Annotated in this window: 35 protein-coding genes (1 of these 35 running past the window's edge); 32 read left to right on the plus strand and 3 right to left on the minus strand. The window is 51.2% G+C overall.

Annotated elements, in window-relative coordinates:
• The 11 genes from LIZ87_RS11030 to LIZ87_RS11080 form a co-directional block, all read left to right on the plus strand.
• Positions 1-166: the 3' end of an ABC transporter substrate-binding protein gene (locus LIZ87_RS11030; protein WP_227146997.1), read on the plus strand. 1,178 nt of this gene lie to the left of the window's left edge; 166 of the gene's 1,344 nt are visible here — the last part of the coding sequence; the start codon falls outside the window, past its left edge; it ends in the stop codon at positions 164-166.
• Between the two features lie 4 nt (positions 167-170).
• Positions 171-1,145: an NAD(P)-dependent oxidoreductase gene (locus LIZ87_RS11035; RefSeq protein ID WP_178313169.1), complete on the plus strand. Its 975-nt coding sequence runs from the start codon at positions 171-173 to the stop codon at positions 1,143-1,145.
• A gap of 55 nt (positions 1,146-1,200) precedes the next feature.
• Positions 1,201-2,115: a dihydrodipicolinate synthase family protein gene (locus tag LIZ87_RS11040; protein WP_178313170.1), complete on the plus strand. Its 915-nt coding sequence runs from the start codon at positions 1,201-1,203 to the stop codon at positions 2,113-2,115.
• Positions 2,116-2,151: 36 nt separating this feature from the next.
• Positions 2,152-3,036 (plus strand): ROK family protein, encoded by an 885-nt coding sequence (locus LIZ87_RS11045; RefSeq protein WP_227147000.1) that lies wholly within the window; start codon positions 2,152-2,154, stop codon positions 3,034-3,036.
• 28 nt (positions 3,037-3,064) lie between these two features.
• Complete coding sequence (locus tag LIZ87_RS11050) at positions 3,065-3,913, plus strand: MurR/RpiR family transcriptional regulator (RefSeq protein WP_227147003.1); 849 nt, start codon at positions 3,065-3,067, stop codon at positions 3,911-3,913.
• Positions 3,914-4,650: 737 nt separating this feature from the next.
• On the plus strand, positions 4,651-5,982 hold the full coding sequence (gene aspS / locus LIZ87_RS11055; RefSeq protein WP_178316196.1) for an aspartate--tRNA(Asn) ligase: 1,332 nt from the start codon (positions 4,651-4,653) through the stop codon (positions 5,980-5,982).
• 27 nt (positions 5,983-6,009) lie between these two features.
• Positions 6,010-6,303 (plus strand): Asp-tRNA(Asn)/Glu-tRNA(Gln) amidotransferase subunit GatC, encoded by a 294-nt coding sequence (gene gatC, locus LIZ87_RS11060; protein ID WP_178316197.1) that lies wholly within the window; start codon positions 6,010-6,012, stop codon positions 6,301-6,303.
• A 13-nt stretch (positions 6,304-6,316) separates the two neighbouring features.
• Positions 6,317-7,798: an Asp-tRNA(Asn)/Glu-tRNA(Gln) amidotransferase subunit GatA gene (gene gatA, locus LIZ87_RS11065; RefSeq protein WP_178316198.1), complete on the plus strand. Its 1,482-nt coding sequence runs from the start codon at positions 6,317-6,319 to the stop codon at positions 7,796-7,798.
• A gap of 15 nt (positions 7,799-7,813) precedes the next feature.
• Positions 7,814-9,253, plus strand: a complete 1,440-nt coding sequence (gatB, locus tag LIZ87_RS11070) for an Asp-tRNA(Asn)/Glu-tRNA(Gln) amidotransferase subunit GatB (protein WP_178316199.1) — start codon at positions 7,814-7,816, stop codon at positions 9,251-9,253.
• Between the two features lie 218 nt (positions 9,254-9,471).
• The gene (locus LIZ87_RS11075) at positions 9,472-10,761 is read left to right on the plus strand and encodes an aminotransferase class I/II-fold pyridoxal phosphate-dependent enzyme (protein ID WP_178316200.1); all 1,290 of its coding nucleotides are present in this window, start codon (positions 9,472-9,474) and stop codon (positions 10,759-10,761) included.
• A gap of 55 nt (positions 10,762-10,816) precedes the next feature.
• Positions 10,817-11,494, plus strand: coding sequence for a hypothetical protein (locus LIZ87_RS11080; protein ID WP_227147006.1), 678 nt, complete (start codon positions 10,817-10,819; stop codon positions 11,492-11,494).
• Between the two features lie 167 nt (positions 11,495-11,661).
• On the opposite strand, the gene LIZ87_RS11085 is transcribed toward LIZ87_RS11080, so the two are convergent.
• The gene (locus LIZ87_RS11085) at positions 11,662-12,876 is read right to left on the minus strand and encodes an iron-containing alcohol dehydrogenase (protein WP_264467970.1); all 1,215 of its coding nucleotides are present in this window, start codon (positions 12,874-12,876) and stop codon (positions 11,662-11,664) included.
• A gap of 205 nt (positions 12,877-13,081) precedes the next feature.
• Between LIZ87_RS11085 and hflK the strand changes: the two genes are divergently transcribed.
• Both hflK and hflC read left to right on the plus strand, forming a co-directional pair.
• Positions 13,082-14,233: an FtsH protease activity modulator HflK gene (gene hflK, locus LIZ87_RS11090; protein ID WP_178316202.1), complete on the plus strand. Its 1,152-nt coding sequence runs from the start codon at positions 13,082-13,084 to the stop codon at positions 14,231-14,233.
• Positions 14,234-14,386: 153 nt separating this feature from the next.
• A complete protein-coding gene (hflC, locus tag LIZ87_RS11095) occupies positions 14,387-15,265 on the plus strand; it encodes a protease modulator HflC (RefSeq protein ID WP_178316209.1) in 879 nt (292 codons plus the stop codon).
• A gap of 79 nt (positions 15,266-15,344) precedes the next feature.
• On the opposite strand, the gene LIZ87_RS11100 is transcribed toward hflC, so the two are convergent.
• Positions 15,345-16,271, minus strand: coding sequence for a LysR family transcriptional regulator (locus LIZ87_RS11100; RefSeq protein ID WP_178316203.1), 927 nt, complete (start codon positions 16,269-16,271; stop codon positions 15,345-15,347).
• A gap of 84 nt (positions 16,272-16,355) precedes the next feature.
• On the opposite strand from LIZ87_RS11100, the gene LIZ87_RS11105 reads away from it, so the two are divergent.
• From LIZ87_RS11105 to LIZ87_RS11165, 13 genes are all read left to right on the plus strand, one after another.
• Positions 16,356-16,820, plus strand: coding sequence for an Lrp/AsnC family transcriptional regulator (locus LIZ87_RS11105; RefSeq protein ID WP_178316204.1), 465 nt, complete (start codon positions 16,356-16,358; stop codon positions 16,818-16,820).
• A gap of 64 nt (positions 16,821-16,884) precedes the next feature.
• Entirely contained in the window at positions 16,885-17,844 is a 960-nt protein-coding gene (locus LIZ87_RS11110) for an FAD:protein FMN transferase (protein ID WP_227147034.1), read from the plus strand.
• Between the two features lie 355 nt (positions 17,845-18,199).
• Positions 18,200-18,634 carry a GtrA family protein gene (locus tag LIZ87_RS11115; protein WP_178316206.1) on the plus strand — a complete coding sequence of 145 codons (435 nt, stop codon included), beginning with the start codon at positions 18,200-18,202 and terminating at the stop codon, positions 18,632-18,634.
• Between the two features lie 5 nt (positions 18,635-18,639).
• Positions 18,640-21,648: a YfhO family protein gene (locus LIZ87_RS11120; protein WP_227147009.1), complete on the plus strand. Its 3,009-nt coding sequence runs from the start codon at positions 18,640-18,642 to the stop codon at positions 21,646-21,648.
• 12 nt (positions 21,649-21,660) lie between these two features.
• Positions 21,661-23,043, plus strand: a complete 1,383-nt coding sequence (gene argH / locus LIZ87_RS11125) for an argininosuccinate lyase (protein WP_227147012.1) — start codon at positions 21,661-21,663, stop codon at positions 23,041-23,043.
• A 445-nt stretch (positions 23,044-23,488) separates the two neighbouring features.
• Positions 23,489-24,217, plus strand: a complete 729-nt coding sequence (locus LIZ87_RS11130) for a Crp/Fnr family transcriptional regulator (protein WP_227147014.1) — start codon at positions 23,489-23,491, stop codon at positions 24,215-24,217.
• Positions 24,218-24,770: 553 nt separating this feature from the next.
• Positions 24,771-25,205 (plus strand): PTS galactosamine/N-acetylgalactosamine transporter subunit IIA, encoded by a 435-nt coding sequence (agaF, locus tag LIZ87_RS11135; RefSeq protein ID WP_227147016.1) that lies wholly within the window; start codon positions 24,771-24,773, stop codon positions 25,203-25,205.
• A gap of 11 nt (positions 25,206-25,216) precedes the next feature.
• Positions 25,217-26,407, plus strand: a complete 1,191-nt coding sequence (locus LIZ87_RS11140; protein WP_227147019.1) for a glycoside hydrolase family 88 protein — start codon at positions 25,217-25,219, stop codon at positions 26,405-26,407.
• 12 nt (positions 26,408-26,419) lie between these two features.
• The gene (locus tag LIZ87_RS11145; RefSeq protein WP_178316706.1) at positions 26,420-26,911 is read left to right on the plus strand and encodes a PTS sugar transporter subunit IIB; all 492 of its coding nucleotides are present in this window, start codon (positions 26,420-26,422) and stop codon (positions 26,909-26,911) included.
• Between the two features lie 13 nt (positions 26,912-26,924).
• On the plus strand, positions 26,925-27,713 hold the full coding sequence (locus LIZ87_RS11150; RefSeq protein WP_178316707.1) for a PTS mannose/fructose/sorbose/N-acetylgalactosamine transporter subunit IIC: 789 nt from the start codon (positions 26,925-26,927) through the stop codon (positions 27,711-27,713).
• Entirely contained in the window at positions 27,703-28,512 is an 810-nt protein-coding gene (locus LIZ87_RS11155; RefSeq protein ID WP_178316708.1) for a PTS system mannose/fructose/sorbose family transporter subunit IID, read from the plus strand. The genes LIZ87_RS11150 and LIZ87_RS11155 overlap by 11 nt, the downstream gene beginning before the upstream one ends.
• A gap of 79 nt (positions 28,513-28,591) precedes the next feature.
• A complete protein-coding gene (locus tag LIZ87_RS11160; RefSeq protein ID WP_227147022.1) occupies positions 28,592-30,622 on the plus strand; it encodes a heparinase II/III family protein in 2,031 nt (676 codons plus the stop codon).
• A gap of 83 nt (positions 30,623-30,705) precedes the next feature.
• On the plus strand, positions 30,706-31,710 hold the full coding sequence (locus LIZ87_RS11165) for a LacI family DNA-binding transcriptional regulator (RefSeq protein ID WP_227147025.1): 1,005 nt from the start codon (positions 30,706-30,708) through the stop codon (positions 31,708-31,710).
• Between the two features lie 147 nt (positions 31,711-31,857).
• On the opposite strand, the gene LIZ87_RS11170 is transcribed toward LIZ87_RS11165, so the two are convergent.
• Positions 31,858-33,090 (minus strand): argininosuccinate synthase, encoded by a 1,233-nt coding sequence (locus tag LIZ87_RS11170; protein ID WP_178313855.1) that lies wholly within the window; start codon positions 33,088-33,090, stop codon positions 31,858-31,860.
• Between the two features lie 315 nt (positions 33,091-33,405).
• Between LIZ87_RS11170 and argC the strand changes: the two genes are divergently transcribed.
• The 6 genes from argC (at position 33,406) to LIZ87_RS11200 (ending at position 40,664) form a co-directional block, all read left to right on the plus strand.
• Positions 33,406-34,446, plus strand: a complete 1,041-nt coding sequence (argC, locus tag LIZ87_RS11175; RefSeq protein WP_178313853.1) for an N-acetyl-gamma-glutamyl-phosphate reductase — start codon at positions 33,406-33,408, stop codon at positions 34,444-34,446.
• Between the two features lie 33 nt (positions 34,447-34,479).
• A complete protein-coding gene (locus tag LIZ87_RS11180) occupies positions 34,480-34,944 on the plus strand; it encodes a GNAT family N-acetyltransferase (protein ID WP_178313850.1) in 465 nt (154 codons plus the stop codon).
• A gap of 194 nt (positions 34,945-35,138) precedes the next feature.
• Positions 35,139-36,383 (plus strand): bifunctional glutamate N-acetyltransferase/amino-acid acetyltransferase ArgJ, encoded by a 1,245-nt coding sequence (argJ, locus tag LIZ87_RS11185; protein WP_227147028.1) that lies wholly within the window; start codon positions 35,139-35,141, stop codon positions 36,381-36,383.
• A 166-nt stretch (positions 36,384-36,549) separates the two neighbouring features.
• Positions 36,550-37,440, plus strand: a complete 891-nt coding sequence (gene argB, locus LIZ87_RS11190; RefSeq protein ID WP_178315383.1) for an acetylglutamate kinase — start codon at positions 36,550-36,552, stop codon at positions 37,438-37,440.
• Positions 37,433-38,665 carry an aspartate aminotransferase family protein gene (locus tag LIZ87_RS11195; protein WP_227147030.1) on the plus strand — a complete coding sequence of 411 codons (1,233 nt, stop codon included), beginning with the start codon at positions 37,433-37,435 and terminating at the stop codon, positions 38,663-38,665. The genes argB and LIZ87_RS11195 overlap by 8 nt, the downstream gene beginning before the upstream one ends.
• Before the next feature lie 529 nt (positions 38,666-39,194).
• Positions 39,195-40,664 (plus strand): efflux RND transporter periplasmic adaptor subunit, encoded by a 1,470-nt coding sequence (locus LIZ87_RS11200; RefSeq protein ID WP_227147032.1) that lies wholly within the window; start codon positions 39,195-39,197, stop codon positions 40,662-40,664.
• The last annotated feature ends 77 nt before the right edge of the window (positions 40,665-40,741 follow it).

A 40,741-nucleotide genomic window follows, 5' to 3' on the forward strand; every position in this document is an offset into this window, starting at 1 on the left:
CTACCCTGTGAAGACGATCAAGGGGCGCACAGTTGCCGCAAAGCATTATTTTACCTATCCATTTGTAAAGGCAGCTAATCAGGTGGCGACAGGGACCACATCTTCCGAGGAAGCAGTGAAGCGCATGGTATCGGCAATCGAAGATTTTAAAGATCAGGTGAGGTGATAGTATGAAAACGAGAATATGGCTGAATCTGGATCCCCAGAAGGTGGATGTCAGTTATCTGTACCAGAAATTTGACGAGATGGGCTGCAGCTTTGAGGCGGAGGCCATACCAGGCAATGATCCAAAGCTTTTAGTGGAAAAGGCAAAAAACGTGGATGTGGTGCTGGCGACCATGGAGCCGTGGAATGAAGAAACTCTGGGAGCTGTAAAAGGCCAGGTGCGTTTTATCCAGAAGTATGGTACAGGAGTGGACTCGGTAGACCTGCGGGCAGCCGGTAAAAACGGCATACCCGTGGCAAACATACCGGGGGAAAATGCTCCCGCTGTTGCAGAGGTGGCCATGCTGCACATCCTGAATCTGGGAAGGCGTTTTTCACACTGCGTACAGGGCTGCAGGGAGGGCGTATGGCCCTCCACCATTACCGGCAATGAGCTGGACGGCAAGACAGTGGGACTTGCAGGCTATGGAAGAATAGCAAGGAACCTTGCCAGGATGATGTCCGGCTTTTCCGTAGATATCATTGCCTACGATCCCTTTGTGAAGGAGGCAGCGCCGGGGCAGAAGGTAAGATTTGTGGAAAGCTTGGAGGAATTATTTGAGCAGAGTGATATTGTGAGCCTTCACATGCCTTATGGTCCGTCCACAGCAGGCATCATCAACAAGTCGCTGTTTGACCGCATGAAGGATGGAGCCTACTTTGTTAACACCTGCCGGGGCGGAGTGGTAAATGAGCCTGATCTGGTTGAGGCCTTGAAGAATGGAAAGCTAGCAGGAGCCGGACTGGATGTCCTGACAGCAGAGCCGCCGAAGACGGATGAGCCGCTATTGCATATGGAAAACGTGTATGTTACCTCCCACATGGGCGCAGCCTCATTGGAGAGTGAACACCGTTCCCAGGTCTTCATGGCCGATAATGTAGCTGCCTTTTTGGCAGGAAAGCTCCCGGATAGTGTGAGAAACAAGGAATTTTTGAAATAAACCTGCATGCGCCCATTCGGCGGCAGGACTTTTATAGTAAAAGGAGAAAATAAAAATGAATACAGAGAAGTTTAAGGGAGTATTCCCGGCATTTTATGCTTGCTATGATGACAATGGTGAGATCAGTCCGGAGCGCACAAGGCTGCTGGCAAGACATCTGCTTCACAAGGGAGTGAAGGGCCTGTATGTGGGCGGTTCCTCCGGCGAATGCATTTACCAGAGCGTTGCAGACCGGAAGAAGACGCTGGAGAACGTGATGGCAGAGGTAAAGGGCAAGCTGACGATCATCGCCCATGTAGCCTGCAACAATACAAAGGACAGCTGCGAGCTGGCAGCCCATGCAGAGGAACTGGGAGTAGACGCGATCGCAGCGATCCCGCCCATTTACTTCCATTTGCCGGAATATGCGATCGCAGAATACTGGAACGATATCTCTGCGGCAGCCCCGAACACCCCTTTTGTGATCTACAATATCCCACAGCTGGCAGGCACAACGCTGACAATGCCCCTTTACAGGAAAATGCTGAAAAACCCCTGTGTGCTCGGCGTGAAAAATTCCTCCATGGCTACCCAGGATATCCAGATGTTCAAGAGCGAAGGCGGGGAAGGCCACATTATATTCAATGGGCCTGATGAGCAGTTTATCAGCGGACGCGCCATGGGCGCAGACGGCGGGATCGGAGGAACCTATGCCGTGATGCCGGAGCTGTTCCTCAAGATGGATGAGCTGTTCAAAGAGGGCAGGATGGAGGAGGCCTTAAAGCTCCAGAATACCGCCAACGCGATCATCTATAAAATGTGTGAGGCCCATGGAAACCTGTATGCGGTCATGAAGGAGATACTCCGGATGAATGAGAAGGTGGATATCGGAGGCATCCGCAAGCCGTTGCCAGCCCTGGTACCAGAGGACATGGCAGTTGTGAAGGAAGCTGCAGAGATGATTCGCACCGCTATTGCAGGGTTATCTTAAGCATCCTGTGTGATATACGGGAGACAGGTACAGCCTATGGGAAAATATGTATGCATCGATATCGGCGGAACTGCCATCAAGTACGGCCTGCTTGATGAACATGCAGCTCTGCTGGAGCAAAAGGAGAGGCCTACAGAGGCCATGCTTGGCGGGCAGGCAGTGTTGGAAAAGGTAAAGGAGACCGCAGGACAATACTGTCAGGCAGGCGGAGTGGAGGGAATCTGCATTTCCACCACAGGAATGGTTGATCCATACCGCGGATCGATCCTCTATGCCAATGAAAATATGCCCGCCTATCAGGGAATCTGCCTAAAGGAAGAAATGGAACATGCCTTCGGCGTTCCCTGCGAGGTGGAAAATGACGTCAATTGTGCAGGACTGGCGGAGTATTGGAACGGAGCTGCAAAGGAGTGCGACAATGTTCTCTGTCTTACAGTGGGAACAGGGATTGGAGCCTGCGCGATCCTTAACGGCAAATTGCTGCGTGGGGCATCCTTCAGCGCCTGTGAGGTTGGGTATATGGATATGGGCGGGGCAGCCTTTGAGGAGGTTGCCTCCACAACCGCTCTTGTGAGACAGGTGGCAAAGAAAAAGCATGAGGAAATATTCTGCTGGAATGGAAAAAAAATCTTTGAATACGCTGAAAAAGGTGATAAAATCTGTTTAGAAGCGCTTGCAAAAATGGCAGACTGGCTGGGCCGGGGAATCGCAAATATCTGCTATGTCCTGAATCCGGAGGTAGTGGTTCTGGGCGGCGGAGTGATGCAGAGGGAGAGCATTCTGACTTCCCATGTCCGCGGTGCGGTAAACCGCCATCTCCTTCCCGTGATCTCGTCCAATATGCGGATCGAACTGGCCCATCACCATAATATGGCAGGTATGCTCGGCGCTTGGTATTATTATAAAACGATGCACCCTTAGAGGATTGGGAAAAGCGCAGGAGGCAGACATGGAGTTTGACGAGAAATCGGTCGTCCCTTTATTAGAAGCAAAGTATGACAGCTTCACACAGGCGGAGAAAAACATTGCTGACTTTTTTCTTCATAATAATAAAAAGAGGGAGGACCTTTCTCTGGAAACTCTTTCCGGGAAGCTGTTTGTTTCCAAAGCCTCCATTTCAAGGTTTGCAAAGAAATGCGGCTTTAAGGGATACCGGGAATTTCTCTATCAATATGAGAAATCCTTAGACAGAGCAGAGGAAAAGATTACCAATAACAGCAAGATCGTCCTGGATACCTACCAGGAGCTGCTGACAAAGACCTACAGCCTGATGGATGAGGGGCAGATCGCCAGGATCGTCAGGCTGCTTGAGGCCGCCGGACGTGTATTTGTCTGCGGGACAGGAAGCTCCGGCCTGGCGGCTGCCGAGATGGAGAGCAGGTTCATGAGAATCGGCATTGATATTGATTCCCTGACAGATGCAGACCGCATCAGGATGCAGGCGGTGTTCTGCGATGAACACAGCCTGATTATTGGAATCAGTGTCAGCGGTGAAAATGAATCTGTCCTTTACCTTCTGCGGGAGGCCCGCCAGAGACAGGCAAAGACCGTTCTGATCACCTCCAGGGACAGCCTTTTTTACAGGGAGTTCTGTGATGAGGTGGTGCTGATCTCTTCTATCAAGTGGCTGGAAAGCGGGAGCATGATCTCACCCCAATTTCCCATTTTGGTCATGCTCGATATTATTTATAGTGAGTACAGCTGGCTTGATCGAAGGGAGAAGCTGGCAATGCACAGCGATACACTCCAGGCGCTGAAATCAAAAAAGCATTACATGCTGGATCTGAGGGAGAAATAGCCGGCAGCCGGGGGGAACGTCTCTGACATCTCTGCAAAAATTGCTGCAAAAGCTCCCCTTTGGGCAGGCCTGATTTGACAAATATCCTAAAATTCAAAATCATTTTTATTTGGTCTTGACTTTCGCACTTTCATGTACTATCTTATTAAATATATTTTTAAAAGCAATGAAGGAGACTCTTGCCTGAGAAATGTAACAGGAAGGGGGCGTCACCGACTGAGAGCGCCTCCGCGCAGGACTGGGCGAAGGGAACACTCTGGAGCTGATATATTGAAGCAGGATAGTGCTGGCTGGGCATTTGTGTGCGGGTTTTCCGGAAAACCGGAGAACCGGGATCAGCCGTCTTGATAGTAGGTATATCCGTTTGTGCACGTTACGCACAGAGAGAGGAGACGCAGTCTTTGCCGACGGTGACAGGGCTGGCCGGTCTCAATGCGGGTGGTACCGCGGGAAGTCATAAAAGAACAGATTCCCGTCCCGGAATGCAGTTACTGTGTTCCGGGGCGTTTTTTGCGTGATCAGGTAGCTGTTCAGTAGGTCTGCGCACTTGCTGCGCTGACCGTAAGATAACCTGGGCTAGAGGGCAAAAATCCCATCGGCGAAGCCGATTTTAAATGGATTTTTGCTCGTAACTGTGAAGATACTGAACAGTTACGTGATCAGTTACAATCATTCTGTGATGCAGCCGGAAAATGCCTCGGAACCTAATGTCAAACATGGCTAAAGGAGAGAAAAAGATGGAATTTGTGGATGGAGTAAAGAAAAAGGAAGCAGTGGGTATTGCAGAGATCCTGGAGGGGGATTATACAGGAAAACGTGTGCGGCTGAACGGAGCTGTCCACACCATCCGTGACATGGGCGATGTGGCTTTTGTGATCCTGCGCAAGGCCGAGGGCCTGGTGCAGTGCGTGTATGAGGAAGGCATCACGAAATTTGACTTAAAGAGCTTAAAAGAGGAATGCGCCGTAGAGGTGATGGGAACAGTGAAGGCAGAGGAGCGTGCGCCCCACGGCTTTGAGATCCGCTTAGAGGAGATCAGGGTGCTGTCCCAGCCCGCAGAGCCCCTGCCGATCCCGGTGAGCAAGTGGAAGCTGAACACCTCCCTGGAGACAAAGCTGGCCCTGCGCCCTGTTTCCTTAAGGAACTTAAGAGAGCGTGCCAAATTTAAGATCCAGGAGGGCATTGTAAGGGGCTTCCGCGACTATCTTTTCAGTCAGGGCTTTACGGAGATCCATACGCCTAAGATCGTAGCCAGAGGCGCAGAGGGCGGCTCCAACGTGTTCAAGCTGGACTATTTTAATAAGAAGGCCGAGCTGGGACAGAGCCCCCAGTTCTACAAGCAGACCATGGTGGGGGTTTACGACAGGGTATTTGAGGCAGCTCCCGTGTTCCGGGCAGAGAAGCACAACACCACCCGTCATTTAAATGAATACACCAGCTTAGACTTTGAGATGGGATATATTGATGGCTTTGAGGATGTGATGGCTATGGAGACAGGAGTGCTCCAGTACATCATGGAGCTTCTTGCCAGGGATTACAAAAAGGAGCTGGATATGCTGGGCGTCACCCTTCCGGATGTGAGCAGGATCCCGGCTGTGCGCTTTGACAGGGCGAAGGAGCTGGTATCGGAGAAGTACAACAGAAAGATCCGCAACCCCTACGACTTGGAGCCGGAGGAGGAGCTTTTGATCGGCCGTTATTTCAAGGAGGAGTATGACAGCGACTTCGTATTCGTCACCCATTATCCGTCAAAGAAGCGTCCCTTCTATGCCATGGACGACCCGGCGGATCCAAAGTTCACCCTGAGCTTTGACCTGTTATTCAAGGGCCTGGAGGTGACCACAGGAGGACAGCGTATCCACGATTACAAGGAGATCCTTGCTAAGATGGAAAAGAGGGGCATGAATCCGGAGGACATCGCCTCCTACCTGATGATCTTCAAATACGGCATGCCGCCTCACGGTGGCCTGGGAATCGGCTTAGAGCGCCTTACCATGCGTCTGTTAGACGAGCAGAACGTCAGAGAAACCGCCATGTTCCCAAGAGACGTGACAAGATTAGAGCCCTAGCATTTTACCGGAAAGGAGCACACAAAAATGGCAAATATCATAAGCGATGAGACAATAGAGTATGTAGGGATCCTGGCAAAGCTGGAGCTGTCCGGGGAGGAAAAGGAAGAGGCCAAAAAGGACATGGGCCGCATGCTGGACTATATTGATAAATTAAATGAGCTGGACACCGCAGGCGTGGAGCCCATGTCCCATGTATTCCCGGTCCATAACGTATTCCGCGAGGACGTTGTGACAAATGGAGACGACCGCGAGAACATCCTTGCCAATGCACCTGAGAAGAAGGACGGCGCATTCAAGGTTCCAAAAACCGTAGAATAGGAGGGAAGTCTTGGTGAGTATTTTAGATTTCACAGCGATAGAGTTAGGCAAAAAGATAAAAGCAGGAGAGATCACCTCCCCGGAGGCCACAGAGGCCGTTATCCGCCAGATCAGGGCGGCAGAAGCCTCTGTCCACGCATATGTTACCATTGACGAGGAGGGGGCTATGGCTCAGGCAGCCAGAGTCCAGAAGGAGATCGAGGCAGGAAAGCTCACAGGCCCTCTGGCAGGCGTACCTGCAGCTATCAAGGACAACATGTGCACAAAGGGCATGCTGACCACCTGCAGCTCCAAAATATTAAATAACTTCGTTCCCACCTACACCGCAGAGGCCGTGCTGAACCTGGAAAAGGCAGGAGCCGTTATCCTGGGAAAGACCAACATGGATGAATTTGCCATGGGAAGCACCACAGAGACCTCTGCCTACGGCGTTACCCGCAATCCCTGGAACACAGAGCACGTGCCTGGGGGCTCCTCCGGCGGCTCCTGCGCAGCTGTGGCGGCAAACGAATGCTTCTACGCCTTAGGTTCTGACACCGGCGGTTCCATCCGTCAGCCCAGCTCCTTCTGCGGCGTTACAGGCATCAAGCCCACCTACGGCACCGTATCGCGATATGGACTCATTGCCTACGGCTCCTCCTTGGACCAGATCGGACCCATCGCAAAGGATGTGGCAGACTGTGCAGCCATCCTGGAGGCCATCTCCTCCTACGATGTAAAGGACAGCACCTCCATGAAGAGGGAGGATACCGACTTTACCTCCGCTTTGCAGGATGATGTAAAGGGCATGCGCATCGGCATTCCCAGGAGCTACTTTGGAGAAGGCCTGGATGAGGAGGTAAAGGCTGCCATCTTAGAGGCCGCTGACATTTTAAAGGAAAAGGGAGCAATCGTGGAGACTTTTGACTTAGGACTGGTGGACTATGCCATCCCGGCCTACTATGTCATCGCCTCCGCAGAGGCCAGCTCCAACCTCTCACGATTTGACGGCGTAAAGTACGGCTACCGCACACAGGAGTACGAAGGCCTTCACAATATGTATAAAAAGAGCCGCTCCGAGGGCTTCGGGCCTGAGGTGAAGCGCCGTATCATGTTAGGCTCCTTTGTCTTGAGCTCCGGCTACTACGATGCCTACTATTTAAAGGCCCTGCGCACAAAAGCCCTCATCAAGCAGGAATTTGACAAGGCCTTCAAAGCATATGATGTAATCCTGGCTCCGGCATCACCGAACACAGCCCCGAAGCTGGGCTCCTCCTTAAGTGATCCTCTGAAAATGTACCTGGGAGATATTTACACCATTTCCGTGAACCTGGCAGGACTGCCCGGCATGACCGTTCCCTGCGGCCTTGACAAGGAAGGGCTGCCCATTGGCCTGCAGCTCATCGGAGACTGCTTTAAGGAAAAAAATATCATCCGGGCAGCCTATGCATTTGAGCGCACCAGGACGTACCAGGCGCCGGCTATGTGCCGGAGCGCTGCACAGTCACAGCAGTAGGAGGGAGAGGATACCATGAGCAAACAGTATGAAACCGTCATTGGACTGGAGGTCCATGTAGAGCTTGCCACGAAAACAAAGATTTTCTGCTCCTGTTCCACAGAGTTCGGAGGAGCGCCCAACACCCACACCTGTCCGGTATGCACCGGTATGCCGGGCTCCCTGCCTGTGCTGAACAAGCAGGTAGTGGAATATGCCCTGGCCGTAGGCCTTGCCACCAACTGCCAGATCAACCAGTACTGCAAATTTGACCGGAAGAATTATTTTTATCCCGATAACCCACAGAACTACCAGATATCCCAGCTCTACCTGCCCATCTGCCATGACGGCTGGGTGGAGATCGAGACAGAATCCGGTGTCACCAAAAAGGTAGGCATCCACGAGATCCACATGGAGGAGGACGCAGGAAAGCTGGTTCATGACGAGTGGGAGGACTGCTCTCTGGTGGACTACAACCGAAGCGGCGTGCCTCTGATCGAGATCGTGTCGGAGCCGGACATGAGGAGCGCAGAGGAGGTTATCGCTTATCTGGAAAAGCTGCGCCTGATCATCCAGTATCTGGGTGCATCGGACTGCAAGCTCCAGGAGGGCTCCATGCGTGCCGATGTGAACCTGTCCGTCCGCGAGGTGGGAGCACCAAAGTTCGGTACCAGGACAGAGATGAAGAACTTAAACTCCTTTAAGGCCATTGCAAGGGCTATAGAAGGGGAGAGAAAGCGCCAGATCGAGCTCATCGAGGAGGGCAAGAAGGTCATCCAGGAGACAAGGCGCTGGGATGACAACAAGGAGAGCTCCAAGGCCATGCGTTCCAAGGAGGATGCCCAGGATTACCGCTACTTCCCGGATCCTGATCTGGTTCCCGTCATCATAAGCGATGAGTGGATCGCCAGGATAAAGGCACAGCAGCCGGAGCTCCGTACCGAGAAGATTGCCAGATATATGGAGGAGTTCGAACTGCCAAAATATGATGCGGAGCTTCTCACAAGCTCTAAGCACATGGCTGATACGTTTGAGGAGACCGTTGCCCTGTGCGGCAAGCCCAAGGAAGCCTCCAACTGGCTGATGGTAGAGGCTATGCGCCTGTTAAAGGAGCATGAGATGGATGCGGACGATATGAAGTTTGCCCCGGCCCATCTGGCAAAGCTCATAGAGATGGTGGCAGCCGGTTCCATCAACCGCACTGTGGCAAAGACCGTATTTGAGGAGATCTTTGCAAAGGATGTGGATCCTGAGGCCTATGTGGAGGAGAAGGGCTTAAAGGTAGTCAACGATGAGGGCGCATTAAAGTCCACTATCGATGCTATCCTGGCTGCGAATCCACAGTCTGTAGCGGATTATAAGAGCGGCAAGGAAAAGGCCATGGGCTTCCTTGTAGGCCAGACCATGAGGGCCATGAAGGGCAAGGCAGATCCCGCTATGGTAAATAAGCTGGTGAAGGAAGCGCTCACCAAATAGGAACTGCCCTGGCAGCTTCCGGGATCACCAGAAAATTCCATAAGCTGTGTTAGGGATAGAAGGAAATGCTATAAGCAGAGCTTTTGACTGCATAAAAAAAACTTGTATTGACGGAAGGCGCTCTTTGGTGTATGCTGTTTTCAATGCAAGGAAATGTAAATCTGTGGCTGACAGATGTATGCATGACAGATACAAAAAGGCAATATGAGGAGGAAATTATGAAGCCATATTCTGAGATGACAAAAGAAGAGCTGCTGGCCCTTCGCAAGGATCTGAAGGCAAAGTACCATGAGTTCCAGGGAAGGGACTTAAAGCTTGATATGTCCAGGGGCAAGCCCAGTGTGGATCAGCTGGATCTCTCCATGGGAATGATGGATGTGCTCAGCAGCAACGATGACCTGACCTGCGAGGATGGCACAGACTGCCGCAACTATGGTGTTCTGACTGGTATTGATGAGGCAAAGGAACTTCTGGCAGATATGATGGAGGTCAATCCCAACACGGTCATTCTCTATGGAAACTCCAGCCTGAATGTCATGTATGATACCGTTTCAAGGGCAATGACCCACGGCATCATGGGAAATACTCCCTGGTGCAAGCTGGATAAGGTAAAGTTCTTATGCCCCGTTCCCGGATATGACCGTCATTTTGCTATTACCGAGTATTTCGGTATTGAGATGATCAATGTGCCCATGTCGCCCACAGGCCCGGACATGGATATGGTAGAGGAGCTGGTGGCCGCTGATGATGCCATCAAGGGAATCTGGTGTGTGCCGAAGTACTCCAACCCTCAGGGATATTCCTACTCGGATGAGACAGTGCGCCGCTTTGCAAGGCTGGAGCCGGCTGCTCCTGACTTCAGGATCTTCTGGGATAATGCCTACGGCGTTCACCATCTCTATGACCACGACCAGGATCACCTGATCGAGATCCTGGCTGAGTGCAAGCGTGCAGGAAATCCTGACCTGGTATATAAATTTGCGTCAACCTCCAAGATCAGCTTCCCAGGCTCCGGTATTGCAGCCCTGGCAACTTCACACAACAATCTGGAGGACATCGTTGCCCAGTTAAAGAATCAGACCATTGGACATGACAAGGTAAACCAGCTCCGCCATGTGCGCTACTTCGGCGATATCCACGGAATGGTGGAGCATATGCGCAAGCATGCAGACATCATCCGCCCGAAGTTTGAGGCTGTGGAGGATATCCTGGAGAAAGAGCTGGGAGGACTGGGAATCGGAGAGTGGACAAAGCCAAAGGGCGGCTACTTTATCTCCTTTGATTCCCTGGAGGGCTGTGCAAAGAATATCGTTGCCAGATGCAAAAAGGCAGGCGTGGTCATGACAGGTGCAGGCGCCACCTACCCATACGGCAAGGATCCATATGACAGCAATATCCGCATTGCGCCTACCTATCCGCCTTTAGGCGATCTGATCATTGCCACGGAGCTGTTTGCTCTCTGCGTAAAACTTACCAGCGTGGAGAAGCTTTTAAAAGATATGCAGTAAACGTCTGGCAATCAGGAAAAAGATACAAGTGTAGAAGAACGTCATTCTTCAGATAATGACAGGGAGCGTTCCATCCGCTGCAGGATGGGATGGCTCCCTGTTTTTAAGTGAGCCAATGCCTGCGGAGCAGGATTCTTTTTTATGGGAGGAGGATGACGGCATGAGAGGCGCCAGAAGGCGTTTTAAAGGAAAATATGATATCTGCACCTTTTATCTGGTGCCGGGAGGAACCCTGCTGTTTGCCTCTCTGGGAAGCTGGACCGATACCAATTTCTCCGTGCTGGGCAGCCTGGCGGCAAACCGCCTGTTTTTAGGACTGTGGGGAGCAGGGATCGTGCTTTATTATGTCCTTTATGTGCGTTACCTGTTCTGCATCGGGCGGTACAGGAGGCCATGGGGAAACAGCCTTGTGAGTCTCTCTGCTGCCTTTCTGCTGACAGCGGTTATGATACCCTATCTGCCGGAGAAATATCCCCTTGGAGCAGCGCTGCATGTTCTGCTGGCATTTTTCTCACCCATTCTTCTGACTGTGGGGATCATTGGCTTCCTGCGTTTCTTAAGCTCCAGGAACAGGCAAAGATTCCGCCGGGCCTGGGTAATCTTATGGGCTCTTGCAGGCTGCGCCCTGGCATTTTTGCTGCATGCAGGCTTTATCACAAGCTTTCTGGAGGTGTTTGTGGTGCTGTCCCTCTGCGGCTTTCTGCGGTATATGGAGCGGCTTTTGGCAGTGTAGCAGTATAAAGGAAAAAGGACGGAACAGACAGCCGGGGAGCTGTCATGTTCCGCCCTTTCCTTTCACGTCCCGCCGGCTGGGGTAGCCTGCGGGAAAGTCGTATAATTATGGAGTGTTTAAACGCCCAGGCTCAAAGGGGAGCCTTTAGACGCTGAGGGGCATATGTATTAGAAATCAACCTCAGTATCGTAGTAGCAGCACTTCAGCAGCTTTTCCATTTCCTCCTGAGATGGGATACGTGGGTTGGAGCCGGTGCAGGCATCGCCGATGGCATTCTTTGCGATCTCAGGCAGTCTCTCTAAGAATACTTCCTCAGGAACAAAGCCGTTCTCGGTAGGATAGCTGTCTGCGCCGTAGTTCTTGATGCAGTGCGGGATGTTCAGGTCATCGTTCATCTTGCGCAGGTAAGCGATCAGAAGAGCTACCTTCTCATCATCATCCTTGCCGCCCAGGTTCATATAGTCAGCGATCACGCCGTAGCGCTTTTTCGCGGTCTCATCCTTTGCATTGAAAGCGATCACCTTTGGCAGATACATGGCGTTTGCTGCGCCGTGGATAATATGTGCGCCGTGGTCTGCAAATGCAGCGCCGGTCTTGTGAGCCATAGAGTGAACAATGCCCAGCAGAGCGTTGGAGAATGCCATACCGGCAAGGCACTGTGCATTGTGCATGCTGTGACGCTTTGCCATATCTCCGTTGTAGGAGTCTACCAGATCAGCCTGGATCATCTCAATGGCATGGAGAGCCAGGGGATCAGTATAATCGCAGTTTGCGGTGGAAACGTAAGCCTCGATCGCATGAGTGATCGCATCCATACCAGTGTGGGCAACCAGCTTCTTAGGCATGGTCTCAGCCAGTGCGGGATCAACAATAGCGACATCAGGAGTGATCTCGAAATCAGCGATCGGGTACTTGATGCCCTTCTGATAATCTGTGATGATGGAGAATGCTGTCACCTCAGTAGCGGTACCGGAGGTGGAAGAAATTGCGCAGAAGTGTGCCTTTCTGCGAAGGGGTGGAATACCGAATACCTTGCACATATCCTCAAAGGTGCACTCCGGATACTCGTACTTGATCCACATAGCCTTTGCTGCATCGATCGGTGATCCGCCGCCGATGGCTACGATCCAGTCAGGCTCAAACTTTAACATAGCCTCTGCACCGCGCATAACAGTCTCTACAGAAGGATCAGGCTCAATGCCCTCGAACAACTCGACTTCCATGCCAGCTTCCTTTAAATAGCTGATCACTTTGTCCAGGAAGCCAAAACGCTTCATAGAGCCGCCGCCTACACAGACCATAGCTTTCTTTCCTGTAAAGGTCTTTAATGCCTCCAGTGCGCCCTCGCCGTGATATAAGTCTCTAGGTAATGTAAATCTCATGATAAAAACCTCCCCGTATTTGAGAAATTTGTTATTTATTTAACAACTATATGGTACCACATTCCTGTCATTCCCGGTAGATACGAAAAAGGCATACCAGTATTCCTGTACAGATATCTCTATAATTTTTCTTGAGGCTATGAAATGACTGAATCTTGTGGTATACTCATTTAAATAACAGAAAAATACTCGGAAGGAGAAACGGATGGGATTGTTTAAGAAAAAGCAAAAGGGAGAGAACAATTATGACACAGAAAACGGATATCAAAACAAAGGCCAGAGGCCGAACATGGACGGCCAGAGGGTAAAGCGCGTTCTGCGGTCAGTAAAGCTTGTCATCCTTCTGGTGGTTCTTGCTGTGGCTGCCATGGATTCCTTCTATACCTTATCAGAGAATGAGATGGCAGTGGTGACGACCTTTGGCGTACCCTCCAGCGTCATGACCTCTGGTCCGAAGTTCAAATATCCCTTTATCCAGAAGGTACACAAGATGTCAAAGGAGATCAAGGGAATGCCCATTGGCTATGACCCGGACTACAGCCTGGGCATGGAGAACAATGCGGTGAGCCGGACAGACTGGGAGAGCGCGGGGGAGAACCTGGCATCCATTCCCTCAGAGTCTGAGATGATCACAAAGGACTTTAACTTTGTAAATGTGGATTTTTATATCGAGTATCAGATCGTGGATCCCATAAAGGCATACATTAACAATGAAACAGCTATTTCCATATTAAAGAACCTGGCCCAGTCCTATATCAGGGACACAGTGGGCTCCTACAGTGTGGATGAGGTCATCACCACAGGAAAGTCGGAGATACAGGCAAAGGTAAAGGCACTGCTTTCTGAGCGCCTGGAGTCAGAGGACATCGGCATTGGCATCTACAATGTCACCATCCAGGACGCGGAGCCACCCACGGAGGAGGTAAATAATGCCTTTAAGGCGGTAGAGGATGCCAAGCAGGGCATGGATACAAAGATCAACGAGGCAAAGAAATATCAGTCAGAGCAGCTCCCAGCCGCCAATGCAAAGGCAGATAAGGCAGCCAGGGACGCAGAAGCCTACAGGCAGCAGCGCATCAGCGAGGCCGAGGGCCAGGTATCCCGTTTCAATGACATGTATGAGGAATATGCCAAATATCCGCTGATCACAAAGAAGAGGATGTTCTATGAGACCATGGAGGAGATCCTTCCCCAGTTAAAGGTGATCATCAATGGCTCGGACGGGACCCAGACCCTTCTGCCCTTAGAGCCATTTTCAGGGACTTCAAGTACAGGCACAGGGAACGCTGTCAATACGCCGCCTGTGAACAGCCAGACAGCCCAAAGCGCGGTTTCTGAAAGCGAAGGAGGACAGTAGATGGATATCGGAAAAGAGATGATAAAGCTGATCCCCCAGCTGATAAGGTTTGCCATTGTCCTGCTCATCGTGATCAGCATAATGAGAAAAATGACAGGCGGAAAAGGAATAAACTGGAAAAAAGAAGAATGGAAGGGAGGCGCAGTACCTGATATGGGCGCTTTGACAAAATTTACGAGAAATATCGTGATCCTGGCAGTGATCGCAGTGGCAGTCCTGGTCTGCAATCCCCTGGTGGTGACAAAGGCCAATGAGTATTCCCTGATCATACAGTTTGGAAAGGTGGTGCGGGTGGAGGAAGATCCTGGGCCCTCCCTGCGTATTCCCTTCCTGCAGTCTGTTCAGAAGATCCCAAAGTACAAAATGATATCAGACCTCTATCCCAGCGACGTCACCACAAAGGATAAGAAGGTCATGACAGTGGATTCCTTTGTCATCTGGGACATTGAGGACCCTGTGAAGTATCTGTCCTCCTTAAATGCCAGCAAGGAAAAGGCGGAGGTCAGGCTGGGCAATGTGGTCTACAACTCCATTAAAAATGTGCTCTCCTCCACCAATCAGGCAGACATCATTTCCGGCAGGGATGGGGAGCTGGCGAAGATCATTACGGAAAATATCGGAAATTCCATGGATTCCTACGGCATACACATCTATGCAGTGGAGACAAAGAAGCTGGATCTGCCGGATTCCAACAAGGAGTCCGTATACCAGCGCATGATCTCCGAGAGGAACAATATCGCTGCCCAGTATACGGCGGACGGTGATTACCAGTCCTCTCTTATCAAGAATGAGACTGACAAGACCGTAAAGGAGACCATTGCGAAGGCCAACGCGGAGGCGGAGAAGGTCAAAGCAGAGGGCGAGGCAAGATACATGCAGATCCTGAGCGATGCCTATAATGATGAGGCGAAGGCGGACTTTTACAATTACGTCCGCTCCCTGGACGCCCTGAAGGCCTCCTTGAAGGGAGACAACAAGACCATTATCCTGAACCAGGACAGTGAGCTGGCAAGGATATTGTCCGGAAATTGAGCTCCCTTTGTAACTGTTCAGTAGGTCTGCGCACTTGCTGCGATGACCGTAAGATAACCTGGGCCAACCTCTCTTTCCGTTAATCGGACAGCTGGCTTATCATCCGCCAGAGGCAGTGGACAAATTCATTTTCCTCCTTTGAGAAGACGTAGCCGTTCCGGTAAATGAGGATGTCCTTGTGGAGATTGCCGGGGTAGCTGCAGGTCCGCTGCAGGAGTCCTGTGGAGGAAAGGCTGGCAAAGGGGACAGGAGAGGTCCACATATAGGAGGAGGGAAGCTGGTTTAGGAGCTCGAACTGGCTGCCTCTGTCGTAAATGGAGATGGTTTTTTTTGAGTTTCCGCCTGTGGCAGAGGCCTCCTGTGTCTCAAAGGCAAAGCTGGGAGTCTGGACATCTCCCTGGATGATCTCGATGGAATCAGAGAAATCAAGGTAGGTCAGATTTTCCTTGTCTGCCAGGGGATGCTTGGGGGACATGAGCACGCAGGAGGAGAATTCCCACAGCTCCTGATATTCCAGATTTTCCTCCTGGAGCATTTTCAGGTAATAGGGTTCATACAGGGACTGGCAGCGTATGATGCCGATGTCAAATTCCTTGGAGGCGACCATATGTATGGCGTCCCTGGAGTTGGTCTCCAGATAGCGGGCCTTTAAGGAGGGAAGGGATCTGATCTCCTTTAAAAAGGCGGCCAGGGCATAGGAAATGTAGGTGGCCCTGGGAACGCAGAAGCTTACCTCCAGGATGCGCTCCTTATTTCTGGAGCAGAGGGCTTCGATCTGCTCCTCCTGTGCCAGAATGGCCTTGGCGTACCGGAGAAATTCCTCTCCTTTTTTTGTTGGAACCATTCCGCGGCTTGTCCTGTCAAAAATGGGAGAGCCCAGATCCCGCTCCAGCTCCCGGATGATCTTGCTCAAGTGGGGCTGGTTCATATAGAAATTCTGTGCAGCCTTTGTGATGGAGCCGGTCTTCTCCACCTCGGCTGCATATTTTAAATAGGAAAGGTTCATTGTTTGACTCCTTCGGATTTTGTGATATTATATAGATGTCTCTGTCATTATAGTATAGATTGAAAGAAAATGGTAGGTAAAGAGATGGATAAATTAGATTACAGGATTTTGGGCATTCTGAAAGAAAACGGACGGGTGACGGCCTCCGATATCAGCAAGGAGATACACCTGTCTGTTTCCGCTGTGTTAGAACGGATCAAGAAGATGGAGGAATCCGGGATCATCAAGGGCTATACGGTCATGGTGGATTCCAAAGCCCTGGGCAATGATGTGACGGCCCTCATGGAGATCAGTCTGGAGCATCCGCGCTTTCATGATGCCTTTACAGAGATCATCAAGGATCATCCTAATATCGTGGACTGCTACTATCTGACAGGAGACTATGACTTTATCGTAAAGATATCCTGCGCTTCCTCCGATGATCTGGAGAGCATACATAGGACGATCAAGAGCACCCCAGGCGTATCTGCCACAAGGACTCACTTTGTCCTGAAGGAGATCAAAAATATTTATTCAGCAATACCAGAGGAAGGAAAACTGAGGATCTAAGGCATTTATGAGAAGATCGGGAAAAATAGATAAAATGGTCCAGGCAGCCGTCCTTTTTCTTGCAATGAGCCTTTTTTGCCTGGCGGGCTGCAGGGAAAAGGAGATAACGCCTGTCAGCAGGTCGGCTTTTCTCCTCAACACCTTTGTGACAGTGACTCTCTATGATACAGAGGATGAGGCAGTGCTGGATGGATGTATGGAGCTTTGCGGGGAGTATGAGGCCCTTTTGAGCAAGACGTTAAAGACCAGTGAGATCTATCAGATGAATCACAGAAAAAAGGGTCAGCGAACCTTTGAGGTGTCAGATAAGACGGCGGAGGTGTTAAAAAAGGGCCTGGAGTACAGCCGTATATCAGAGGGAGCCTTTGATATCACAGTGGAGCCCTTGAGCTCCCTTTGGGACTTTACAGGGGAGGATCCCCGGATACCGCCGGAGGAAGAGATCGAGGCTGCCGTAAAGCGGGTGGATTACAGGAAGGTATCCCTGGAGGGAAATGTCGTGACCTTTGCAGATGACGACACTACCATTGACTTAGGAGCCATTGCAAAGGGCTTTATTGCAGATGAGCTGAAAGCCTGGCTGAAGGAGCAGGGAGTGGAAAGCGCCATCATTAACCTGGGGGGAAATGTCCTCTGTCTGGGGAAAAAGCCGGATGGAACTCCCTTTAAGATCGGTCTTCAAAAGCCCTTTGCCACCCACAATGAAACCGTGGCTGCCCTGGAGATCACAGACATGTCTGTGGTTTCTTCCGGTGTGTATGAGCGCCATTTTATCAAAGACGGTGTGAATTACCACCACCTGTTGGACCCGGCTACAGGCTATCCCTATGAGAACGGCCTGGTCCAGGTCTCCATCCTTTCCGCCTGTTCTGTGGACGGGGACGGACTGAGCACGGCCTGCTTTGCACTGGGACGGGAGAAAGGCATGGAGCTCATAGAGAGTATGGAGGGGATCGAAGCGGTATTCATGACGGAGGACGGGGAAATGACCGGAACATCGGGGATGGCGGCCTATATGGAATAATAGGCAGCGGGTATACTGTGCCGTGGCTGGCGGAGGACGGCTGCAAGGAGGGCGGCTGGCGCTTCGGTTTCGGACATAAGAAGCACTAAGCCACCTGATTTTTCCTAAAAGCCAGAGCAGCATCAAAGCAACTCGCTGCGCTCAAACAAGCATTGATGCTGCTCTGAACGGAAAAACCAGCTGCCTAAGTGCTTCTAATGCCCTGCAAAGGCGCGCCAGCCGCCCTCCTTGCAGCCGTCCTCCGCCAGCTACGGCACAGCATACCCAAGGACGGCCGCAGCTTTTCCTTTACTTTTCGGTCATGCTACCATATAATAGAGGGGTATTTTTATAGCGAGATATGAAGGAGCAGGCCATGCTGAAGAAGATTTGGAATACATGCATGAATTATGAGACCATCAGCTATGTTATCTGCGGCTTTCTCACCACGGGAGTGGATTTTGTGGCCTATGGTCTTTTCAGAAGGCTGGAGCTGGGAGTGGGTACTTCTCAGGCCCTTTCCTGGCTGGCTGCAGTGCTGTTCGCCTATGTGGTGAATAAGCTGGTGGTTTTCCGCAATTTTAACCTGCGTCCCAGCCATGTGGCAAAGGAGGCAGGTGCATTTGTGACAGGCAGGATCGTGTCCGGCGTTGTCACATGGCTTCTCATGGTAGCCATGGTGAAGCTGGGAGGAGACAGGGGCTTTCTGTTTGAATTGTTCTGCAAATTGATGTCTTCCCTGGTTAACATGGTGCTGAATTATATTTTCAGCAAGGTATGGATATTCAGGAAGGTGCCTGAAGAAAGGTAACTGTAATGGAACGCGAGGAAATAGAACGGATAGAGCAGGAGCTTGATGAGGTGTTAAAGCTGATCCAGCCGGAGAAGAAGCCGGAAAGCGGGATGGAGCCTGTGGGGGAAGCGGCTGCTCTTGAGGAGGAAGAAACACCGTTGGAGGAACCGACACCATTGAATATACAGAAGACAAGAAAACGTGTTTCCCTGGAAAATGCAGGCCAGGAGCCGCCTCTGGGAAAGTCCCATAGTCTGGGGGCAAAACTGGAGACAGGGCCGGAGAAGAAGAGAAAAGCAGGGCCGGAATGGGAGCTGAAGGAGCCGGGTCAGGAACCAGCGGAGGATCAGAAACCTGGTCAGGAACCAGAAGCGGACTGGGGCAAGGCAGAGAAACCTGGTCAGGAACCAGAAGCGGACTGGAGCAAGGCAGAGAAACCTGGGCAGGAACCAGAAGCGGACTGGAGCGCAGCAGAGGGGCCGGAAGAGGACTGGGATCCGGAATCCGGACAGGCTTCGGAGGGCGATGACATGTACGGCTGGGGCCCCAGGAACACCCTCAGGCTCTTAAAGCCCTCAGACGGTATGGCAGCCGCCTTTTTTGTGCCTGTGGTGGTGATGATCATCATCTTTGCCCAGAGGGGGATCTTCCCCTTTGGAGAGGAATGCTTTCTGAGGACGGATATGTACCACCAATATGCGCCCTTTTTTTCCGAGTTTCAGTATAAGCTGACCCATGGAGGGAGTCTGCTTTACAGCTGGGACATCGGCATGGGCATTAACTTTTCTGCCCTGTATGCCTACTATCTGGCAAGCCCTGCAAACTGGCTGCTGCTGTTCTGGCCTAAGGGCCACATCATTGAGTTTATGACGATCCTTATTGTGCTGAAAACTGCCTTGTCGGGTGTTGCTTTTACCTGGTATCTGCGCAGGCACTTTGGCACAATGGATTTTGGCGCCGGGCTTTTTGGCGTGTTCTATGCTCTGAGCGGCTATATGGCGGCTTACAGCTGGAACATTATGTGGCTGGACTGCATTATGCTGTTTCCGCTGATCCTTTTGGGCCTGGAGCGCCTGGTGATGGAGAAGAGAGGGCTGCTCTACTGCATTACCCTGGGGCTGTCCATTCTTTCCAATTATTATATCTCTATCATGATCTGCATTTTCATGGTGATCTATGCGATCGCCCAGCTGATCTTAAACCCGCCAAAGGGTTTGGGAGATTTTGTGGGGATCGGCTTTCGGTTCGGGCTGTATTCCCTTCTCGCAGGAGGACTGGCAGCCGTGGTGCTCCTGCCGGAAATCTATGCCCTCCAGGCAACGGCCTCAGGGGATTTTGATTTTCCAAAGACCATATCTTCTTATTTCTCCATTTTTGACATGATCGCAAGACATATCGGAAATGTGGGAACGGAGATCGGACTGGATCACTGGCCCAATATCTACTGCGGCGTGGCAGTGCTCTTGTTCTTCCTTCTTTATATAGGAAGCAAAAGGATCGCTGCCAGGGAAAAGATCGTGTACTGCAGCCTGCTTCTGTTGTTCTTTGCCAGCTTTTCCGTGAATGTGCTGAACTTTATCTGGCATGGCTTCCACTATCCCAACAGCCTGCCCTGCCGTCAGTCCTTTATCTATATTGCCCTGGTGCTGACAATGTGCTACCATGCCTACAGCAAGCTTAGGGAGACACCCTGGAAGCATATTGTGCTGGCCTTTTGGGGAGCAGTGTCCTTTGTGCTGCTGGCAGAAAAGCTGGTGGATAATCCGGAGCAGTACCATTTTTCCATCTTTTATGTGGCGATCCTCTTTTTGGGATTGTATGCAGGGATCCTGTATCTGTACAAAAAGGGAAAATGGAGCTTGGATGCAGTATTGTTAGGGGCGCTGTTTCTTGTTGCGGTGGAGAGCGCGGTGAACACAGCCGTCACCAGCGTGCCCACTACCAGCAGGACCGCCTATGTCAAGGACAATGAGGATGTGCGGGAGCTGGTGCAGGCGATCCGGCCGGACACCTTTTACCGAGTGGACAAGAGCGACCGCAGGACGAAGAATGACGGGGCATGGATGAATTTTCCCTCCGCCTCCCTGTTTTCTTCTACGGCTCATGCCTCCTTATCGGAGTTCTTTAAGAAGCTGGGCTGTGAAAGCTCGACCAATGCATACAGCCTGACAGGAAGCACGCCTCTGGCGGACAGCCTGTTTTCCGTGCGCTATGGTGTGTACCCGGACCAGCAGGCTGCAGGAAGCCTGCTAAAGCAGCACAGCAGGGCTGGCGGCCTTTGGATGTTTGAAAATACGTATACCCTTCCGGTAGCGTTCATGCTCCCAAAAGATGTGGAGCAGAACTGGATGCTGGATGCAGGCAGCCCGGCTACGGTGCAGAATGACCTCTGCGCGGTGCTGGATGTGCAGGATGTGCTTCTGTTTAACGACAGCCAGACCGAGGGCAGGAAGCTCACCTTTACAGCGGAAGCCACCGGAGATTACTATGTCTATGTGACAAACAAAAAGGTGAAAGAGGTCTCTGTGGTTATAAGAGAGGACAGCTTAAGCTTTGACAATGTAGACCGGGGATATTTCCTGGAGCTGGGCCGTATCCTGGAAGGAGAAGAGGTAAGGCTGGAATCAGAGGATGAAGGCAACCCTACTCTCCAGGCCGAGGTGTGGAGATTCAGCCCGGAGGGCCTTGAGGCTGTCTATGGGGTGTTAAACCGCAATCCCATTGTCCTTTCAAGCTGGACAGATACAGGGCTGGCAGGAACCATCACAGCAGATGAGGCAGGGACCATGTTTACCAGCATTCCCTATGACAAAGGCTGGAGCATTCTGGTGGATGGGGAGCCGGCAGAGGCCAGAGAGGTCTTTGATACCTTCCTGTCAGTGGATCTGAGCGCAGGCACCCATCGGATCAGCCTTCATTTTGAGCCTGAGGGGCTGCGCACCGGCGCGTGGATCACAGCCGGATCAGCCATTATCCTTGCCGCTGTCACGGCTGCGGGATATGTACAAACAAAATATAGAAAACAGAGATAGGAGATAAAAGCCATGAAATTATGGGGCGGACGTTTTACAAAAGAGACGAACCAGTTAGTACACAATTTTAACGAATCCCTTTCCTTTGACCAGAAATTTTACCGTCAGGACATCAGAGGGAGCATTGCCCACGTGAAAATGCTGGCAAAGCAGGGCATTCTTTCGGAGCAGGACCGGGATGATATCATAAAGGGTCTTGAGGGGATCCTGCAGGATCTGGACGAGGGAAGGCTTACGATCTCTGTGGACTCCGGCTATGAGGATATCCATTCTTTTGTGGAGGGAACGCTGACGGAGCGCATTGGTGAGGCGGGAAAGCGCCTTCACACAGGACGCAGCCGCAATGACCAGGTAGCTCTCGATATGAAGCTTTATACCAGGGATGAGATCGATGAGATCGATGGGCTGGTGAAGGAGCTCCTCTGTGAGCTTCTCAAGGTGATGGAGGAGAACACAGAGACCTTTATGCCGGGCTTCACCCATTTACAGAAGGCCCAGCCCATTACCCTGGCTCACCATGTGGGGGCTTACTTTGAAATGTTTACAAGGGACAGGCTGCGCTTAAGGGATATCCGCAGGCGGATGAATTACTGTCCGCTGGGCTCCGGCGCTCTGGCGGGGACTACCTATCCGCTGGACCGGGCCTATACGGCAGAGCTGCTGGATTTTGACGGGCCTACCTTAAATTCCATGGATTCCGTGGCGGACAGGGATTATTTGATCGAGCTTCTTGCGGCCTTATCTACCATTTCCATGCATTTGAGCAGGTTCTGTGAGGAGATCATTATCTGGAATACCAATGAGTACCGTTTTGTGGAGCTGGATGATTCCTACAGCACCGGAAGCAGCATTATGCCTCAGAAGAAGAATCCGGATATCGCAGAGCTGATCCGTGGCAAGAGCGGACGGGTGTATGGGGCTTTGGTATCTATGCTTACTACGATGAAGGGGCTTCCTCTGGCTTATAATAAGGATATGCAGGAGGATAAGGAGCTGACCTTTGATGCGATCGATACGGTGAAGGGCTGCCTGGCGTTGTTTACCGGGATGGTGTCTTCTATGAGCTTCCGGAAGGATGTGATGGAGGCCAGCGCTAAGAATGGCTTTACCAATGCTACGGATGCGGCGGATTATCTTGTGAATAAGGGAGTTCCGTTCAGGGATGCCCATGGTATTGTGGGTCAGCTGGTACTTAAGTGCATTGAAAAGGGGATTGCGCTGGATGATCTGCCGCTGGATGAGTATAAGGAGATCAGCCCTGTGTTTGAGGAGGATGTGTACGAGGCCATCAGCATGAAGACCTGCGTGGAGAAGAGAATGACAGTTGGGGCGCCGGGGCCGGAGGCGATGAAGAGGGTGATTGAGATTTATAAGAGGCAGTTGGAAGAAGAATAGGTGTTTGTTGGATTAAATGGAGAGTGTTTTGGGCGGCGTGGCTCTGGGATAGGGGCTGTGCCGCTTTTTTTGGTGTATGGGAAAGTCTTGTGGAGCCTTCTGCTTTGTTTGGGGGATGGCTGGGGAACGTTTCCGCATTTGGCACTGCGCCTGGGGCAGGAGCGTCTGGCACTCCGGTTTCGGACATAAGAAGCTCTAAGGCAGCTGATTTTTCCTAAATGCCAGAGCCACATCAACGCAACTCGCTGCGCTCAGACAATCATTGATGTGGCTCTGAACGGAAAAACCAGCTGCCTAAGTGCTTCTAATGTCCTGCAAAGCCGCACCAGCCGCTCCCGCCCCAGGCACAGCGCCAAATGCGGAAACTTCAGAAAGCGGAGGTTCTTGGCTTGCAATTTGTTTTGCAAGTTATTATAGCTGGGGGTTGACGGAAAAAGGAGATGAGTTGTATAATAATTCCATCAAATTAGTTGGAAATACAACGAAAAAGGGGAAGAACATGGAGGAATATCTGCATTTGATGAAAAAGTCTCCTTTGTTTTATGGGATCAATGAGGATGAGCTTTATACGCTGTTTAAGTGCTGTGGGGCGGAGAGGACCATGTATGAGACAGGGGAGTATGTTTTCCGTATGGGGGAATCTCTGGATCGGGTCATGATTTTGTTAAAGGGAAAGGCGGCGGTGGTTCACGAGGATTTTTGGGGGAAGAAGGAGGAGCTGTATTGTATACGGGAAGGGGAGGTGTTTGGGGAGACTTATTCTTGCGCCAGGACGCCGGTGCTTCCGGTGAGCGTTGCGGCAAAGGAGGGATGCGAGGTGCTGTTTCTGAATTATCAGAGGATGATCACCTTCTGCTCTCTGGCCTGTGATTTTCATACAAGATTGATACACAATCTGCTGCGCCTGGTTTCGGAACAGAATGTGAGGCTGGAGAATAAGCTGGAGCACATTTCCAGGAAGACTACCAGGGAAAAGATCCTATCCTACCTTTCCGCTCAGGCCATGTCCCAGGGGGGCCGGAGTTTTGACATCTCCCATAACCGCCAGGAGCTGGCTGAATATCTCTGTGTGGACCGCAGCGCCATGTCCAATGAGCTGAGCAAGATGCGGGCGGAGGGGATACTGGATTTTCAGAGGAATCATTTTGTGCTGTATGAGAGGGAGAAGGGATGATTGAGAAATATACGCCGAAACAGCTGAAAATCATCTATGAGTCTGTGCTGAATCAGGTGGAAGAGGCTGTTTTATAAAAATGTTCTGAGGCTTTATAAGGAGGTTTTATAAAAAGATATTTTCAGGCCCGGATATCGTGGCGGAATTACAGGATTTACAGTATCTATTGGTTGGAATACATGTTCATATTACAGCTCTGTTTCATGGCCCATGGCCTTGGCAGGGCTGTTTTTTGATGGTTTACAAAAGGAAATGGTAAACTAGAAGGAAAAATCTATTGGTTTACCAAAACGGGATCACCGCGTGTGAATGGCCTGAAAACGGAGGAATAGCATGGAAAAATCAAATTGAAATGTGAAAAGTGCATAAAAATAGTGGTTTTAAATTGTGTACATTGCAAGAAAAGACAGCAAAATAAAAAAAGCCCTTGACTTTGGTAAACAAAAATACTATACTCGACTCGTAAGTAAAACAGTTTACTAAAAACCAACGAAACAACAGGGAATAACAGGCAGAATAGGGGAGAATAAGTAAACAAAGGAAGGAGCAGATAATGATAGGGATCATTGTAACAGGGCATGGACATTTTCCATCGGGGCTGTTTAGTGCGGTAAGCCTGGTTGCGGGAAAACCGGAGAGAGCAGAGGCAGTCGATTTTACAGAGGGAATGAGCCAGGCGGAGCTTAGGGAAGAGCTGGAAGCAGCGGTAAACAGGCTGGAATCAGAGGAGATTCTGATTCTGGCGGATCTGGTGGGCGGTACTCCGTTTAATACGGCAGCGTCCCTGCGGACGGACAGGCAGGATAAGAGCATCAAGGTGGTGGCAGGAGTGAACATGCCGGCTTTGGTGGAGGCAGTATTTTCCAGATCCATGTTTGGTTTGGACCAGCTGACAGAGAATCTGCTGAAGGCAGGGAGAGATGGTTTAGTAAACCTGGACGGAATGGAGAACGGGGAAACAAAACCGGAATTTGAGGATGGATTATAAAGGAGGGAGAGATGATCAAGACAATAAGGGTGGAGACGATTAAGGAAAAAGAAGGATTTCTTCAGACGCCCCTTTTGACAAAGGAAGAGGTAGAAGGGGCCATTCAAAGGGGAGTAGAGCAGGTAAAGCAGAATATGCAGTATTTCGGGACAGAGTTCCCCTCGCCTGCCACAAAGGGCAATACATACGGTATTATCGGCAATACAGAATGGACCAATGGCTTCTGGACAGGGCTTTTGTGGCTTTGTTATGAATACACCGGAGAGGATGTTTTCCGGCAGAGGGCAGAGGAGAATATTGCTTCCTTCCTTTGGCGGGTGGAAAACAGAGTGGAGCTGGACCACCATGATCTGGGCTTCCTTTATAGTCTGTCCTGTGTGGCAGGCTGGAAGGCAGCCGGATCTGAGGACGGAAAGCGGGCCGGAATCCTGGCAGCAGAGAAGCTGGGGGAGCGTTTTCAGGAAAAGGGCGGCTTTATCCAGGCATGGGGAGAGCTTGGTGCAAGGGACAATTACCGCCTGATCATTGACTGTCTCCTGAATATCCCGCTTCTCTACTGGGCCAGCGAGATCACCGGGGAGGAGCGGTACAGAAGGATGGCGGAACGCCACTATCAGACCGCCTGCAATCATGTTATCAGGGATGATGCCTCTGCCTTCCATACATTTTATTTTGACCCGGAGACAGGAGGGCCCGTAAAGGGCGCCACCAGACAGGGCTACAGCGATGACTCTGCATGGGCCAGAGGACAGGCCTGGGGGATATATGGGATTCCCTTAAATTACAGGTATACAAGGGATAAGAGCGCCTTCAACCTGTTTGCCGGAATGACGAATTATTTCCTTAACAGGCTGCCCAAGGATCAGGTATGCTACTGGGATCTGATCTTCGGGGACGGCTCCGGACAGTCCAGGGATTCCTCTGCTGCGGCCATTGCCGTATGCGGTATCCATGAGATGTTAAAGTATATCCCGGAGACAGATCCTGACAAGGAGGCCTACAGGGGCGCTATGCACAGCATCTTAAGATCCCTGATACAAAACTACGCAAATAAAGAGGTAAACCCAGGTAAACCAATCCTCCTTCACGGAGTCTATTCCTGGCATTCCGGCAAGGGCGTAGATGAGGGGAATATATGGGGAGATTACTATTATTTAGAGGCATTAATGAGGTTTTCCAGGGATTGGAACCTGTATTGGTAAAGGAGGAAAAATATGGAAACACCAAATATCGAAGCATTTCGGATTGACGAACGTCTGATCCACGGGCAGGGACAGCTGTGGATCAAGGCCCTGGGGGTAAATACCGTGATCGTGGCAAATGATGCAGCCAGCGAGGATCCTATGCAGCAGATGCTCATGAAGGCTGTGGTGCCTAAGACTATTGCGATGAGATTTTTTTCTGTCCAGCACACCTGCGATGTGATCATGAAGGCATCACCAAAGCAGAAGATATTCATTGTGTGCAAGACACCGATGGATGCGCTGAAGTTAGTGGCAGGAGGCGTTCCGGTGAAGGAGATCAATGTGGGCAACATCCACCGTGCTCCTGGAAAAGAGGAGATCAGCAAGTTTATTGCCTTAGGCCCGGAGGACAAGGCTGCATTAAGAGAGCTTAGGGACCAATATGGAATCATTTTCAACACAAAGGCAACTGCTGCCGGGGATGATAAGTCCGGCAATGTTGATCTGAATAATTACTTATAGGAGGAAAATTGACATGACGATCTCAATTGTTCAATGTATATTAATCGGTTTATGGACGGGCCTCTGCCTTATGGGTATGCTCTTTGGCATTTACACCAACAGATGCCTTGTGATGGCAACCGGCGTGGGGCTGATCCTGGGTGATCTGCCCACAGGACTGGCAATGGGAGCGGTAGGCGAGCTGGCTTTTATGGGCTTTGGCGTATCTCAGGGAGGAACTGTGCCGCCCAATCCCATGGGCCCTGGAATCGTAGGAACCATTATTGCCATCACTATGAAGGATGCGGGGATCGATGTGGGTTCTGCCCTTGCTCTTTCCTTCCCGTTTGCAGTGGCCTTCCAGTTTGTGATCACTGCCACATACACCTTTGCAACGACACTGTCCTCTATGGCCCATAAGGCTCTGGAGCGCAAGGATTTCCGGGGCTTTCGCATAGCCTGCAACAGTACGGTCTGCGTATTTGGCCTGGTGGGCTTTGTGATCGGTTTCTGCGGAGCCTTAAGCTCCGAAGGCCTTCAGCGTGTGATCTCCCTGATCCCGGCATGGTTAAGCACCGGACTGGGCATGGCAGGGAAAATGCTCCCTGCAATCGGATTTGCTATGATCCTCAATGTCATGGCAAAGAAGGAGCTGATCCCCTTTGTGCTCTTAGGTTATATTGCGATTTCCTACATGGGGCTGCCTGTTATGGGTGTGGCGTTCCTGGGAACAGCAATGGCACTGTTGGTATTTTTCCATGCAGGAAAAAGAAGCGAAGCATCTGTAGAAGAAGTGGAGGTTGAATTTGAAGATGGCATCTAATTGTTTAGAGAAAAAGGATTATATCAAGACATCCCTGCGGGCATATTTCCTGCAGAATGGTTTTAACTATGGAAATTACCAGGGCCTGGGCTATGCCAATGTTCTTTATCCGGCTCTCAGGAAAATGTATAAAGATGACGATGACAAGCTCCAGGAAGCATTACAGGAAAATATCGAGTTCTTCAACACCAATATCCACTTCCTGCCCTTCATTACCAGTCTTCATCTGGTTATGCTGGAAAATAAGACGCCTTCCAAGGAGATCAGAAATATCAAGATGGCCCTTATGGGACCTCTGGCCGGAATCGGCGATTCCCTGGCGCAGTTTTGTCTGGCGCCGCTGTTCGCCACGATCGGAGCTTCCCTTGCTCAGGAGGGACTGATCATGGGCCCCATCCTGTTCCTTCTGGGAATGAACATCGTGCTTTTCATTGTGAAGATACTCACCGGCATGTGGGGATACAAGCTGGGAACCAGCATCATTGCAAGCTTAAGCTCAAGAATGGAACAGATCTCTGATGTAGCCAGCATGATCGGCGTAACGGTGATTTCCGGCCTTGCAGTAAACTTTGTAAAGATCACTACACCGATCCAATATGTGGCGAATATGCCGGGAGACCAGCAGAAGGTCGTGGCGATCCAGGACATGATCAATGCCATTGCCCCCAATCTGCTGCCGGTACTGTTCACCGGGTTCATCTTCTACCTGATAAAGGTGAAAAAATGGACGACCTACAAGCTGGTTATCCTGACAGTCGTAGTCGGAGTCCTGCTTTCCTGCTTACATATCATTGCATAATAAAAACGCTTCAGGGAGGAGCCGCAACACGGCGCCTCCCTGGAAGTGCGTTATGAGAGCAGAAAACAGGAGCAGGATTATGAGTAGTATATGGAAAAAAGTGGAAGAAAGAGCCAGGGAGTATGTTGCTTTCCTTGACATGGATTTTGTGACAAATTATATAAGGAAGAATTGCCGCGAAGAAGCGGATATTCTCATGGAGAGAGCAGAGGAGCTTTTGGGGCAGCGGTTTCTGTTTGCAGACAAATGGGATATGGAGCCATGCGGCGATCTTATATTTCTGGAGAAAATGGAATGGCAGAAAAGTCCCAACGGGGATCCGGAGTGGGTGTATATGCTGAACCGCCATGATTACCTGCATAAGCTTATGGCTGCCTGGTATCTGACAGGAGAGAAGGCATATGCGGATAAGCTGAAATGGTATCTGTTCCACTGGATCGACCACAATCCCATCCTTCCTGAGGGCTCTGAGAGCACCAGGACCATCGATACGGGCATCCGGTGCATGAACTGGCAGTATCTGATCCTTCATTTGGCCGGAAATGGACTTTTGGAACAGTCAGAGGGCGAAGAGCTTCTCTGGAGCATGAGAGAACAGCTTGTAAGCCTTAAGAAACGGTATATCGGAAAATACACCCTGAGCAACTGGGGAGTTTTGCAGGTGACCGCTATCTGCCAGGGGTATCTGTTGTTCGGGGAGTATCTGCCCCGGGACGGGCTAAAGCAGTGGGCCTGGGAGGAACTGAAACGTCAGGCAGAGCTCCAGGTGATGGAGGATGGTTCGCACTGGGAGCAGTCTATCATGTATCATATTGAGGTTCTTCTGGCCTATATGAGGCTGCTGTCCGTGCAGAGGTTTTTGGAAAATGATGGAAAGGGATGGAAGCCTGCCCAGCTCCTAGAGCTGGTAGACCGCATGAGCCGCTATGTGCTCCACTGCCAGGGGCCGGATCACAGGCAGCCTGCCCAGTGCGACAGCGATGCCACGGATGTGCGCGACATCATGGTAAAAGCAGCCATCCTGACAGGAAAGGGCGAGTACAAATTCACAGGCACGCCCTGCCTTGATGTGGACAGCCTCTGGCTGTTTGGAAAAAATGGTGCACAGACCTATGAAAACCTGACAGAGGAGGAACCGGAGTCAAGATCTTTTCATGCCAGGGATACCGGAAATATTTATTTCAGGAGCAGCTGGAAAGAGGATGGGAATTATACCTGCCTTTCCTGCGGGCCCTTAGGCAGCGGCCACGGACACGGGGATATGACCCATATTTCCCTGTATTATGGAGGGAGGAGCTTCCTGACAGACAGCGGAAGGTATTCCTACAGGGAGGACGAGCCTCTGCGCATGGCTTTAAAAGGGCCCAAGGCCCACAATGTCTGCGTGATCGATGGGGAGTCCATGGCAGTGCCGAAGGGCTCCTGGAGCTATGAGAGCTATGGGGACCGCCTGAAAAATGATTACAGGAACAGAGGGCCTGTCCATTATGCGGAGATGGCTTACCAATGCACCTTAAAGGATGGATTTCCGTGCCTGGTGATACGCAAGGTCATGGCGGCGGACTGCGGTATCTGGCTGGTAGTGAATGAGATCCACTGCAGCGGGGAGCACCGGGTAAAGGAGTATTACCATTTGGATCCGGCAGTGAGAACAGACCTGGTGGCAGGAACAGATCCGGCGGCAAAGGCAGACCGGAGGCTGCTCTCACGGGACGGGCTCACGCTCGTGGCCTGGGGTTCGGAGGATTTCGTGGAAGAAGACTGCGTCATTTCCCCCAAATACAATCAGCTCTCTCCCAGCATCTGTCTGGCAAAGGAAAAAACATTTAAAGACAGGGCTGTAAGCTGGAGTTGCTTTTATGGATCAGGGATCCGGGCAGAAATGGCAGAGGTATACCAGTTCGGCAAAGAAGAACCAGCTAAGGCAGATCTGGTGACAGCTATGACCTTTGCGCTTTCAGAGAAGGAATCCTGGACCTTCCTTTTATGGAACAGGGAAACATTCCGGGGAGGGAAAATGTATCAATTTAAGGAGCTGCCGGTCTATGGAAAAAGCATTGCCGTCCACTGCCTGGAGGAGGAAAGGACATGGTACAGGCTGCGCAATTAGAGGCGGTCCCTGGCGTGAAAGAAAAACATTTTAAATCAATATATTTTGTGGTATAGTAATAGGAACAGCAAGTGGAGGTAAAGATGAAGAAACTGACAATTAATGAAATTGCGGAGAGAGCAGGGGTCTCTAAAACAACGGTGTCCTTTTATCTCAATGGCAAGATCAACAAGATGTCGGAGGAAACCCAGCGCAGGATCCAGCAGATCATTGATGAAACAGGATATGAGCCGAGTGCTGCTGCCAGGGCCATGAAGGCCAAGAGCAGCGGCTTGATTGGCGTTATCTTGGGAGACAATTCCGATCCCTATTGTGCAAAGGCATTAAAGGGAATGGAAGATGTGGCCAGTTCCCAGGGATATCAGGTACTGCTGGGAAACAGCGGTCTTACCTATCCACAGGAGAAGGAATACGTGGAGCGGATGTTGAAGATGGGAGCAGAGGGCTTCGTCATCCAGGCTACATACCGCTTCGGGATGCTGGCTGCAGACCTTGAAAAGAAGAGAAAACCCATTGTGTATCTGGAGTCCAAACCCTATGACTATAAAGGAAAATGCGTGAAGGGGAACAACTATGACTGCATTTACCGAGTGATCACAGAATGCATCAAAAAGGGATACGAGGATTTTCTTATGATATCAGACGGTGAAGGGGCAGCCGGGACAGCCTTTGAAAATACCAGTGGATACAAGGATGCCCTTCAGGATGCGGTCCGCCAGGGAAAGACCCAATATTTCCAGCCAGGAGTGAAATCAGACCAGGTCTATGAGATGCTGAAGACGGAGATCGATTTCAAAAAACGTACCCTGATCTACGTTGCAGCCCCAGGGCTGTTAAAGGCCGTATTTGAAGCAATAAGGAAATTTCCGGACTATATTTCCTTGTTCCCAGACAGCTTAGGCCTTATTGGATTCGACCCGGAGGGCTGGACAAGGATGACCACCCCGCCCGTCACCGCCGTCATTGCCCCTGCCTACGAGCAGGGCGTCCGCGCTATGGAGGAGCTTCTGGGGCAGTTAGAGGGGAAGAAAGGTGATACGGAGATCGTATTTAAGAATATTGTGAAGTGGAGAGGAACTACGCGATAGGCGGATCAGCCCGGCATATCTTTGATGACGACCAGAAAACCCGCCACTGGCGGGTTTTCAGTATACTTGGCAAATATACAGGCCCGGCAGCCGTTTCTGACTGCCGGGCCTGTTACATTGTCTGACCTGTTTGATATGTAAATGGGATTAGTTATCCTTCTTCGCAGCCTTCACCTCAGCCATCTTCATCGCACGAACCTTAAGAGGCAGTCCGAAGAGGGTGATGAAGCCGTCTGCATCATGGTGGTCATAGAGGTCTCCTGTGGTGAAGGAAGCCAGGGACTCGCTGTATAAGGAGTATGGGGAGGTGGTTCCGGCCTTGATGATGTTGCCCTTATAGAGCTGGAACTTCACTTCGCCGGTCACATATTCCTGGGTGGACTCTACGAAGGCCTGGATGGCTTCGCGCAGAGGAGTGAACCATTTGCCCTCATATACGACCTGTGCCAGTTTATTTGCCAGGTCTTTCTTTACTTCCATGGTAGCACGGTCTAATACCAGCTCCTCTAACTGCTGGTGAGCTTCCATCAGAATGGTTCCGCCTGGTGTCTCGTATACGCCGCGGGACTTCATGCCTACCACACGGTTCTCCACAATGTCCACAATGCCAATGCCGTGCTTGCCGCCCAGCTCATTTAACTTCTTGATGATGTCGGAAACCTTCATCTTTTCGCCGTTTACGCTGGTGGGAACGCCCTTTTCAAAGGTCATGGTAACGTACTCGCCCTCGTCCGGAGCCTTCTGAGGAGGTGTGGTGAGTACCAGCAGGTGGTCATAATTCGGCTCCTGGGACGGATCCTCCAGCTCCAGGCCCTCATGGCTGATGTGCCATAAGTTGCGGTCACGGCTGTAGCTGCTGTCAGCAGAGAAGGGAAGATGGATGCCATGCTTCTTGCAGTATTCGATCTCATCCTCACGGGACTGCATGGTCCATACATCGGTCATACGCCATGGAGCGATCACCTTCAGGTCAGGAGCCAGGGCCTTGATGCCCAGCTCAAAACGGATCTGGTCATTTCCCTTGCCTGTTGCACCGTGGCAGATGGCGACAGCGCCCTCCTTGCGGGCAATGTCAACCAGACGCTTTGCAATGGCGGGACGGGCCATGGAGGTGCCTAAGAGATATTTGTTCTCATATACGGCATTTGCCTTTACACATGGCATAATGTAATTGTCACAAAAATCGTCAACCAGATCTTCAATATATAATTTCGAAGCGCCGGACAGCTTTGCTCTCTCGTCCAGTCCATCTAATTCACTTCCCTGGCCGCAGTCGATGCAGCAGCAGACAACGTCATAATCAAAGGTTTCCTTTAACCACGGAATGATGGCAGTGGTGTCAAGTCCACCGGAATAAGCTAAAACAACTTTCTCCTTCATGATAAAATCCTCCTGAAAAATACTGTACTCATTGGGCTTTCATAAATATACAACATTATCTTAGAAAATGCAAGAGGAAAAAGAAATTTTTTAAAAATGTTGCATATTATGCATTTTTAATGTATAATTATGAAATCCTGACGAAAAAGGGAAAAAATGGATGTATAAAATATGCTTTCCTTTTTTGGAAAAAGCCACTATAATGTAGGGCGGACAGGTAAAATGAACGGCAGCAGGGAGAAAAACAGGTTGCTGTTAAAATGATTATTTATAAATAGCAGATTATAAATATAAAAGAAGAAAGAGGAGAAGAAGATGATAAAAGTTGGTATTATCGGAGCAACAGGATATGCGGGAGCTGAGCTGGTGCGCCTTTTGCTGCAGCGTGAGGATGTAGAGATCGTCTGGTATGGCTCCAGAAGCTATGTAGGCGAGGATTTTGCTTCTATATATAGAAATGTCTCCCATCTGGTGGAGGAGCCATGTAAGGATGATGATATGGCGGCATTGGCGAAAATGGCGGATGTGATCTTTACCGCTACTCCTCAGGGCTTCTGCGCATCCCAGCTGACAGAGGAGATCTTATCCCAGGCAAAGGTCATTGACCTAAGCGCTGATTTCCGTATCAAGGATGTGGCTACCTATGAAAAATGGTACAAGATCGGGCATGCATGTCCACAGTTCATTGAGGAGGCTGTTTACGGCCTTCCGGAGATCAACAGGGAGAAGATCAAGGGGGCGAGGCTCATTGCGAATCCGGGCTGCTATCCCACCTGCTCCTTCTTAACTCTATATCCCATGGTAAAGGAAGGGCTCATCGACACAAATACGATTATCATTGACGCAAAGTCCGGCACCTCCGGCGCAGGCAGAGGAGCAAAGACGCCGAACCTCTACTGTGAGGTCAACGAGAGCATGAAGCCCTACGGCGTGGCAAGCCACCGCCATACTCCGGAGATCGAGGAGCAGCTTTCCTACGCGGCAGGCAAGCCGGTAGTGATCAGCTTTACCCCGCATCTGGTTCCTATGAACAGGGGCATCCTGGCAACGGCCTACGGCACATTGACAAAAGAGGTGACGGCTCAGGAGGTAAAAGCTGTGTACGATAAATATTATGGAAAGGAATACTTCGTCCGCGTCATGGAGCCGGGACAGGTGCCCCAGACACGCTGGGTAGAGGGCAGCAATTTTGTGGATGTGGCATTCCAGATCGATCCGCGTACCAACCGCATTGTGATGATGGGCGCCATCGACAACATGGTAAAGGGAGCAGCCGGCCAGGCCATCCAGAACATGAACCTGATGTTCGGGCTGCCGGAGAATACGGGATTAAAACAGATCCCGGTATTTCCGTAATCAGATATTATCAAAGGAAGGATTATTAGAAGCATGGCAGGAACAATGGATATCCTTATCCGGGAAATGACAATGGAGGACTATAAGCAGGTCTATGCCCTGTGGACAGAGATAAAGGGCTTCGGCATCCGCAGCATTGATGATTCCGAACAGGGAGTGGAGCGCTTCTTAAGGCGCAACCCTACCACCAGCGTGGTGGCTGTCCAGAACGGAAGGATCATTGGAAATATCCTTTGCGGCCATGACGGCAGAACAGGCTGCTTTTACCACGTATGCGTGGCAAAGAAATACAGGAACCACGGCGTTGGCTACCGCATGGTCCGGGCAGCTATGGAAGCCCTGCAGAAGGAGGGCGTCAGCAAGATCAGCCTGGTGGCATTTAAGAGCAACCAGGTGGGAAATGCCTTTTGGCAGGGGATCGGATGGCAGGAGCGGGAGGATCTCAACTGCTATGAATTTGTGCTGAATGAAGAGAATATTACGCGGTTTGTAAAGTAGATGCATGTGTGGCCGGCAGCGGGATCTTCAACGTAAACCTGCATGTGTCCGGCAGGCAGATGCGCCACGGCACCAGGAAAATCTGGCGGGCATACGCGCCGCCGCACCATGAAAATCTGGTGGGCGCATTTGGCATACCTGAATACATGCCGCCTATCCGGCGGCGGATATTTCATAGTAATGGAGGAAGAAAGATGGAAAAACCAACAGTCAAGCTTCAGAAGATAGAGGGAGGCGTCACAGCCGCAAAGGGCTTTATGGCAGCCTCCACAGCAGCGGGCATCAAATATCAGGGACGTCAGGACATGGCAATGATATACAGCCAGGCCCCCTGCCGGTCCGCCGGAACCTTTACTACGAATATCGTAAAGGCAGCCCCTGTAAAATGGGATAAGAACCAGGTGACAAGCGGGGCCCCGGCCCAGGCAGTGATCGTCAATGCGGGGATCGCCAATGCCTGTACAGGCGAGGAGGGAATGGGCTACTGCAGCCAGACGGCCCAGGCAGCAGCCGAGGCTCTTAAGATCCCTGCAGAGGGCGTTCTGGTGGCATCCACAGGCGTTATCGGGATGCAGCTTCCCATTGACAGGATCAAGGCCGGGATCAAGACCATGGCGCCTCTCCTTGATGGAAGCTTAGAGAGCGGTACCAGCGCATCAAAGGCGATCATGACCACAGACACAAAGAACAAAGAGGTAGCTGTCCGGTTGGAGATCGGCGGCGCTATGGTTACCATTGGCGGCATGTGCAAGGGCTCCGGCATGATCCATCCCAACATGTGCACCATGTTAAGCTTTGTCACCACAGACGCTGCCATCAGCAAGGAGCTTTTGCAGGAGGCCTTAAGCCAGGATATCAAGGACACCTACAATATGATCTCCGTGGATGGGGACACCTCCACCAATGACACCGTGCTGCTTCTGGCAAACGGCCTTGCAGGGAATCAGGAGATCTGTGAGAAAAATGAAGACTACGAGGCCTTCTGCCAGGCTCTTAACTATATCAATGAAACCCTGGCAAAGAAGATGGCAGGGGACGGCGAGGGCTGTACCGCTCTCTTTGAGGTGAAGATCATCGGTGCGGAGTCAAAGGAGCAGGCAAAGGTGCTGGCCAAATCCGTTATCACCTCCAGCCTCACAAAGGCTGCCATCTTCGGGCATGACGCCAACTGGGGCAGAATACTCTGTGCTATGGGATATTCTGGCGCACAGTTTGACCCTGAGAAGGTGGACCTCTTCTTTGAGAGCGCCGCAGGCCGTATGCAGATCATTGAAAACGGCGTTGCTGTGGACTACAGCGAGGAGCAGGCTACAAGGATCCTGTCCGAGCCTGAGGTGACAGCCATTGCGGATGTGAAGATGGGAGAGGCAGAGGCTACAGCCTGGGGCTGCGACCTGACCTTTGACTATGTGAAGATCAATGCGGATTACCGTTCATAGGAAACCTGAATGCGCCGATGGGCGGAAGCGCCGCCGCGCTATGAAAGTCTGGCGGGCGGAAGCGCCCCGTACCATGAAAATCCGGCGGCGCACCTGGCATACCTGAATTTAGCGCCGCCTCGCGGCGGCGAAGCTTTTGCAATAAGGAACAAGGAGGATTAGAAAGATGAATATCGATCCAATGGAAAAAGCAGCCGTGCTCATTGAAGCCCTGCCTTATATCCAGCGTTTTAACAGAAAGATCGTTGTTGTAAAATACGGCGGAAGCGCCATGGTGGATGAGGAATTAAAACGCAAGGTCATCCAGGATGTGGTGCTCTTAAAATTAGTCGGCTTTAAGCCCATCATCGTCCACGGAGGCGGCAAGGAGATCAGCCGCTGGGTGGGCAAGGTAGGTATGGAGCCCCATTTTGTAAACGGCCTGCGTGTGACGGATGAGCCTACCATGGAGATCGCAGAGATGGTGCTCAACAAGGTCAACAAGAGCCTGGTGCAGCTTGTCAATGAGCTGGGCGTGAAGGCTGTGGGCATCAGCGGCAAGGACGGCATGATGTTAAAATGCCGCAAGAAGTTTTCCGGAGGCGAGGACATTGGTTTTGTAGGCGAGGTGGAGAAGGTGGATCCCAAGGTGATCTATGACCTGCTGGAAAAGGATTTCCTGCCTATCATCTGTCCCATCGGCTTTGATGATGATTATTTGAGCTACAACATCAACGCAGATGATGCGGCCTGCGCCATCGCTACCGCTGTCCAGGCAGAGAAGCTGGCCTTCCTGACAGACGTGGAGGGCGTGTTCCGTGATTTCAATGACAAATCCTCCCTGATCTCCGAGATGACGATAGAGGAGGCACAGAATTTTGTGGACAGCGGTATGCTGGGCGGAGGAATGCTTCCAAAGCTTCAGAACTGCATCAATGCTATCGGAAGCGGTGTGTCCAGAGTACATATCCTGGACGGCCGTATTCCCCACTGCCTGCTTTTGGAGATCTTTACAGACAAAGGTATTGGTACGGCTATTTTTAATTCAAAAGAGGATGTGAGGTATTATCATGGCTGATAAGCAGATGATGGACAGGGCAGAGCATGTCCTGTACAAGACATATAACAGGTTCCCGGTGGTGTTCGACCACGGACAGGGCGTGAAGCTCTATGATACGGAGGGGAATGAGTACCTGGACTTCGGCGCAGGCATTGCTGTGATGGGTCTGGGCTACGGGGATGAGGAATACACACAGGCCGTAAAGGAGCAGCTGGATAAGCTGACCCATATTTCCAACCTGTTCTATAACCAGCCCTCTATCGAGGCAGGGGAGAAGCTGCTGGCAGTATCCGGGATGGAGAAGGTGTTCTTCACCAACAGCGGCACAGAGGCCATTGAGGGTGCGCTTAAGATCGCAAAGCGCTATCATTACAACAAACTCCATGAGGCCATGGGAGACGGCTGCGACGGCTGCGAGGACAAGGAGCCTGACATGACAGGTGAGATCATTGCCATGCACCACTCCTTCCACGGAAGAAGTATCGGAGCATTATCCGTAACTGGCAATGCCCACTATCAGGAACCCTTTAAGCCTCTGGTTCCCGGCATCCGCTTTGCAGAGTACAACGATCTGGACAGTGTAAAGGCTCTGATCAATGACAAGACCTGCGCCGTTATCATGGAGACCATCCAGGGCGAGGGCGGCATTTATCCTGCCACAGAGGAATTTTTAAAGGGAGTCCGTGCCCTCTGCGATGAGCACGATATGCTCCTGATCCTGGATGAGATCCAGTGCGGCATGGGGCGCTCCGGGGAAATGTTCGCATGGCAGCGCTATGGTGTAAAGCCGGATGTGATGACAGTGGCAAAGGCCTTGGGAAACGGCCTTCCCATAGGCGCATTTCTTGCCAGCGGCAAGGCAGCAACAGCCATGGTTCCGGGAGATCACGGCACCACCTACGGCGGAAATCCGTTTGTGACAGCAGGCGCAAGAGCTGTGCTTGATATCTTTGAAAAGCGCCATATAGTAGAGCATGTGAGGGAAGTGGGAGCCTACCTTTCAGAGAAGCTTGAAGAGCTGGCCGCAGAGTGCAGCGTGGTGAAGGAGCACAGAGGCATAGGGCTGATCCAGGGCCTGGAGCTCACCGTTCCCGTAGGTCCTGTGGTATCCAAGGCCCTGTTGGAAGAAAAGCTGATCCTCATCAGCGCAGGAGCCAATACCATTCGCTTTGTTCCGCCTCTTGTGATCGAAAGGGCAGATGTGGATGAGATGATAAAGCGGCTGAAGGCAGTACTTTCGTAGGACCTTTAATTCCATATGCTCCCTTCTGGGAGGCAGGCGTAGTACATCTTTATTGGTGGAATACGCCTGCTCTTTTTTCTATGTATGCTGAGAGCATTGGCCTTGTGAGATTAAAAATGCTCAGGCAAAAATTTGTTTTCAATCTGTACGCAACCGATATACCAAGAGCTCGGAAACCAGAATAAATACTGGATTTCCGGGCTCGATTTTTTGGTAAGCGCTTTAGGTCTGGGGATTAGTGAGATTCCGCGGAGTAGTGGTTGCCGATTACCAGCAAAGAAGCACTGTCCCAGGAAGAACAGAGCTTTTTCTTCAAAGATGGTTCTTTCGCATTTCTTTCGTTTTCGTTACGAAAATGTTTGGAAATCTATGGGAGAAATATTAAGAGCCGGAATCTATAATGAACATACAAAAATGACATCAGGAAGCCATATGTTTATTTTAGGGTTGTAAGCAGAGGTATTATATGGTATAACCGTATTAATATTATTAGTACAGTTAAATAGAACAGAGCAGGAGGGAACCATAGATGCAGGATAAAAGGGCGGAATCAGAGGAGATCGATAAAAGAATCGCAGAGCTTATGGCCCCGGACGAGGAGGGGGCGGGGAAGAAGAAAAAAGGTCGCTGGAGAAGAAGGAAAAAGACATCGGAGGGCAGCAGAAACAAAGATACAGAAAAGGTCGCTGGAGAAAGCGCTGAGATATCAGGAGAACAGACAGAGGGCGGAGTGGAAAAGAAGCAGAAAGGAAGAAGGCTGGCAGCCCGCTTCAAAATGTTAAGCCGCAGGAAAAAAGCGGCAACGATAGTTGCAGCGGCAGCGCTCCTTTTATTTGCAGTGAGCCGCATGGGAGGAGGGAAGGAGATGGGCATCCCTGTGTCCGTCATCCCTTTGGCAAAACAGGATATTCAGGAAAAGCTTACCATAAGCGGGCCGGTGTCCGGCACGGACAGCGTGGATGTGGTGTCCAATATCCATGCAGAGATCACCGCCATGAATGTAAAGGAAGGCGACAAGGTGACAAAGGGCCAGGTACTGGCAGTGCTCGACAGCACAGACCTGGAGCGGGAGGTGCTGATCGCAAAGAATGCTTATGACCTGGCGGTGGCAAATAAGGAGGAGAAGGACAAGGAGGCAGCCCTAGGCTATGAAAAGGCTGTCCAGGACTACCAGAAGGCCAGCCTGGATTACAGCAGAAACAGCCAGCTCTTTGTAGCCGGGGACATTTCCCAGGTAGAGATGGAACAGATCACCAATGGGTTACATGATGCAAAACGCCAGATGGAGAGCTTTACGGTGGAAGACGGAAAAGGCGTGGCAGACAGATCCTATGAGATCCAGGTGGCCAACGCGGCCTTTGAGCTGGAGAAAAAGCAGGAGGAGCTGGAAAATACCCAGATAAAGAGCACCATTGACGGCACCGTTGTCAGGGTCAACTCGAAGGTGGGCCAGTTTGCGGATAAGGTGGAGGACGATAAGCCGATTTTCAGCATTGAGAACCTGGAGCAGCTGGAACTGGAGATCAAGGTCAGCGAATTCTCCATCGGAAAGGTGAAAGTGGGGCAGAAAGCCGTGATCACCGCGGATATCCTGGACGGCGGCAAGGAGGAAGGGGAGGTCATCAAGATTTCTCCCACCGGCGAGGAAAAGGGCGGGGGCTCCACGGAGCGCGTTATTCCCACAACCATCCGCGTGGAGGGGCAGGATACAAAGCTGATCGCAGGCATTACGGCAAAGGCGGAGCTCCTGATCAGGGAGGCTAAGGATGCCTTTGTGGTTCCGGCCTCTGCCGTGTTTGAGGACGGAGACAGCTCCTACATAGCAGTGGCAGAAGATGGAAAGGTGAGAAGGATCCCTGTATCCATTGGCGTGGACGGGGATGTGTCGGTGGAGATCATCCCGTCAGAGGGAGAAACGCTGGAGGAGGGGATGCAGGTCATCACGAATCCCAGCCTTTCCATGACAGACGGCGCCGCAGTCAGCATTTCCCAGCTGTAAGCCTTTATGTGCCCGGCGGTCAGAGGCGCCACCGCACCACGAAAATCTGGCGGGCGCATTGGGCATACCTGAATACA

This window comes from Lacrimispora sp. 210928-DFI.3.58 (assembly GCF_020554865.1).
Lineage (GTDB): Bacteria > Bacillota > Clostridia > Lachnospirales > Lachnospiraceae > Enterocloster.

Excerpts from the sequence above, each read along its gene's own strand:
- LIZ87_RS11085 (WP_264467970.1), bottom strand. The coding sequence starts at position 12,876 with ATGAGATTTACATTACCTAGAGACTTATATCACGGCGAGGGCGCACTG.
- aspS (WP_178316196.1), top strand. The coding sequence starts at position 4,651 with ATGGAATTTGTGGATGGAGTAAAGAAAAAGGAAGCAGTGGGTATTGCA.
- LIZ87_RS11170 (WP_178313855.1), bottom strand. The coding sequence starts at position 33,090 with ATGAAGGAGAAAGTTGTTTTAGCTTATTCCGGTGGACTTGACACCACT.
- LIZ87_RS11040 (WP_178313170.1), top strand. The coding sequence starts at position 1,201 with ATGAATACAGAGAAGTTTAAGGGAGTATTCCCGGCATTTTATGCTTGC.
- LIZ87_RS11045 (WP_227147000.1), top strand. The coding sequence starts at position 2,152 with ATGGGAAAATATGTATGCATCGATATCGGCGGAACTGCCATCAAGTAC.
- argH (WP_227147012.1), top strand. The coding sequence starts at position 21,661 with ATGAAATTATGGGGCGGACGTTTTACAAAAGAGACGAACCAGTTAGTA.
- LIZ87_RS11145 (WP_178316706.1), top strand. The coding sequence starts at position 26,420 with ATGGAAACACCAAATATCGAAGCATTTCGGATTGACGAACGTCTGATC.
- gatC (WP_178316197.1), top strand. The coding sequence starts at position 6,010 with ATGGCAAATATCATAAGCGATGAGACAATAGAGTATGTAGGGATCCTG.
- LIZ87_RS11180 (WP_178313850.1), top strand. The coding sequence starts at position 34,480 with ATGGCAGGAACAATGGATATCCTTATCCGGGAAATGACAATGGAGGAC.
- LIZ87_RS11195 (WP_227147030.1), top strand. The coding sequence starts at position 37,433 with ATGGCTGATAAGCAGATGATGGACAGGGCAGAGCATGTCCTGTACAAG.
- LIZ87_RS11150 (WP_178316707.1), top strand. The coding sequence starts at position 26,925 with ATGACGATCTCAATTGTTCAATGTATATTAATCGGTTTATGGACGGGC.
- LIZ87_RS11155 (WP_178316708.1), top strand. The coding sequence starts at position 27,703 with ATGGCATCTAATTGTTTAGAGAAAAAGGATTATATCAAGACATCCCTG.
- hflK (WP_178316202.1), top strand. The coding sequence starts at position 13,082 with ATGGGATTGTTTAAGAAAAAGCAAAAGGGAGAGAACAATTATGACACA.
- argB (WP_178315383.1), top strand. The coding sequence starts at position 36,550 with ATGAATATCGATCCAATGGAAAAAGCAGCCGTGCTCATTGAAGCCCTG.
- LIZ87_RS11200 (WP_227147032.1), top strand. The coding sequence starts at position 39,195 with ATGCAGGATAAAAGGGCGGAATCAGAGGAGATCGATAAAAGAATCGCA.
- LIZ87_RS11050 (WP_227147003.1), top strand. The coding sequence starts at position 3,065 with ATGGAGTTTGACGAGAAATCGGTCGTCCCTTTATTAGAAGCAAAGTAT.
- agaF (WP_227147016.1), top strand. The coding sequence starts at position 24,771 with ATGATAGGGATCATTGTAACAGGGCATGGACATTTTCCATCGGGGCTG.
- LIZ87_RS11140 (WP_227147019.1), top strand. The coding sequence starts at position 25,217 with ATGATCAAGACAATAAGGGTGGAGACGATTAAGGAAAAAGAAGGATTT.
- LIZ87_RS11165 (WP_227147025.1), top strand. The coding sequence starts at position 30,706 with ATGAAGAAACTGACAATTAATGAAATTGCGGAGAGAGCAGGGGTCTCT.
- LIZ87_RS11075 (WP_178316200.1), top strand. The coding sequence starts at position 9,472 with ATGAAGCCATATTCTGAGATGACAAAAGAAGAGCTGCTGGCCCTTCGC.
- LIZ87_RS11110 (WP_227147034.1), top strand. The coding sequence starts at position 16,885 with ATGAGCCTTTTTTGCCTGGCGGGCTGCAGGGAAAAGGAGATAACGCCT.
- LIZ87_RS11105 (WP_178316204.1), top strand. The coding sequence starts at position 16,356 with ATGGATAAATTAGATTACAGGATTTTGGGCATTCTGAAAGAAAACGGA.
- LIZ87_RS11120 (WP_227147009.1), top strand. The coding sequence starts at position 18,640 with ATGGAACGCGAGGAAATAGAACGGATAGAGCAGGAGCTTGATGAGGTG.
- hflC (WP_178316209.1), top strand. The coding sequence starts at position 14,387 with ATGGGCGCTTTGACAAAATTTACGAGAAATATCGTGATCCTGGCAGTG.
- gatB (WP_178316199.1), top strand. The coding sequence starts at position 7,814 with ATGAGCAAACAGTATGAAACCGTCATTGGACTGGAGGTCCATGTAGAG.
- LIZ87_RS11100 (WP_178316203.1), bottom strand. The coding sequence starts at position 16,271 with ATGAACCTTTCCTATTTAAAATATGCAGCCGAGGTGGAGAAGACCGGC.
- LIZ87_RS11080 (WP_227147006.1), top strand. The coding sequence starts at position 10,817 with ATGACAGGGAGCGTTCCATCCGCTGCAGGATGGGATGGCTCCCTGTTT.
- argJ (WP_227147028.1), top strand. The coding sequence starts at position 35,139 with ATGGAAAAACCAACAGTCAAGCTTCAGAAGATAGAGGGAGGCGTCACA.
- LIZ87_RS11160 (WP_227147022.1), top strand. The coding sequence starts at position 28,592 with ATGAGTAGTATATGGAAAAAAGTGGAAGAAAGAGCCAGGGAGTATGTT.
- LIZ87_RS11115 (WP_178316206.1), top strand. The coding sequence starts at position 18,200 with ATGCTGAAGAAGATTTGGAATACATGCATGAATTATGAGACCATCAGC.
- argC (WP_178313853.1), top strand. The coding sequence starts at position 33,406 with ATGATAAAAGTTGGTATTATCGGAGCAACAGGATATGCGGGAGCTGAG.
- LIZ87_RS11035 (WP_178313169.1), top strand. The coding sequence starts at position 171 with ATGAAAACGAGAATATGGCTGAATCTGGATCCCCAGAAGGTGGATGTC.